The organism is Nostoc sp. 106C (genome assembly GCF_002154725.1).
Taxonomy (GTDB): Bacteria; Cyanobacteriota; Cyanobacteriia; order Cyanobacteriales; family Nostocaceae; genus Aulosira.
Genome location: NZ_MTAW01000100.1, coordinates 1 through 46948, shown reverse-complemented (window position 1 = coordinate 46948; position 46948 = coordinate 1). Strand labels below are relative to the sequence as shown.

General features: G+C 37.8%; 37 protein-coding genes and 2 pseudogenes. 7 read left to right on the top strand and 32 right to left on the bottom strand.

The features are described from left to right. The first annotated feature begins 153 nt into the window (after positions 1-153). Both BV375_RS13375 and BV375_RS13370 read left to right on the top strand, forming a co-directional pair. Positions 154-585, top strand: coding sequence for a TMEM165/GDT1 family protein (locus tag BV375_RS13375; RefSeq protein ID WP_086761208.1), 432 nt, complete (start codon positions 154-156; stop codon positions 583-585). A gap of 116 nt (positions 586-701) precedes the next feature. Beyond that, positions 702-989, top strand: a complete 288-nt coding sequence (locus BV375_RS13370; RefSeq protein ID WP_086761205.1) for a TMEM165/GDT1 family protein — start codon at positions 702-704, stop codon at positions 987-989. 75 nt (positions 990-1064) lie between these two features. On the opposite strand, the gene BV375_RS13365 is transcribed toward BV375_RS13370, so the two are convergent. The 31 genes and pseudogenes from BV375_RS13365 to BV375_RS13215 all read right to left on the bottom strand — a co-directional run bounded on the left by BV375_RS13365 (position 1065) and on the right by BV375_RS13215 (position 33909). Beyond that, a complete protein-coding gene (locus tag BV375_RS13365; RefSeq protein WP_086688675.1) occupies positions 1065-1556 on the bottom strand; it encodes a hypothetical protein in 492 nt (163 codons plus the stop codon). Positions 1557-1994: 438 nt separating this feature from the next. Next, complete coding sequence (locus BV375_RS13360) at positions 1995-3194, bottom strand: acyltransferase (protein ID WP_086761204.1); 1200 nt, start codon at positions 3192-3194, stop codon at positions 1995-1997. Between the two features lie 277 nt (positions 3195-3471). Next, a pseudogene (locus BV375_RS13355) lies at positions 3472-4002 on the bottom strand (WcaF family extracellular polysaccharide biosynthesis acetyltransferase); the annotation flags it as partial. Between the two features lie 17 nt (positions 4003-4019). Further along, positions 4020-4595: a YdcF family protein gene (locus BV375_RS13350; protein ID WP_086761200.1), complete on the bottom strand. Its 576-nt coding sequence runs from the start codon at positions 4593-4595 to the stop codon at positions 4020-4022. A gap of 211 nt (positions 4596-4806) precedes the next feature. Continuing rightward, on the bottom strand, positions 4807-5637 hold the full coding sequence (locus BV375_RS13345; RefSeq protein ID WP_086761198.1) for a Uma2 family endonuclease: 831 nt from the start codon (positions 5635-5637) through the stop codon (positions 4807-4809). Between the two features lie 372 nt (positions 5638-6009). Beyond that, the gene (locus BV375_RS13340) at positions 6010-7005 is read right to left on the bottom strand and encodes an SGNH/GDSL hydrolase family protein (protein ID WP_086761196.1); all 996 of its coding nucleotides are present in this window, start codon (positions 7003-7005) and stop codon (positions 6010-6012) included. 23 nt (positions 7006-7028) lie between these two features. Then, positions 7029-7796 (bottom strand): glycosyltransferase family 2 protein, encoded by a 768-nt coding sequence (locus tag BV375_RS13335; RefSeq protein WP_086761194.1) that lies wholly within the window; start codon positions 7794-7796, stop codon positions 7029-7031. A 172-nt stretch (positions 7797-7968) separates the two neighbouring features. Next, positions 7969-8652 (bottom strand): class I SAM-dependent methyltransferase, encoded by a 684-nt coding sequence (locus tag BV375_RS13330; protein WP_086761192.1) that lies wholly within the window; start codon positions 8650-8652, stop codon positions 7969-7971. 349 nt (positions 8653-9001) lie between these two features. After that, positions 9002-10132: a glycosyltransferase family 4 protein gene (locus BV375_RS13325; RefSeq protein ID WP_086761190.1), complete on the bottom strand. Its 1131-nt coding sequence runs from the start codon at positions 10130-10132 to the stop codon at positions 9002-9004. Between the two features lie 11 nt (positions 10133-10143). Next, positions 10144-11364: a glycosyltransferase gene (locus tag BV375_RS13320; protein ID WP_086761188.1), complete on the bottom strand. Its 1221-nt coding sequence runs from the start codon at positions 11362-11364 to the stop codon at positions 10144-10146. Positions 11365-11528: 164 nt separating this feature from the next. Continuing rightward, the gene (asnB, locus tag BV375_RS13315; protein WP_086761186.1) at positions 11529-13361 is read right to left on the bottom strand and encodes an asparagine synthase (glutamine-hydrolyzing); all 1833 of its coding nucleotides are present in this window, start codon (positions 13359-13361) and stop codon (positions 11529-11531) included. Positions 13362-13376: 15 nt separating this feature from the next. Continuing rightward, positions 13377-14531, bottom strand: a complete 1155-nt coding sequence (locus BV375_RS13310; RefSeq protein WP_086761184.1) for a glycosyltransferase — start codon at positions 14529-14531, stop codon at positions 13377-13379. A 31-nt stretch (positions 14532-14562) separates the two neighbouring features. Continuing rightward, complete coding sequence (locus BV375_RS13305; protein ID WP_086761182.1) at positions 14563-15816, bottom strand: glycosyltransferase family 4 protein; 1254 nt, start codon at positions 15814-15816, stop codon at positions 14563-14565. Continuing rightward, the gene (locus tag BV375_RS13300; RefSeq protein WP_086761180.1) at positions 15809-17170 is read right to left on the bottom strand and encodes a hypothetical protein; all 1362 of its coding nucleotides are present in this window, start codon (positions 17168-17170) and stop codon (positions 15809-15811) included. The genes BV375_RS13305 and BV375_RS13300 overlap by 8 nt, the downstream gene beginning before the upstream one ends. Beyond that, positions 17170-18177 (bottom strand): glycosyltransferase family 4 protein, encoded by a 1008-nt coding sequence (locus BV375_RS13295; RefSeq protein ID WP_086761178.1) that lies wholly within the window; start codon positions 18175-18177, stop codon positions 17170-17172. The genes BV375_RS13300 and BV375_RS13295 overlap by 1 nt, the downstream gene beginning before the upstream one ends. 6 nt (positions 18178-18183) lie before the next feature. Continuing rightward, complete coding sequence (locus BV375_RS13290) at positions 18184-18873, bottom strand: methyltransferase domain-containing protein (protein ID WP_086761176.1); 690 nt, start codon at positions 18871-18873, stop codon at positions 18184-18186. Positions 18874-19095: 222 nt separating this feature from the next. Next, on the bottom strand, positions 19096-19998 hold the full coding sequence (locus BV375_RS13285; protein WP_086761174.1) for an FkbM family methyltransferase: 903 nt from the start codon (positions 19996-19998) through the stop codon (positions 19096-19098). Positions 19999-20027: 29 nt separating this feature from the next. Then, a complete protein-coding gene (locus BV375_RS13280) occupies positions 20028-21122 on the bottom strand; it encodes a glycosyltransferase family 1 protein (protein ID WP_243713934.1) in 1095 nt (364 codons plus the stop codon). A 9-nt stretch (positions 21123-21131) separates the two neighbouring features. After that, positions 21132-21935, bottom strand: coding sequence for a methyltransferase domain-containing protein (locus BV375_RS13275; protein WP_086761170.1), 804 nt, complete (start codon positions 21933-21935; stop codon positions 21132-21134). A gap of 252 nt (positions 21936-22187) precedes the next feature. Then, on the bottom strand, positions 22188-22463 hold the full coding sequence (locus BV375_RS13270; RefSeq protein ID WP_243713933.1) for a hypothetical protein: 276 nt from the start codon (positions 22461-22463) through the stop codon (positions 22188-22190). A 491-nt stretch (positions 22464-22954) separates the two neighbouring features. Then, entirely contained in the window at positions 22955-23830 is an 876-nt protein-coding gene (locus tag BV375_RS13265) for a glycosyltransferase family 2 protein (protein WP_086761166.1), read from the bottom strand. A gap of 39 nt (positions 23831-23869) precedes the next feature. Beyond that, positions 23870-24610 (bottom strand): FkbM family methyltransferase, encoded by a 741-nt coding sequence (locus tag BV375_RS13260; RefSeq protein ID WP_086761164.1) that lies wholly within the window; start codon positions 24608-24610, stop codon positions 23870-23872. A gap of 8 nt (positions 24611-24618) precedes the next feature. Next, positions 24619-25785 (bottom strand): glycosyltransferase, encoded by a 1167-nt coding sequence (locus BV375_RS13255; RefSeq protein ID WP_208099114.1) that lies wholly within the window; start codon positions 25783-25785, stop codon positions 24619-24621. Then, on the bottom strand, positions 25785-26888 hold the full coding sequence (locus BV375_RS13250; RefSeq protein ID WP_086761160.1) for a glycosyltransferase: 1104 nt from the start codon (positions 26886-26888) through the stop codon (positions 25785-25787). The genes BV375_RS13255 and BV375_RS13250 overlap by 1 nt, the downstream gene beginning before the upstream one ends. 22 nt (positions 26889-26910) lie before the next feature. Continuing rightward, positions 26911-27432, bottom strand: a complete 522-nt coding sequence (locus BV375_RS13245) for a methyltransferase domain-containing protein (protein ID WP_086761158.1) — start codon at positions 27430-27432, stop codon at positions 26911-26913. A 111-nt stretch (positions 27433-27543) separates the two neighbouring features. Further along, a complete protein-coding gene (locus BV375_RS13240; RefSeq protein ID WP_086761156.1) occupies positions 27544-28815 on the bottom strand; it encodes a polysaccharide biosynthesis protein in 1272 nt (423 codons plus the stop codon). 127 nt (positions 28816-28942) lie between these two features. Next, positions 28943-29380: pseudogene (locus tag BV375_RS13235) on the bottom strand (ABC transporter permease); the annotation flags it as partial. Positions 29381-29392: 12 nt separating this feature from the next. Further along, complete coding sequence (locus tag BV375_RS13230; RefSeq protein ID WP_208099113.1) at positions 29393-30352, bottom strand: GDP-mannose 4,6-dehydratase; 960 nt, start codon at positions 30350-30352, stop codon at positions 29393-29395. 464 nt (positions 30353-30816) lie between these two features. Continuing rightward, positions 30817-31179 (bottom strand): hypothetical protein, encoded by a 363-nt coding sequence (locus BV375_RS13225; protein ID WP_086761152.1) that lies wholly within the window; start codon positions 31177-31179, stop codon positions 30817-30819. A 492-nt stretch (positions 31180-31671) separates the two neighbouring features. Further along, a complete protein-coding gene (locus tag BV375_RS13220) occupies positions 31672-32097 on the bottom strand; it encodes a hypothetical protein (protein ID WP_086761150.1) in 426 nt (141 codons plus the stop codon). Between the two features lie 372 nt (positions 32098-32469). Beyond that, positions 32470-33909 carry a glycosyltransferase family 4 protein gene (locus BV375_RS13215; protein ID WP_086761148.1) on the bottom strand — a complete coding sequence of 480 codons (1440 nt, stop codon included), beginning with the start codon at positions 33907-33909 and terminating at the stop codon, positions 32470-32472. Between the two features lie 1826 nt (positions 33910-35735). Here BV375_RS13215 and BV375_RS13205 point away from each other — a divergent pair. Continuing rightward, a complete protein-coding gene (locus BV375_RS13205) occupies positions 35736-37937 on the top strand; it encodes a polysaccharide biosynthesis tyrosine autokinase (RefSeq protein ID WP_086761144.1) in 2202 nt (733 codons plus the stop codon). A gap of 214 nt (positions 37938-38151) precedes the next feature. Next, positions 38152-38727, top strand: a complete 576-nt coding sequence (locus BV375_RS13200) for a DUF2808 domain-containing protein (RefSeq protein WP_086761142.1) — start codon at positions 38152-38154, stop codon at positions 38725-38727. Positions 38728-38810: 83 nt separating this feature from the next. Here BV375_RS13200 and BV375_RS13195 read toward each other — a convergent pair whose 3' ends face one another. Further along, positions 38811-41396, bottom strand: coding sequence for an adenylate/guanylate cyclase domain-containing protein (locus BV375_RS13195; protein WP_086761140.1), 2586 nt, complete (start codon positions 41394-41396; stop codon positions 38811-38813). 1127 nt (positions 41397-42523) lie between these two features. Here BV375_RS13195 and BV375_RS13190 point away from each other — a divergent pair. The 3 genes from BV375_RS13190 (at position 42524) to BV375_RS13180 (ending at position 46239) form a co-directional block, all read left to right on the top strand. After that, on the top strand, positions 42524-42706 hold the full coding sequence (locus BV375_RS13190; protein ID WP_086761138.1) for a hypothetical protein: 183 nt from the start codon (positions 42524-42526) through the stop codon (positions 42704-42706). Between the two features lie 479 nt (positions 42707-43185). Next, on the top strand, positions 43186-45639 hold the full coding sequence (locus tag BV375_RS13185) for a filamentous hemagglutinin N-terminal domain-containing protein (RefSeq protein ID WP_086761136.1): 2454 nt from the start codon (positions 43186-43188) through the stop codon (positions 45637-45639). 246 nt (positions 45640-45885) lie between these two features. Then, the gene (locus tag BV375_RS13180; RefSeq protein ID WP_086761134.1) at positions 45886-46239 is read left to right on the top strand and encodes a Rieske (2Fe-2S) protein; all 354 of its coding nucleotides are present in this window, start codon (positions 45886-45888) and stop codon (positions 46237-46239) included. Positions 46240-46948 lie beyond the last annotated feature (709 nt).

The following is a 46948-nucleotide window of genomic DNA, read 5'->3' as shown; positions in this document are numbered from 1 at the left end:
CCCGAGCGTGAAAGCATAAAGCGAGCAATTTGCTCATCTTATGCTTTCAGTGACAGAACTGACAACTAATCACTGGAACTAGTTGCAATTTATTACAAAAATCTGAGAAAATGAGAAGAATATGAAAACAATCTAGGAACAAGATTACTGCCTGTGAAACTTGACTCTGCACCCTTGAGCCTTTCTGGCATATCTCAGACTGAAAGCCAGCCAGAACTTGAAGACAGTACTGATATTACGTTAACGGCTGCAATCATTGAGCCGCTTCAGCCTGTAGTTGCCGATAGCCCAAAAAAGCAAGAATCAGTAGCAGTGATTTTTGGTACAACCTTCATCACCATTTTTCTAGCAGAAATTGGCGATAAAACTCAGCTATCTACCTTGTTAATGAGTGCACAATCTCATGCACCGTGGGTAGTATTTATGGGATCTGGGGCTGCACTGATAACTACCAGCTTATTAGGCGTACTTTTAGGGAGTTGGATAGCCAACCGACTCAGCCCAAAAACCGTAGAAAAATCAGCAGGTGTGATGTTATTGCTAATTTCCCTCATGCTGTTTTGGGATGTAGTTATTAATCATTAGTCATTCTCCGCGTCACCCTTCGGGTTCGCCACTTTGCTTATGCCGGGAAACCCGTCCACCGCAAGTGGCTCACCGCGTCCCCTTGTCTCCTTATCCTCCTCATTCCCCTTAATCACATGGATTGGCATCTTTTAGGACTGAGCTTTATTACAGTTTTTTTATCAGAATTAGGTGACAAGAGTCAGCTAGCGGCGATCGCTCTTTCAGGTCGCAGTCAATCTCCGCGTGCTGTATTTTTTGGTACTGCGGTTGCCCTACTATTAACTAGCTTGTTGGGAGCATTAGCAGGGGGAGCCGTTGCAGAATTTTTACCCACACGCTTGTTAAAAGCGATCGCGGCTTTGGGATTTGCCATACTCGCCGCACGGCTGCTGTTTTTTAACGATTCCGAACCTACACAGTAAGCAAGATAGGTATATTGCACAAAAAAGACGCCAAGAAATTCTTAGCGTCTTTATTTTTTGTGTGAGATTGAAATCTTAACCTTGCTGTCTCCAGCAATAGCTTAAAAGCGCACCACCTGCTATCAGCTTAGTAGCTTCTAATATCCAATAACTACCGTGGAGTAAATTCATCGTTGCTGGAATAGTAGTCTCTACATCAAATGCATTGAGATGAACTCCGATTGCGCTCATCTGCGGAGTTAAAAGATAAGTATCAAGCAAAGCTATAACTAGCAGCAACACAGATAAAACAATACCGTTACGCCGCCAGTTGATTTGAGTTTTGCTCAAAGCTAGTACGCCAGTTAGCACTACAGCAGCAGACAATAATTCCACACGATTGAAATTCCAAAAAATTACATAGCCAACTGTAGAAAAACTAGCTTGAGTCATCATGCCAGAAATGTAAAGACTAGGCATAATTACCCAATCTAAGAGTAGGCTAGCGCTAAGCCAAAAGCCTAAAGTTAATAAAACAGCAGGTTGCCAAAACGACTGCTTGAATTGAACGTTAGAAATAGTATGCATAAAAATAATTGCTGTGTTGTATTCTTAGTTTCGACCTCTAGGCATTAGTTTGACAACACTTATCAATTATCCTTTACAAAACAATTGCCACTTCCAAGAGAAAATAGAAAGATTGTTTAGTTTTATTAAAAAAGTAGTAGTTGCAATAATTTTATTTAAAGTTATATCATGTCCGACTGATCAGTTATGATTCGATGCGTCTGTGCAGAAAGCTGAAAATTTACTCCTCTGCTGCCTTAAAGGGCGTTGCTGAATGAAAGTATGAATTTGTCTCACGCAGAGGCGCAGAGAGTAAGAGTTTAAGATATGGAATTTTTGATTTTAATACCTCGATTGAGCAACGCCCCTTAATGATAAGTCTTTAACCTGACACGATATTAGTTGTGCTGTTGAGCGCTCGCTTAAATGCAAGAGTTCTTGTGACTGGTGAATGTTTAGTCAATCTCTAAAATTCTTGGCAGAAAAATCAAGGCAAGGTTTTTCGACTAAATTATAAGTTATAAATGAAACAAATATGGTGGCTACCAACATTGATAAGGAAGCATACAAAAACTGTAAATTATTTGTAACTTGATTACAAAATCTAAATTTGAGGAAATCGATTACTACTTCGTGAGATAAATAGCAGCTATAAGAAATAATTCCTAAAAAAACTAATGGTTTCATAGATATAATTGACCTAATTTTTTTAATTCCGTTACTCCCAACATTTTTAGATAAAAGACATAATAATATTAGACTCCAAAATAAGCTTAATAATATATCTCCAAAATAATAATGAATTATCGGTGCAAAAGTTAAAGCATAGTTAGTTATAAATAAACCAATAATTGAGATAAAACATAAAGGAAATATTGAATTGGAACTAAGCTTAATATTATATTTTGTGCTATGCAGGAATATTGCTAGTAACATCCCACAACAAAAAGTGTTTAAAAGTCCTGGCAAATTCCGAAAAATAATTAATGCACTTTCAGAGTTAATATAGCTAAAATTAAGAGTTTGACTCAGTATTTTATTGAATACAACGAATAATATTCGGAAAACTTGCGATAAAACTAGAATAAATAAAGTTGACTGAAATAGTATTTTTATGTTTAGATGTTTTTTTCTTTTCATGATAAACATTAGAATACCAAGAAAAAGATAAAATTGGAACTCCAGACCTAATGACCACCAAGGTCCGCTAAATCCATATATTGTTTTACTTGAAAATGTATGAAGCATAAAAGCATGAGATAGAAATTGCACTTTTATGTCTTTCAAGTAATTGATATATTCAGGATTAGTCTGCCATCCTAGTAGAGATATTACTATAACCAAAACCAGAAAAAATAAATAATTAGGGTATATTCTTGTGATACGCCTATACATATATTTTTTAATAGAGGGTAATTTCTGATTGTTTTCTATTGAAACTATAAAGGGCTTGAATAATAAATACCCGCTTAGAACAAAAAATAGATGAAGACCGTAGTTAGAAAAAAATATTTGTTGAATGTCAAGCTTGAAAATTAAAAATGTCAGTTCAGGTTTTAGTTTATAGTTTTGAAACATATGAGTCATAAATATCAGAAAAAATGCTATACCTCTCATGCTATCAAGAATTTTGATATGTGATTTCTGATATATTTGCATAAATAAAAATTGGTATGAATTGAATTATGATAAGGGTGTTTGAAAAGTCGGGCAGGTTGAAAAAAAGCTCTCTCAGTATACGCTGTGAATAGCTAGTAAACTGTACCGAGAGAGCGACATGAGTAAAGCTTACCCTGAAGAATGAAAATATCTATTCCCTTGATTCTCTATTCTTCATTCCCCATTCCTCAGCCAAACCCTCATCTAGAAGACGGCGGACATGAATGAATTCATCTGCTACGGAGATCTGAAGCACATCTTCTACTTTTTCTCGAACTCTGCTTTTGATAGGTTGAGCCGGGTTACCTGCATAAATTGTCATTGGCTCTAACGAGCGCCCAGTAACTCCCCCTAATGTCAGCACTGCTCCCCGTCCCACTGTAACTCCAGGGCCAATTACCGACTTGGCTGCAATCCAACTACTCTCGTGAATGTGAATTGGCGCAGGAATCAGTTTAAAATTGGGATGATACCAGTCATGGTTACCAGTGCAGAGATAAACTCCTTGCGATAAACACACATGACTTTCAAGTACCACAGGCGCAAGGTTATCAATCCAAGTACTTTCCCCAATCCAAACACAATCACCAACAGTCAAACGCCAAGGAAACTTTACCCGCACACCTGGTTTAATGCGGACTTGTTGACCAATGCTAGCTCCAAAACTGCGAAGTACCCAAACCTTTAAAGTTGAGATGGGTAGCCAATTACTTTCAACTATGGGCGATCCGAGAAAGTGCCACAAAAGTTGTTTCCAGTAGGGTGCGCCGGGAGTATAACTGCCAAGAGAGTAGTTATCTAAGTGCATATATTTAGATTATTAAGTTACTTAATATTAGGATTAAGGCTAGCTCCGGTACGTCCTGAGACAATCCAGAAAAGGGATCGTCCAAGATCACGCAGAATGTGGGTAGTAGATTCTCTAGGTTGCTTGGAAGGGATGGAAATAGCAGTAAAAGTTATGCCTTGGCTACCAAGAACTAGAAACGCTATAGTTTTTGCCCTAAGCATGTGAAATTTGGAGGTAATTAAGTAAAGGTGCTGAATATGGCGTTGTTTAAAATCCGAGATAAGAGAAGTAAAGTTAGTAACGGTGTCAACAGCACGGTAGTCGAGGTGAAGACGGTTGTTGCGGATATCTGCGTTGTAAAATATAGCAAGGGTTTGGTTTGGGAGTATGCCACTAGAAATCCAGATATCTAGATTGGGATATTTTCGGGCAAATTGAGCAGTAAATTCTTCTCGATCTGAATCGCCCCCAAGAGTAAAAATAGCTTGAGGGTGGGGGGCTTGGTAGAATGCGATCGCTATTCGGAGGGGAATAACACTGAGCAACACCACGATAATAGCTACTAAGGTAAATATCCCATATTTTTTGAGTTGTCTATGCAACCGTTTCATAATTCAAAAAATGTTGGCGACACATACCCCTACCCGCCTATGGGTAAGGTTGGGGAGGGGTTTTTATTAATATGTCGCATTCGTTTTTCAAACAGGACTTACGCAAGGACTACGATTTTACGTCATTACGAGCGAAGCGAAGTAATCGCAAAGGCTTAGTTTTTCGTCACGAGTGCGTAAGTCCTATCAAATTGGTATGAGAGAAAAAAAGCTAAATTTCTTCTGGATTAATTCCCATTTCTCGGAGTTTTTGGGCTAATTTATCAGCTTTTTGTTCTGCCTGTTGGGCCCGTTGACGTTCCTGTTGGGCCCGTTGACGTTCCTGTTGGGCCCGTTGGCTTTCTCGTTCAGCCCGTTGACGTTCTTGCTCAGAACGTTGGCGTTCTTGTTCTACTAACTCACTTCCCCAAAGCAGTAAATTTCCCGATTTATCCCACCAGCGTAGCCAATAGCCTTCCAACTCGGCTTTTCTCCCAATCCACAGACCCAAAAATAAGCCCAAGGTTTCTAGCCAAAAACGTCCGGTTTCATCTGGGGATTGTTTTTGATACTTACCTTGCACTAAGAAATAGACTTCTAACACCCCGATTTGAGGATGAAAAATTACGTAAACGGGAATCCTTAAAATCTGTTCGTAAAAGTACCACTTGCCATAGGGATAGTGGGGATTAATTGAGTATTCGCCCCCTTCTGTAGCGGAGATAAATTCCATAACTAAGGCAGGCTTTTCTCCTTCTGCATGGGGAGTGTAGCTGCGGCGAATTTCACCTGAAGGGAGGGGGTGAACCGATGGGACATAAACCCAATCGGGAGCTTTCACAATAGTTTTATCGCCAACGGTGGCACAAAGACCAAAATTAGAAGCAATCAACATTGATTCGAGAATCAAGCCTGCTAACTCTAGGGATTCTCGCAGGGCAGCGGCTAGTAGGGGTTGCAGGTTACTTTCCACAGGTTCATCTGGCAAAGGAAAATCAGCAGGTAGTTTCTGCCAGGTAATCGGGAGTAAAGCATTTGCCGGTTGACCTTGTAAAGCTGTCATGGTCTGATTTAGGCGATCGCTAGCAGGGTCGATTTCATCTATTATACAAAGTTAACTAAATGATGAGATTTTAGATTGACGCTCGCATTTACCAACACTCAAAAAAGAGGCGATCGCTATTTGTATGCGAATAATACTCATACCATTTCTTAATGAAGATGCCCTTAATCAACCTGGTCCGCTAGGCTTAGTTTGAGTAGCACTAAGCTTTACCTATTGGGGAATATAGCATAGCCTCACATAGAATTGGTATCAGCACAACTGTTATAAAAGCTGCCGATTAAAACCCAGTATTTTTTAAAAAATAACTACAACATTTTCATTATATTTACTAAATATTCATTTGTTATTTATGTAATCCAAAATATTACTTTATAATTGCGTTTTAGAACAGGTTTTGAATTTTTTCTCAATACAAAGTTGTTGAAATAATACACTAGCAGCTGCTTCATTACCTGATGCATTTAAATGCACATTATCTCGAAAATAAGTAGCTACTGTACCTCCAGGCTGATTAGACCATGCTTTATGGAGATCTATTATAGGAACTTGTAATAAATTAGCTACCTGCAAAAATTTTAACTTATAGTTTGGTGTGCTGAAATTAGGAATTAAATCTGAGCGATTAGGCGAGAACAAAATATAAACAGGAATATGCTCAGCTCGAACTAGTTCTACAGTATTTTTAAGTAACTTCATATTCTGCTGGAATTGCTGATTAGGTTGAGACAATGTATTAATTGTATTGGTAGCAGTTGAAGCTTTAGCAGAATTAAAAATTATCGAGAAATGCGGTAAAACGTAGCGGATGAAAGCTTCTTGAGTAGCTAGTAGAGGTGCATGATCAGGATAACTGGGATCATGGCCAACAGGAGCACTGGTACTAGTAGGTTGCGGAAGATCGTCAGTGCCAATTTCCAGAATGACGGCATCACTTTGAAATGTTCCAAATTCACGAAGATAGCCTAAACGATTACCAATACCCCAAGAACCAGCAGAAGCATTTAATACCTCTACTTGATGTCCAGTTTCTTGAATTTTATTTTTTAATAATTCAGTAATAATTTGTCTTTGATCTGTAGGATTGCCCCCGTTCAGAACAGAATCACCTACCATTAAGATTCTGAGCGTTCCTTTAGGCTTCTCTTTTGTAATTGCATTAGAACGCTGAGAATATTGATTGTACTCAATTCTTTTTCCAAAACGGAATAGTTTTTGGTTAGGTTGAAAACGGTAGCCTGTATAAGTATCAGCTTGGCTAAGGACAGGGTTTCCTAAACCAAATGTCAGTCGTAAAACAACTTCAGTTGTTACAAAAGCAGCAGTTATCCAAATGGCTGGTTTCCAGCATTTACTTAAAAATTTCATATAAATTTTATATATTAATATTATTAATGTTTTAATTTTTCAGTTTCTATCAAACGTATAGCTAGAAGAATTTCAGCTAATACTCTTTGAAATGCGTAATAACAACCACGCCAACCATCGAGAATACCACCTTTGAGAATGAGGCAGTAAACTAAGATGATTATGGGTGCAAGTATTTTTTGTTTGCGGATGCGATCGCCTAAGCTAAGTTCACTTGTAGGAGTTTCTAACAACTTCTTAGCTTCTATTACCATATAGCGATCCTGTGCCCATAGCCAACGACTTAAAGGTTTGCGATCGTCATGGTAAATATAACTAGAGAGTTTACTAGATTGACCTTTAATCTCTAGCAGTTGAGTATGACCATCATCAATATAAATAGCTTGAGACTTTCGGAATAGTACTTGACGGGGAGGTAGCAAAGTTCCGCGTAGTGGCTTGCCAAAGACGCAGTATTTAAATGGTACAAAGTAACCATCAATAGATGAATTCAAAGAAATTACTTCAATTTCTGCGATCAGTTCATCCGTAATAATATAATCAGCATCTAGGGAAAGAATCCATTCAGATTGAATTTGTTCTAAACCGTAGTTCCATTGTGAAGTATGGGTATCAAATTTCCGCTGAAATAGCTTAACTTGAGGATAAGAGTGTAAAATTTCTAGAGTTTCATCTGTGCTGTAACTATCAATTACGACAATGGTCTTTGCCCAAGTGATGCTTTGCAGGGTGCGTCCAATATTGAGTGATTCGTTATATGTGAGTATAAGAGGAGTAACTTCTTTAAGCATCAATAATTCTATTTTACTAATAAATTAAAGTTGTACAACTTCTAATAATAAAGCTTATCTTTTAATTAACCTTAACCTGCATAGATTGGGTTGAGGAACGAAACCCAACATTTTCGTGGTTTGTTGGGTTTCACTTCGTTCAATCTAATCTACGGTTATCCTTATATCTATACTATTTACGAACTTCAACAACCATGACAGACGCCATAATTGAAGGTAAATATCTGCTTAAAGTTGCAAATGGTTGCCTACGCTCAGCGCCATAAAAAGCAAAATTATTACTAAATCCACAGGAATTTAAAAACCGTTCAATCTCAGCTTTATTAAAATATCTAATATGCTGCCATTCCCAAATTGGAATTTTATGTCCCTCTGTTCTTCTAGGAACACCCATGAAAAGATAATAAAGCCGATTGATAATCCAACCGTGATTAGGTGTACTTAAAACTAATCTGCCACCAGGTTTTAAAATTCTATATATTTCTTTAGCAACTGCTTCTGGAAAGAAAAGATGTTCTATATTATCGCCCCAGAATACCTCATCAAAAAAATTATCACCATATTTATAGGGAATATCTTCTATATCGTGCTGAATGGCTTTAACCCCAAGTTTTCCTAGTTTATTTACTCCTGCTGTAGTCCACTCAACTCCATAAACTTCATAACCCTTATCCAGAAAAAATTTGCTGACATTCCCATGTCCAGCCCCTAAATCTAACAATCGCTTTCCGTTTGATTGTGAATAAATTCGACGCAAAACATGGTTCCTTTCATAGGCATCAAATTCGCTTAATCCTTCAGATAAATACTCAGTATAAACGCCTTCATAAAATTGTTGTATTTTCTTTTGCTCCATGATTATCTCCTATGGTTGTGTAGATATAATAAATTTTGCTCTATCGGCTCTTTTATGGAACCTAATACTAGAAACTTGTTGCGCGATAGCTTTAAACTCTTTTAGGAAAAAGCTTTCATTATTTCCAAGTGCATTCAAGTGCATTATTTGATAATAATGTCAGTTGCTATAGCCTAAAATAGGCAGAAGAACCTAAATTTTTAAATAGTAAGCTATTACGCATTTAATTAAATTGCATATTTCGTGATAAGGTTGTCAAGAGCCCAGAGTCAAATACTAGCTTAGACTTTTGGAATCTTGACCCTGGACAGCCTTAACGGCAAAATATATGATCTAGGCGCGTATCAGCTTAACTTTTATTGTTTAATAACTCCTCAAAAGCAGAAATGTATAGACTAGCAATCTTCTCATAGCTGAAATCGGACGCCTTATGTCTAGCTTGAAAACTCATTTTCTCTATTTTATCTGGGTTGCAAATAGCTAATTTAAGGGCTGTTGCTAGCTTTTTTGTAGCTTCAGGACTAGAGTGTTCAAAAAAGCATCCTGTTCTTCCTTCTTCAATAAAATCGTTAAAACAATTTAAGGAAGAAACCACTGGCACAAGACCTGATGCCATTGCCTCTAATGGTGCAACTCCAAAGGACTCACCTTTTTCAGCCAGTGAGGGATAGCAGAATATATCAGCTTCTCTATAAGCTTCAGCTAGCTTATGTACATCAAAAATAGGTTCTAAAAATTCAACATTTAAGCCTTCAGCTATAAAATGAAGATTACGTAAATACGTCTCTCCGCCACCACCTTGATTTTCTTTTACGGGTCCAATAATCCTTAGCTTTACTGTATTAATTTGCTGCGACAATATTGAGAATGCATTTAAAAGAAGATGGACTCCTTTCTCTGGATGAATTCTACCTACATACAGAATTACTTTCTCTTTTTTTTCTAACTTAGGTTGAGTAGCTGGAGAAAATATACTGGTATCAATGGGATTAGGAATAACTTTCGTTTTACGAATAGCAGAAGGATATTCTTGTACGATCGCCTCTTGAACTGCGGTTGATACAGCTGCAAAGCGAGCTACACCTGTATAAAGACGATACTGTCCTTTAGGAAAGCGAGCCGCATTGACAACAATGTGACCAACCTGAGGACGTAAAGCAGCAAATACAGGTAACCAAAAGTCATTGATAACTAAAATATCAGCAGGAGGTAATGTAGGAAATGTCAACAAGCCATAGAAAAAGTCTTTGAGTAAATCCAAGATAATATTGGTGCTTTGTGGAAGACCCCCACGTCGAATGTATTCCACACCATTAATTACTTCTGTTTGAGGCTGTCCTGGATAAGAACGGCATAAAATCCTTACCTTATGACCTCTAGCAGCAAATTCTTCTGCTAAACCTTGCCAAAGACGAGGAATCGCGCCTCCTTGCACAGCAGGAACAGGTAGCCAAGGGCCTGTCGCAATGTTAATAATCATAGTTATGCTTTCTATGAGTTATAAAGTTGAATGCAACTAGGGATTTCACCACTGCCAAGAATCCAGCGATAAACATTCGCCATCTCCTTTGCTATCGAATTCCAAGAGTATTTGGTTTGCATTAAGTTGCGTCCTTTTAAACCTATTGCCTGTCGTTCTTGAGCGGATATCTGCATTGCCTGCAATAAAGCAAGTTTGAGTGCCTCTTGGTTATCCTCTATCCACCAGCCACATCCATAATTTTGCAAGTCTTGCCAAGGTGCGCCTTTGGTAGTAATCACAGGCACACCATAAGCTAAAGATTCTGCTATAGCAATACCAAAATTTTCTGAATGGGTTGGTAAAACAAATAAGTCAGCATTACTAAGTGCAGAGAATTTCTCTTGTCCTGATAGCATTCCAGTAAATGTGACCCGTTCTTTTAAATGCAAATTTTCTACTAGTATTTCTAACTTTTCTTGGTAACCGATTAAGTCAGAACCAGCAATAATCAAATGCCATTCAGGAAATTTTTTAGCAATATTTTGCCAGACAATAAGCAAATTATCCAAGCCTTTTTTAGGATGAATTCTAGATAAGAAAAGCAACCATTTTTTATTAGCAAGCTCAGGAAAGGATTGAATTAATATTTGCCTACTTGGTTGTTCATTTAGTGAGGGAAGACTAACTCCATTAGGGATTAAAGCAATAGGCTGTTTGTATCCTAAAGTGCGAATAGAATTTACTTCTTCGGTAGAAGTAGCATGAAAAGCTGTAGCACTGCTTAAATTTTTTTGTTCGTACAATATCCATGCTAGCCATTTTTTATACCAACTATTATTTAATGACCATGATTCTAGCATACCTCTAGGAGAAATAACTAATGGTAATTTATTACGTACTGCTGCTTCTCGGGCATACAAATTAGGGAACATCCATAATCCATGATTGTGAATTAAATCTAATTTTGTCGCAGCCAAATGTGATAAGTAACTACTCGCACTAGGTTGAAAACCTCTCAAATATCTTGCTAATTTAGTAGCTGGTTCGCTATGTAAATTAATATCATCAAAAATAATTTGCTTACCTTCTTGCTGATAATCAAGAGTAAATAAATGGGAAGAAATATTATGTTGGTACAGGGCTTGAGCTAAATTAGTAACCGAATAAGCTGGTCCACCAATATTCTCATTAATGCTGGCAACCACCTGACAAACACGGAGTTGATTGACTGCTGTTATCGTTGATGGCATTTTATAATTATTTTGTAGGGTGTGTTATGCCGTAGGCTAACGCACCATCCAAGGTTTTCGGTGCGTTATGGACGATAGTCCTAACGCACCCTACCATGTGAAAATGAAGGTGAGTGAAAATACACTATAGCCTATCAATTGAGAGATTTAGAGTGAGATATAATTTAAGCTACTGATTGTAAATCAATTGCTGTATTTTCATGCTGAACTTGCTCCCACCAATAATTTAAAATCGCTAAACTCCAGCGGCGATACCAAGGTGTAATAGCTATATTATTGGGAATATTCAAGTTATTAAAGTAATCGCCAAACTCACCCATCATCCACTGCTCAAAGGGAAAAGAAAAACCTTTTTTAGGTTTGTTAGTTATCCAATCAGGTAATTCGGGAACTGCTTGAATTAACAGTTGTTTGCCTTTAGCTAATCGAATATTACTAGGAATTGATGAAACTGCTTCTAGTAAAGCGCGATCAACTAAGGGAACCCGTAGTTCTAGCCCCCAATTCATACTCATCACATCACTGTCGCGCAAAAGTTGATTACGCATATAACAGCTAAGTTCTAAGAAGCTCACTTCATCTTCTGGCGTAAACTTATGCTCTGGATACGGAGAAGATGGAGAGGTATCTTTTAGTGAAACTTGTTTCCCAATATACTGCTGAACAATTGCACAAGCTTCTTGATGGGAAAAAATGCCGCGAAAGCTGCGATAGGCTGCGGCTAAGCTAGGAGTTTGCTGTAAAAAATCTCCTAAACGCGTAATTTTTGGTGAGTTTCCCCACTGTGTTAATCCTTTGCCTATAGAATCACTAATAAAAGGGAGTGATTGTAGTTTTTGCCTCCATTTCATCATTTGGGGAATTTTTTGAAATGAATGGTATCCACCAAAAATTTCATCTCCACCCAAACCAGATAGTACTACTTTAATGCCACTTTCATGGGCTAATTTAGATACACAAAAAGTATTAAATCCATCAACACTAGGTTGATCAATTGCTGTTAAAAATTTAGGTAATAAAGTTTTAGCTGATGAGGAAGTAATTTTATATTCTGTATGTTTTGCACCGAAATGATTGGCAACATTTTTAGCTATATCTCCTTCGTTCCACTGAGTTTCTTCAAAAGCTATAGAGTATGTACATAACTGTTCATGTTGAGTTTGCTTTGCTAATGCTAGTACGCTTGTTGAGTCAATACCACCACTAAGAAAAATGCCTACAGGTACATCACTGATAAAATGATGTTTAATAGAATCCACTAAAGCATTACGTACAATTTCTTGAGATGCTAATGGTGAAATTGTTTGAGGTGTAAAGTTAATTTGCCAATATTGCTTCTTGATTAAGTTGGCATTTTGCCAAAAAAGCCAATGACCAGCTGCTAGACAATGAATATTTTCTATTAGGGTATATGGTTCTGGAACTGAGCCACTAATAAGATAACCATATAACCCTTCTGTACTCAGACTAATAGCAGGTAGGCGAGAAGCTAAAACTGCTTTAAGTTCTGAGGCAAAGATTAATGTAGAACCAGATTGCCAGTAATAAAGAGGTTTAATTCCTAAAGGATCGCGAGCTAAAAAACAAGTTTTCTCTAAGTCATCCCAAATAGCAAAGGCAAACATTCCTCGTAAATGTTGGACACAATCAGCACCCATTCTTTGATAAAGCTTGAGGATGACTTCTGTGTCTGTTTGGGAATGAAATTTTTCCCCTTGAGCAATGAGATCCTGGCGCAGTTCTTGAAAGTTATAAATTTCACCGTTGAAAGTAATCCAATATCGCCCGTCAGCGCTAGACATAGGCTGATGTCCAGCCGGACTGAGGTCAAGGATTGCTAAACGAGTATGGGCAAAGGTAGCTTGCCTATCTTTAGAAATATAAATACCTGCATCATCTGGCCCACGGTGCTTTAAAGCAGATTGCATCTGTTGAATAATTTTTTCTAAGCTACCCTGATACTGATTAATTGTCAGAATTCCGGCTATACCACACATATAAATAATAAATAACTAGTTAGTTTTGATGCCTTGAAAATGCCCATCTAAATGGCTAGCCAGAGTTTTTTGAAACCGATCAAATCCAAAAGTATCAATTACTTTTTGTCGGAGAGCTTCAGGCTGATACATTAAAATATTAGGATAGCTGCCTTGAATAATTTTAATCAGTGTTTGAGCAATTTCTTCTATATCATCAGGGTTGACTAACGCTCCCAGTTCACCATGACAAAGAGCATCAATTGCCCCATCTTGGTTACCTCCTAAAACAGGTTTGCCACAAGCTAAGGCTTCTAAGTAAACAATACCAAACCCTTCTCGTTTGCTAGGCATAGCAAACACATCACAGAGATTATAGTAATCACAAAGCTGTTCATCTGGGACAAATCCAGCTAAGGTGACACAATTTTGTAACTCTAAATTTGCAATCAACTGTTCTATTCGGGGTTTGTCTGTACCTTTACCAACAATGATGTAGTGAACATCAGGAATAATTTGCCGAATTTTTGGCAGAGCATTCAGAATTTGGTCGTATCCTTTGTATTGCTCAGTCTCAGCTAGCCGCGCTACAGTTAATATTACTGGTTGCTCCGGTTTGAGTTGATATTTTTCTAATAAATATTTAGGTTTAGGTGCAATTTTGAAATTACTCGCATCAAATGTGCATGGTAAAAGTGAAATTTTGCCTGGGTTAAGATTTTGCTCTTTGATTAAGCGATCGCGTGTATAACTACTAATAGATAAAATCTGATCTGCATTGTGCAGCACCTGTTTTAAAATTGGACGGTCAAGATCCCAAACTTCTAAACCATAAACAGTAATCCAGTAGGGAATACCTGTGAAGCGTTTCAACCAGTAGGCAGCAATTGTAAAATTAATATGACTGGAAATAACTAAATTGGGACGTTGCCAAATTCCCCATGTCACAAGCTGAGCAGCAAACGCAGCAGTTCTGAGTGGTGATGGCACAACTCCAGTGCAGTGAAATTGGGTAGGGGCTAAACTGGAGGTATTAGTAGCAGATAATTTATCGTGCTTGAGAAAAATGCCATAGCGATTTTCCGGGTAGACATTCTGAATCGCTTCTAATAAAAAAGCACAGTAAGTTTGAATTCCCCCTTTAAAACCAAATATGTTAGGGAACCACAAATGAAAGGTGGTTTGAACCATAAACTTTAAACAGTATATTTTATACTTATTTTTATACTTTCAGCAGCGATCGCACTTGAGTTGCCAAACGTTGCCGATATAATCCCCAGTTCAACTGTTCGGCTTTGCGACGGGCTGCACGTCCCATTTCAGCTAGTTCTACTGGATGAGTATGGCACCACTCTAATTTTTCTTTGAGTGCTTCTACATCGCGGATAGGGACAATAAATCCTTCTACGCCATCGGTGAGGATATCTGGGCCTGCGGTATTAGGAGTTGTAATCACTGGAATACCACACGCCATTGCTTCTAATAACACTAAACCAAAACCTTCAACCAAAGAAGGAAACACTAAAACGCTAGCAGAACTGTAGTATTGATTTAGCAAAGGATGGGGCACTGAAGGCACATGGCGGTAAATATCTTGATACTGCTCAAACCAACCTGCTGGAAACATGTTAGTTCCCACGAAAACTAACTCTGCGTTATATAGCCTCAGTTCTTGCCAAGCTTGCAAAAGGTAGTGCACACCTTTACGGGGAGAAACACGACCTACAAATAAAGCACGGAAGCAATCATCGGTTTTTGGTTGGGGTTGGAAGTAGTCAATAGGACCACCGTAGGGAATAACGCTGATTTTCTCCGGTTCTACGCCAATCTCTAGTAAAGAATTTTTGGTTACGGAAGAAGCTACAAAAATATGATCGGCTAGTTTGACTTCTTGTTCCTTGCGCTCAATTTTCCATGCAGGTTCCTGAATAGACTCAATTGCTGGAGCTATTTCCGGAAAATTTTCAGCTTCTTGGCGCATGATGTTGCTCGTCATTCGATAAAAGGGAATCGGCAAATCGTACAGACAGAGAATTCCTTGTTGTTTAGCCTCCTGAAATGTGGTTGCAGCTAAATCTTCGTAAGTATAAATAGCATTTAAACCTTGGATGTGGTGTTTCGCAACTTGGCGGTCAAGGCAGAGATATACCCAATGTACTAAATCTCCATAGCTAAAACCTAAACGAGGAGCTAGTCTGGTTCGTGATAAAAGTATCCGTATGATTTCTTGCAATGGGTAGTTTTGAATAGAAAAACCTTGAGAAGAAACCCAGGTGCGTCTGCTCAGTTCATTATTAATAGACAATTTTAATTTTTTGGGTACCCAATTTAAGGAACGCCATACAGGTGCGTTTGGATCGTAGGCGATTGGAGTAATAACTTCTTTCAATAAATTAGCTTCTGCAAATGCTAAAGCAGCATTTTGGGCATTGGAAGGATTAATTTGATGAACTAAAGAAATGCTGGGATTAGACATGAGTTTGCTCTACCCAGTGTTTGTAGGATAAAAACTGCCGATATTCTAATTCTGGAAGTAAAAAGATAAAACCACTGAAGAACCAGTAGTAAATTGCAAAAGTATTGTTCACTACGAGTTGAGTTGTGAAGTTAATAGCGTGAAATAAGAAAACAGCAAGAGCTAAGTTACGCAAAAAAGGAGTTTTTAATTTTAAGAAAACTTGCCCAAGAGAAAAAATTAAGATTAAACGCAGTCCATACCACATTAAAAATCCCAAGGGGCCTATCTCAAGAACAACTCTTCCCATTTCCCCTTCAGCTGGTGGAGGCGTTTCACCCCAGGGTAAATGGAGAGTTTGGCGCAAGGTAGAGACAGCTTGATGAGTTGCTCCTATTCCATAACTATCAAATCCCTTAAATTGCGTAGCATACTCAGGCTCAGCAAAGGCAGAAAAAGCCCGATCGAGAAAAGTATCAGAGCCAGAAACTTCTACACGGCTAGAAAATGCCTCGATTGCTTTATTAAAAAACATGGGCACAACAGCTGAGATCAAAATTACAGGTAGAATGAACTGCTTAGTAGATTTGGCTGCTGTAGAAGGTTGTGTGAACCAGAGAAAACCGATATATCCTACAACAAATAAAAATTCAAAAAAAAGTAAGCCCCGAGCACCTGTCATCAAGGTAGTACCACTGACCATTAACAATTCAAAATAAGTCAGCCATTGCCATAGTTTTGGCTGTGGTAAAGACACAAATGGAATCAGTATACTAAAACAAGTACATAAATAACTTGAATATCCTAGAATGTAAGGGAATGTGCCGGTAACTCGAACAGCATCGCCAGCAGTAGCATTAGCTTCCATACCACCCGCATACATATTAATAGGGCTAGAGACTGGGCTATAAAATTGTGCTACAGCTAAAAGAGTAACAGGAATAACTAGTAACAAATAGTTGCGTAAAAATCGATATAATTCTTCCTCCGATTGAAATAAGCTGGGTAGCATCCACATCAAAGGAATGTAAAATAGATATGCTTTGAGTCCAAACAAACCAACTATTAGTGAACCTAAGCTAGGGTTAAAAGCTTGGCACAAACACCAAACAACTGTCATGGATAAGGCAATAGTAAGACTAGTTAATCTCAAAGGATATTTTGATTCAGAACTTAAGTAGTACTTTAAATACGCTCCTAAAAGTACTAAGTCTTTGACAAAATAAATTAAGTCACTAGCTTGGGGTAGTACCCACTTACGGAGTATACCTTCCAAAATAACAATAACCAATACAGCTTTAACAGAGCATCGCCAATTAAGAGAAGATAACCCAACTATTACAACTACACCTAATAGAGGGATAAGTGGGTCCATTAAATTACTCCCTCGATAACTTCAAGGTATGCTTTGGCAACGGCTTTACTAGTGTGACAGGCTAAGTGAGCTTTAGCTTGTTCTCTATAAGTGGTTAATTTCTCAGGATAGCTGAGTAAGTCGAATAAAATTTGAGTTAATCGTTCAACATTACCGTTAGGAAATGTTACACCACAAGCACCAATTGCATCTTTTAATCCTCCTCCTTCGGAACCAACAATAACACAACCACAGGCAATTCCTTCTAAGGCTACGATGCCAAAAGGTTCATCCCATAGAGAAGGCACTACCATAATTTGATGAGCATTTAATAATTCAGATAATTCATGCTCAACTTTTACACCAGCAAAGTTGACTTGCTCAAAGATTTCTAAGTCGTTAGCTTGCTGTCGTAATTGAGATTCTTCAGGTCCACTACCAATAATCGTCAATCTAGGAGTGAGACCCAGCAATTTGAGATGAGATAATGCCTCTAATAATAAGTTGGCTCCCTTGTCAGAAACCAAGCGTCCTAAAAATACTAGTTCTTGATTACGGTGAATATTAGGTATTTCATAAAAAACATCTTCTCGATAAGAATTAGGAATTATATTAGATGGTGCTGGGATTGGTTTAGCTACAGCCTGACTAGCTGAGATATTAGTTGCAAAACGAGCCACAAAATGTTTCAGATGATTTTGCCAACCTATACCTCCATTGTCATGACGATACCAAGTTTGATGGGTTACAACCAAGGGGCGATGTACTAATAATAGGGGCCAAATTCCTCTTAAACTGACACAACCTTGGAAATAAACATCACACCAATGAGTTAGTTCTACGACTTGTTTTATAGTAGGTTTACGGATAACTTCAAAGGGAAATTTTTGTGAGTCTGTTGCTGGAGTTTGGGATATTAGTTTTACTTCATTTAGTTGATACGTAAACTCATGTGCTAATGTAAAAATTATTGTTTCTAATCCGCCAATATTGGGGTAGAAAGAAGGAGAGTAAATCAGAATTTTCATAAATTTTCAACTAGGTTTTTGGCAAATTACTATTAAGTTGTCACTGAAGATAGAACCTTTTAATAGCCCCAGTGATATACTCTGCCATTGCCATTGTGGAAATTTAGGAATGTTACCAACATCTGTGAAAACAAATTTTTGCTGATAGAATCCAGCTTCGCTTAAAATTCTTTGGATATCTTTTTTTAAAAGTGCAGTAATGTGAGATGGATAACAAGTATCAGCAAATGCTACAAAATGCCCTTGCAATAGCAAAGCTAACAAAGAGCGTAAGCTTTGATTGTTAGGCGTACTAAAAATTAGCGTTCCACCGGGACGGAGTAATCGAAACCACTCTCTGACAACACCTCTAGGATTTTCTAAGTGTTCAATAACTTCAGCGGATACAATAACATCAAATATTTGCTCGGAAATATTTAATGAATTATTTAAATCCCAAGTAATCCATTTGACTGGGTAAGTAATTTCCTCTGAATGCTGCATAATATCAGCAGCAGTTATAGATTTAAACCGAGATAATCTATATAGATGCTGAGTTAGGTTGCCTGTACCAGCACCAAAGTCCAGAATGTCGCCTTTTAGATCATACTCTGTTATTAACTGCAAAAATTTTGTGTATATTACATCGTTACTAATACCTTTAGTAGCTGCGGCAGCAAATTGTCGAATTGTTTGCGTATCTAAACTGATGCTCATTGTCTTGCTCCTAAATTAAATGGGTAATCGGATTATTTATTTCAATTAAGCTAGGATAAAAGTATCTACAAACTCTTGATTATATTAGGCAATACCTACCCTAATTAACGCTCTATATTTTATAGAGCGTTAATAAATTATAAAATAGTTTTATTTTTTGCTTATTAAAATAAATGCGTTGAGTAATAAATATAAGAATATTTATAATTTTATTAAAAATGTTTATTTAGTAGATAAGCATTTCCATCCCCAGTCCTTAAGACATTGAGCAGCGCGTTTAGGATTATGAGTTGCAAGATAATTAGGAGGTTCCCAACGATGAACTAGATTTTTTGATGGTGATTCAAGTACAGGTTTCCAAAATCCTTTCCAAATTCTGAAAATAGTATAGCCATGCATCTCTAAAAGCTGAGTTACGTTACTAGGATAACCATGATGATCTTCAAAAAGAATATCTCGGATATTATTTTTAGAAATTAACTCGCCAGCACCTTGTAAAACTTGTAACTCATGTCCTTCTACATCTATTTTTAATAACCCTATATGTTTTTGTTCATTTTCCAAAAATTTATCTAGTCTTTCAAGAATAACGGTACAAGCTTGAGATTTATTAGCTTCGGGATTTATACTGTTACCTAATTCAATAAATGCTTCTCCTCTATTGATAAGAGGTATGTTCAAAACACCAGTACCTCTCGTATTGGAAAGAGCAATCTGTTTAGCATAAATATTATCCCAGCCTTGTTTTTGCTGCCAATTATTTATATTTTCAGAGAGTTCTTTATAAACTTCTGGGTTAGGCTCAAAACACCATACCTTTCCAGTATTTCCAACTCTCTTAGACATTATGCTTGTCATGTAACCAATGTTTGCACCAATGTCTATTACAGTTTCTCCTGGATTAATCAATCGCCACAGTACCTCAGTTAAGCTCAAATCGTAAATTCCATATGTTGCAATTGACTTACCAACAGTGTCATGTGGCTCTGTGGGAATTCTTATTTTGGCTCCCCAAGGTAAAATAGTTTCTTTAAAATTAATGTGCTTAAAATTTTGTTTAAAAATACGGTAATAAATTTGAGCAGGTCTAAAAATATATTCTGGTCTATTTAAGTAACTTTTCATGTGCTCTCTCTTTGAAAATGCAAATATTACTAGTTAAAAATTTGGGCAAATATTTCAGCTTGGAATAATAAACGATGAGTGAGATACCAAGAATAAGCGTTATCTGCGATCGCCTGTCTTCCAACTTCATCAACCAAAACATTTTTTTGGCTGTTAGGAACCCAATAGTGCGTACTGGGTTCTATACCATCAATGACTGAGGTGCTACCTTTAGCATTTATTGGTAGTAGCCGATGAGCGCAGTAGGAGGCAAAAATAGTGGATTTAGCTAAAAAATCTGGATTATAGTCCGAGAAACCAGCAACAGAATCAGCCAAAATGTCACTCACTTTGTTAGCTGGTTGCTCTCCTACCTCGAGGATTGGTATTTTGCCTATAGACGATGGAGTCAACTCGGTTGGAGTTCCTACATCCCAAATTTCTTGAATGCTTAACTCATTGCAAACATAATCTAGTGTTGTTTGACAGTTTTGGTAAACTCTTGAGCGGTTAGCAACAGAGCCAAAAATCACTAATCTTTGCTGGCGTTCTGGCAAAGGAAGCACTTTGTCTGGTTCACCTATATTGGAAAAAACTGGCAATGCTGGAATTTGATTATGTTTACATCGGCGGAAATTAGCAAGTATTTGAGCGTAGAGTTGTTTGCTAGTGATGCAGCGATCGCTCAATTGTGCCAAACGTGCTGCTAAATTTTTTTGCACAGGTGAAAGCCAAAAAGCGCTTGTCCAAGGCGGGCCGGAAGCAGAGATTTCGTGGAACATGGTTATGAGCGATCGCTCTGGAAATAAATTTTTCCAACGCTGTAACCCATCGACTAACCAGACTGGACAACCTCGGTTAGCATAGCCGTAACCTACATAATGCAGCAAGATGCTAGAAGTGCGATCGCCTGATAATAAAGTTAGCAATGCATTGGCAGAGCGATCAATAACTTGGCTTATAGAAAACCCTTCTATCTCTACTGCACCAACCCAAGTCGGGTTACAAACAATAAAATGAGTTTGAATATTGAAGTCTTTGCGGATCTGGCGAGCTAAATTGAGGGCATAGTCTCCCACACCATCGATTGCCGGAGGCAGTTGAGGAACAATGGAGAAAACTGAAGCCAAATTACTCATACTCATAATTTATTGTTATTTCGTATGAGTCAATAAAGTGACTGTCGTAGTATGCAATTTGCGTTTTAGTGGTAAAGGTAGAGAGCTAGTCAATTTTTCACATATTTGAATCCAAGATACTGGTAGCAGCCTTAATAAATAGTGGAGTTTTATATGACCGTTAGTTAACGAGTTAGTTAATAAACGAATCTCCTCAACAACTAATCCTGCTTTATTAGCCAGTTGTTCAACTTCATCTAGGTGAAGTAGGAAAATATGACCATCTGAGTTAGGCTTAAACTGTACTGCTTCAAATTGACTGGGATCTGGGCAGTCTGAAAACCTTGGTAAATTATTCTTAAAATATTCGCCGTTAGGTGTACTTAGAACTATATAGCCTCCTGGTTTAAGCATTTGAGAAATTTTTCTCAAAAACTCGTCAGGATGAGCTACATGCTCAATTACTTCAGCAATTAAAACTACATCAAACTGATGATCAAAGTTTAGTGTAAAAATGTTACCTGGTGCATAACTAATTTTGCCATACTCCCACTTTAATTTTACATAATCAATGAGTTCGTCTCGCAAATCATTCCAGGTAACGTTATAACCCATTTCTGCTAATAACAAACTGAAATTTCCTTGAGCAGCAGCCACATCTAAAATTTTTGCTCCAGGTTTAGCAACTTTTTGAATTAGTTGGAGTGTATGTTTACGTCGATTTGCATAAGCAAAATAATATCCAGTTTGTTTATTATCTTCATAGACTTCTAGTAAATCATAAGGATAACTATATTTCCAACTTTCATGCCAATCTTGTCTTTTTTTAAGCTTTTTCATAATAATTTTTATCAGTAAATAATGATGAATTACTTTATGAATTTGAATTTTGCCTGGCTTTAATAATATTTAAGATTTAATAGCAACCTTAGGATCATATTTAACTAAAACTATTTGTGTTATTATTTGCTTTGTATACTTTTCAGCAGAGATTTCGTGAAACATAGTTATGAGCGATCGCTTTGGAAATAAATTTTTCCAGCGCTGTAACCCATCGACTAACCAGATTGGACAACCCCGGTTAGCATAACCTTAACCTACATAATGCAGCAGGATGCTAGAAGTGCGATCGCCTGATAATAAAGTTAGCAATACATCAAAAGAGCGATTACTAATTTCGCTTATAGGAAATCCTTCAATTTTTGCTGCACCAACCCAAGTCGGGTTGTCAACAATAAAATGAGTTTGAATATTAAAGTTCGTGCGAAGCTCACAAGCTAAATTGAGTGCATAGTCTCCCACACCATTGATAGCCGGAGGCAGTCGAGGAACAATGGAGATGACTGAAGCCAAATTACTCATACTCATAATTTATTTTTAATTCACATCAGTCAATAAAGCGACTGTAGTAGTATGCAATTTACGCCTTATTGGTAAAGGTAGAGAGCAAGTCAGTTTTTCACATATGTCAATCTAAGATGCTGATAGCAATTTTAATAAATAGTGGAGTTTTATATGACCGTTAGTGAGTGAGTTAGTTAGTAAACGAGTCTCCTGAACAACTAATCCTGCTTTATGAGCAAGTTGTTCAAGGCGACCTAGATGAACTTGGCAGATATGCCTGTCTGAGTTGGGCTTGAATTTTAATGCTTAATAAGTAGGTCAACTGTGAAAAACGTAAAATAGATTTTTAGCGATTACTTCTCTGCGAGACGTTAGGCGAACGCTAAACTCTGTTCCGTACCCTACGGGAAGGCGTTGCGCCAACGTAATGACATTTCACATTTAATTAGGTTGAGCTACTTATTTACTTAGATAGCTACGTTTGAAAATCATCAAACAGATTATTTAGAGTAAATTTAATAGTTTCTGGAAACAAGGGGTTTTCCTAATAGCGCCCTGGCAATCACTTTACCATGCCAAACTTGAAGTCCACTTTGAGAGCGAACAGAAGCTAATAAACAATTGACACACGCTAATAAAGCTTTACCTCGATGACCTAGTTGTAAAGCAACTTCTATTTCATCGTAATGAGCAATAGATAGGTACTCTCTGCTAATTTTTATTAGTGACATTGAGTTTGTCCAACTAGGAGGTTTTTGCGACATTAAAAGAAGTTTATCCGCTAAAATATGGGTTACTTCAGCTAAGTGAGCATACCAAAGTTCAGACGTTTTGCTGCCCATCATACTAGAATTATGAACGCGGTAAAAGGCTAAAGGTTCATTTAACTCGATTCCATGACCTGCCGCTTTAAGAGTATGAAAAAAAATCTCATTTTTGACAGGTAGAAGAGAAAGTGCAGCAGTACGATTAAGACATAATGTACTAGTATTTCCACCACCATGTATACGAGAGTCTATAGCTGTACCATCTGTTTGTATTAAATATTTTTTATGTTCTATGTATAAATAACCCGAGACAATATGTGGTAAAAGTGACAATATTTTATTGCTAGTAAAATAGTCATCTGCATCTAATAAGCAGACATAATCTCCCGACGCTTCACGGATGCATTTATCTAAGGTAGAACCAAATCCTTGGTTTGATGAACGTAATACTCGAATACGATTTTGATAGTATTGACAGACTTCTGAAGTTTCATCTGTAGAACCATCATCAATAACTAAAACTTCTAGTTCATAGTCACCAGGCTGTTGATTGAGGCAACTTTCAATCGCTTGAGCTAAGTAACGCCCATAGTTATAGCAAAGGATAGAGCAAGTAATTTTCATTTAACTCATTCGAAATAAATATTCCATTTTTTTTAGGATTTAATTAAGACATTTCTCATTACTAGCCCAAAATACCCCAGCTTTCAAATCAGGAAAAGGAGACCATTTATCAATTTTAAATCCTCGGCTTCTTAATGTTTTTAGCCCCATCTCTGGATTACCATCTTGGCACGTATGTAGCTCCCCAACAATATATGTAAATTTTTCTAATGATGGAGTCTGCATAATTTCATATTCAGAACCTTCGCAATCTAGTTTTAATAAATTGACTTTTTGCTCTAGTTTAGCAGCAACTTCATCAAGACTAATTAATTCACACTCTTGGCTTGCTAATGATGAATCCTCTTTTGTTAGAGAAATGTAACAGGCGCTAATATCTCCTGGGTTATGGAGGATAACTTTTCTTTTAGTATTACCAACTGCGTATGAATTAATTTCAATATTGTCTTCAATAAGATTTTTTTGTAAAATTAACCTGGATTGTTCAGCAGGTTCATAAGCGAATACTTTAGCTTTTGGGAAAAGGGTAGATGCATATAGAGAAAATACGCCAATGTTAGCGCCAATATCTACAATATTGTCAAGATGATTGAATCTTCTTAATCCATATGCATCATCACTGACAATGTCAAGCAACATACTTAATGCTTGCTCTCCATAAACTTTTCTTTTAACTCCATTAATACTATAGATACAGTCATCTTGAGTAATTTGATTAGCACGAAAATACTTTTTAGTTAGCTTGAGTATTTTGAAAGAACGATTAATTCTATCTAGCATTTGATTCCTCAATTATTTTCTAAAAAATGTAAGTAAGTGTCTATGGTATTCTCGGCTAATTTTCGCCAAGAAAACTTTTGTGCAATCTCAGAACAGGAGCGAGAAAGTTGAGAATAACTTATCTCTTTAAGTAGCAACAAATTTACTAACTTATTACTAAAACTTTCAATATCGCCAGAAGGAACTAGTAAAGAATTATCTACATAGCGTATTGTTTCTCTTGGTCCTGGGACATCGTAAGCTACAGTTGGTAATCCACAAGCCAGTTTTTCTAGTACAGCAAACCCAAATCCTTCTATATAACTGGGAAAGGCTCCTACTGTTGCTCCACTCAAAAGACTGGGAAGCTCTATGCTGTCAAAATTGGGAAGAATTTTAATCCATTCACAAGCTGGAAAATTCAGATCTTCTAAAACTTTTTGAGCACTTAAACCTGTTCCTAAAAAGAGAAAGCGGGTTTCTGGAACTTGCTTTCTAACGCGTATGATGATTTCAGCCCAATCTTTAGAACCTTTACGTTGTCCCCAACTACCAATAAAAACAACTTGTTTATTCGCCAAGCGAACTTCGACAGGTTGAATAGCTTCGGTAAATGCTTTGTACCGTTCTGAGGAAAGTCCAAACGGGAATACTACGCACTTGTAACCTAACTTCATAACGTCGCGGACATAAACTAGTTCGTCATGGTTAGGTACATTAATCAGATCGCAGGTTTGCAAACTTCTAGGATATAAAGGGCTTTCACGCCTGTGATGCCATGATCTGAAAAGATTTCCAAGCCGAGTTTTGATTTTTTGAGGTGGTTGCCTAGCATTCTCTTGCTTTGCAAATTCATCATAAAAAGCATAAAGCCCTACTGAACGAGCAACCAGCAATCCTTTAAATCTTAATTCTTGCTTGGAGAACGGTAAATTTCCTTGGTGAGCATCAATAATATCAAAACGATGCGCATTAGCCTGAACGAAGGCTTTAGCTTTTCTTGAAAAACTAGGACGAATTAAATTACTGGCTTGAAATGACTTGGTTTGAGGAAAAGCATCGTAATAGTCAAATTTCTCAACTATATGACCCATTGACTGAAACTCTTCAGCTAATTCTAGCTGTACTCGTGCTCCCCCCAAGTTTTGACTCCAAGGCATATGCAGGATCATGAGTATTTTTAATGGTCGATTCATCAAAACTGAGACTTTCTTGTATAAATTTCTAAATGTTTCTTGACTACTGTTAACCAACCGAGAGGTGTTATCCAATCACGACAATAGTTTTGATATTTCTCATATTCTGAAGAAGGTAAGTCAACAATTTGACGCAAAGTAACAGCGATCGCCTCTCCAGAGTTCTGTTTAACCACAAACCCAGTCTTCCCGTTATCTACAAACTCATGCATTGCACCAGCATCAGTACAGATCACAGGCGTTCCACAGGCTTGAGATTCTAATAAAGTAAAACCCATTAACTCTGGAACTGGAGTGTAGTCTCCATAGCAGCTAGTGTGAACTGATGGTAAAACCGTTACCATCGCTGTGCGATACTCATGCAGTAATTGCTGATCGTCAGCATCGTGAATAAATTCTACATTTAGTCCATCTGCTTGCTGTTTAAGGTCTTGGTAGAATTCTTCACTGTAGACTCTTCCAACAATTTTTAGTTTGTAGTCTGAACGATTGAGTAGACGAAATCCATCAATTAAATAGTTGATGCCTTTGTGAGGTAAAATTCTGCCTACATACAAAATATTATTTTCTTTTTTTAAAGATGTATCAGCACAAAATTTATTTGTATCAATACCTCCTTTAATTAAAACAGATTTTTCTTGAAGTTCAACAGGAATAAAATCTAGACCAAAGCGAGAATAGGCGATCGCATTTTTATAGCCTCTAAACACTGGTAGTTTCTGGTTTAAAACTAAGCTTCCTCCACCACCATAGTCAGTAACAAAAACTCGTTTACCAAGCAAAGCTGCTAGAAGACAGCCCAGGTCAGAAACTAGAGTATGAATATGGTGTATATGTACTATATCTATATCAGAATTTATAATTGAACGTAGATATTGAAAACTTAATGGATTGATCTTATTCCCATGAATTAATTTTTTAACTGGATATGTCTCGATTTTAAGATCACCTTGATGATAATTTCTCCGCGCTGAAGAAAAACTTACGAGAGTAGTATCTACAAAATTTGCCATCCAAGTAGCTAATTCTGTGGGATATCGCTCTCCACCACCAATAATTGATGATTCATCAAAATAAGTAGGAGTAACATGAACAATTTTCATAATTAAATGCTTAATACTAGCCTTATTTAATAGCCTCTAATTCAAAATAAAGATACCAAGCTGGAAACATCCAAGCCCATCTTTGCTCATAATTTTTAGGAAATTTGTTAGCTAATCTACTTACAATAGAACGATTGAATCTACTACCTTGAAATTGTAGATGACGATATTTAATTCGGTATCTAGCTTTTGAGTAATATGACAAATTATGGCTATTAGAGAAATAATCAAAAGAGAAATAACTTAAATGCCATTTGTGGGTTGGGTCTATGTATGAGTTGGCACAAGAAAAATGAGGTGTAGTTATCTTAAGTACACCCTCAGGTTTTAGAATGCGATGGAATTCCTCTAAAGCATTTGGAATACATCCTAGATGTTCTATAACATCCAAACATTCAATTTCAGAAAAGCTTGAATCATTAAACGGATAAGGAGTTTTTTCTAAATCCCAAACTACATCAGGATTTACTGCTGAGGATATATCTAATCTAACTAAATCGTTTTGTGGTGGTTTGAGACCGCAACCAACGGATAATACAGTCATGGCTCTATCTGTTACTACTGAAGTTATATAACCAATTGACGTTTAAAAAATCAAAAAAATTGTCTTAAAAGAGCTTTTTCTACGAAAATAAATTTTGATATCTTTGCTATGTTAAGTAGCATTGTAACTTTTTAAACCTCTATATGTAAGCATTGCATTGACTAAAAAGGGAGAAATATTTGATAACAAACTCAACCAAATAACTCCTTGAATTGTTGAGATATTTAAAATCATTAGCAAAATAGCTTGCAAAACTAATCTCATTGGTATTTCAATCCAAATAAACTCAATCCAAGCTTTGGAAAAATTTAAAGAAGACATGATTCCGACAAAAGAATTTACCACTGTTAAAATAACCATCAGTACTAATTCATTTTTAAGGTGCTGATACTTTCCTCCAAGAATCCAAAGTATTTCGCTAGGAAAAATTACTGATAAAAAAATTAATAATAAACCAAATCCAAAAAATATACTTAATATTTGTAAATAACGTTTAGTTAACAGTTTGGCTGATTGACAACGAGAAAAACTTGGTAAAATAATTGCAGTCATCACCGAATTAATTAGTGTAAAAATAATACTTATTCGTCCTAAAGCACCTATTTCTGCTATGCTTTTTGTATTACCAAATATGGTAATAATAAAAATACTTAGTTGCCCTTGAAAGCAAAAGAAAATAGTAGAAGGCAGTGTATTTTTAATAGTTTTTAGTATAAAATTTTTATCTTCATTATTAAAAGGCGACTGCATATCAATGTTTTCGCTAACCCAACCCCCTAAAACAAAACGCTGTAATCCTGATACGAGAGATGTAGATGCAATTGCTACTCCGGCATTCCAAAAAGTTAAGTAACCTAAGCCGATAAATACGATCCTAAAAAATGCAGAAAATAAATCTAATTTCTGCATTTTATTAATTTGAGAATGAAAGCGAGGTACTACTATTAAAACATCAGATGTTAGCTGAAAATTTAATCCGGCTAAAACTACAATAGATATTAAAATTGCATAAATTGTTGAAGCACCATTTTGAATTAACATCCAAATTAAAATAGGCGTAATTATAGTAACTGAAATAGTTGCTAAAAAGTATCGCAACCGCATTGCAGTATTTATTAACTGACCAAAACGGTAGCGATCTTGCCAAACTTTCCCTCCAATTGCAGATATACTTGTACTAATGCCTATATCAGCCAGCAAATTCATTGTTGCCTGCATTGTATTAGCAATAGTGAAATAGGCATATTGTTGCTGGTCTAGTGTCCGAACTAACCAAATTCCGCTTACTAGCCCCAAAGCTTGAACTACAATTTGGATAGAAACAAATTTACTTAGTATCTTCAACCAATGGACAAAATTAGACGGTAAAAAAGATAGGTACATTTAGTTGCTTAGTTTAACTAAATTAAGAAATTTCATAACATAGTTTGGTCGTTACATGACCCTGTTGTTAATCACGGAAAGCATTTAAGATAATAGATTAGATTCTAAAAAGATTTGCAATTGTTAAATTTAAGGAGTAGAGCAAGCGCCACTGTTCTGGCACAATACTGCTGCTAAATCCCACTAGCGAGATATACAACCAAATTGCACAATAAACGGCACAATATAACGAAAATCTCGATACTTCACATTTAACGAAGCCAGCTATAATCCGGTAGCCATTGAAGCAGCAAAGGCGATCGCAATAAATAGAGGTAGTGTTAAAATTCGCCAACTCGGGACAGAATTATACCAAGCCATTAACCCCAACAAAATCATGCCGGATACTAAAAAATCTACAAAGCTTACCACTACAGAACTTGTCGGCACTACTAAGCGAGGAAAGTAGACTTTAGAAATTAAATTGGCATTGCTAATCAAACTATTGCTGCATTCTGAAAGCGCATTTGAAAAGAACTGTCAAGGCAACATTGCAGAAAACACACTAAATTGGGCTGAGGAATGGTGTCTTTCATTGTCATGACTTAGCTAACCTTGCTTGAACCATCATCTGCACCACATCTTTCGTCTTGTATTTTGCTTGCCATCCCAACTTGTTCTTAGCTTTAGCTGGATTTCCTCTACCCACTGCTAAATCTGTTGGTCTTAATAGGCTACTATCTATCACCACATGCTTACGCCAATCTAAATCTACAGATGCAAAAGCAGCAGCCACAAAATCTTCTAAGGAACTGCTTTCTCCAGTAGCAATTACATAATCATCGGGTTGTTCTTGTTGCAACATTAAATACATTGCCTCAACATATTCTGGTGCCCAACCCCAGTCACGCTGAATTTGCATATTTCCTAAATAGACATTCTCAGTACTACCTTGAGCAATGCGACAGACACCAGCAATAATTTTTTGAGTGACAAATCTTTCTGGCCGCAGGGGAGATTCGTGATTAAACAAAATTCCCGAACAGGCAAATAAACCGTAAGCTTCGCGGTAGTTAGCAACTTCCCAAAAAGCCGTGGCTTTTGCTACAGCATAAGGGCTTCTAGGACGGAACGGTGTTGTTTCATCAGCTGCTGTCTCGCCAGTATCACCAAAACACTCACTAGAACCAGCATTGTAAACTTTGATTGGTGCACCTAAAAAGCGAACAGCTTCTAATAAATTGAGAGTACCAGTGGCTATACTTTCTAAAGTTTCTACTGGTTGACCAAAGGATAAACCAACTGAACTTTGTCCTGCCAAGTTGTAGATTTCATCTGGTTGAATTTTTGTTAGTACCTGCAACACACTGCGGAAGTCAGTTAAAGCCATTGACTCTAGCTTTACCTGGTCTCGAATTCCTAAGTGCAGCAAATTTTGAAAGGAAGAAATTTGAGCATCGCGGGAAGTACCACAAACTGAATAGCCTTGATTGAGAAGCAATTGCGCTAGGTAAGCTCCATCTTGACCAGATATTCCACAAATCAGAGCTTTTTTCATCAATTTGTCTCACTTCATCAAAATTGATCGGCGGTTCCACATTTACAGCACAAAGGGCACAGCATTGCTCATTGGTGTCAACTTAAGCTCAAACGCTTATCCCATATACGTTTTACCCCACCCCTTAATCCCCTCCCCGCCTGCGGGGAGGGGAAGTTTTGGCTTTAGACAAAACTGGGGTGGGGTGACGAGGATCGTAATGGTAAGTGAGTGAATACAAAATCACGTTTTAACAAGGGTTTCACGTTAAGTTGACACGTATGAGCAATGCTGTGCCCCTACAAGCATTTGGGTATTTTATTGTAATTCTCTCAAGGCAATTGCAAAATTTAAAAAATTATAAATTATCTGGATCTACACCCATCGCTCTTAATTTGATAGGGACACAAATTGTTGTGTCCCTATTGTGGGTTAATAATAATTCGTTAGCAAGTTGTTGAGATATATAATGCTGAACTCGTACTTTATGTAAGCGTTGATGCATTTACTTTGCGAGAATTCCGCTTGCCAGTGCGCTTGCGTGCACCCCCAGCCATCTCATATTCATCACTACCTTTACCATATTTAGAAGCTACCCCAGTTAGCATCCGTTCTGATAAATCAGCAAGCGATCGCTCTGCTTGTGAAACCAGAGTACCTGTCTGATCGGCCGCTGACACTGCGATATTATGAGCCTCTAATTTTCTACGTGTATCTTCAATTAATTCTGAAAATATTTCGACCGTAAGCCCATTTCCCAAATCTAGTGAGCCATCAATTGTCTTTAAACCAGCTATCCGACGCTGGGCTTTTTCTAAAGTTACCGAAGTACGCTTTGGTCTTCCCATAGCAGTATGTCCATGTTTGAAAGGCTACACATAAATTAACTTATGCTTGACCAATACGGGACTAGTGTTAACTGGGAATCAGGAGCGATCAAATTTTCTGAGGAATTGCGTAAATTTCCTAACTTAATGGTTTTTTGTTGCAAGAAATTCCATATTTATTGCAAAAAATGCGACAAAACTTGTAAACACACCATTTTTTACAAAAAAAATTAACCCAAAGCTGCAAAGATTCGACTCAAACTTATAAATGCTCCACTTTTCATAAGTAAGACTAAACCAAAGCTATAAAGATTCAACTAAAACTTATGAATACTCCATTTTTTACAATAAAAAACCGATCCAAAGCTGCAAATGTTCGACTCAAACTTATAAATGCTCTATTTTTTCCAATAAAGCTTTGTTTATTTTGCATTTTCAGGTGTCATTTTGATCGAAGCGAATTATCTTTAAGCTTCTGCTTCGCTCAAAACGACAGATGTTTGAGTGTTTGCATTAGTACATAAACTTAAAATCCTGAATGCTTCGGTGATTCATCATCCGGGAATGTCTGCTAGTGAACTCTCCGACAGAAGGGTTTCCATTTGGATGCATTACCCCCGTTGCCTGTTGCCAAAGTTCTGGTGGTGCTAGTGATAACTCATAACTAGAGTCGCGCTTACAAATGTGATACCACTTGGTTTCTTGGCATTCTTCACACCAAAAGGCTTCTAACCATTCACCTTCTAAAGGAACAGCCGTCTTGGCTGCCACTAACATCAAGGCCTCTCGTCGTTTGATTCCTCGTTGTTGTAGCTGTCCTGCCCGTTCAGCAAACAACCCGTATTTTTGGCTCATACTATTCATGTAGCACCCATGAATCAGACAATATATAGCTCGTCGTTTAGAACGTTTTCGATTTCGGTCACACCTTCTCTGCACTTCGGCCCTCCGTATTAAGTGACATAAAAGAAATCACAAGAAGGTTGCGTTGAAGGGACTGAGATCATAAAGACCATCAAAGCCCACTCCTAAATCAACAGTTAGTTATTGAGTTTGAGAAGAAAAACTTGTGAACTAGTGCAAGTTTTAAGGAACATGCTTCACTATCTCTTCTTTGGCAGCAGATATACGTAATTCTGCTGATTAAGAGTCTGCGTTTGCTGTATTGCAAAGCATAACTTTAAGGGTTAGCGTTCCTAAAAAGGTAGACGCACTTTGTTTATATAGCCGCAATTTCCGATTGTCAAGCCAAAATTGAAGGTAAATTAATACGATTTTGAGGATTATTATGCGTATTAACACTCAAAAGCCTTAAGAAATAGCCTGTTGCAGGACTCTTAAATATTGTTTAGCTATGATTTCAGGCGTAAAATGCGACTGCAAATACTTACGAGATGCCTGACCCATGAGTTCTGCCAGTTGTTTATCCCTATTAAGTAAGCGAATAAACTCAGCTAGTCCGTAACTGTCACCATTCTCGAAACTAGCGCCACATTGCGCCTCTGTAATTAGTTGTCTTAAGTAAGAATACTCTGAGCAGATTACTGCCACTGGACGTCCCGTTGCCAAAGCTGGGTAAAGCTTGCTAGGTGCAACTAAACTTTCCATGCCAGCTTCTACACTCACCAACGATAGATCGCAAGCTGTCAGTGAGTAGGGTAATACTTGTTTGTCTTGATAAGGCAGAAAAAGAAAATTGTTTAAACCTAATCGATTGACCTCCTGAATCACACCTTCGTGTTTTGCGCCCCCACCAATGCAGACAAACTGAATTGGCTCATCTTGCAGTTGTTTTGCTGCTTCTAAAATGGTGTCCATATCATGACACCGACCCATGTTACCGGAATAAAGTACGGTAAATTTTTTCACTAAATCATATTTCTTAGCAAACCAGTTATCTTTTTTTACAATGGGCACGATCAAGTCAGGATCTCCCCAACTATGAATCACGGAAACCTTATCTGCTACCTCTGGACAGATAGCCACTACCCGCTGTTTCATCGCAGGACTTAAAACCACTATTCCTTTAGCCCTTTGCCAAATTTTTCTGTTAACAGCTTGCCAGAAACCAGCCAGCCAGTGATTTTTGGGGATTACTCCCAGCGCGATCGCAATATCAGGATAAATGTCATAAATTAAACACACATAAGAAAGCCCGAAAAACAAATGGGCTAAATATCCCACAATTGGTAAAAATGGAGGTGCTGAAGTCAGTAAACAGACATCGTGGCGACGGCAACATTTAACTAGATGCAGTACAGAACGCAAGGTAAACAAGATACCATTGATAGCTTTACCACGAAGCCGCCGCGACCACAGTTGAGCAGTGCGCGATCGTTGAATGCGGACTCGACCTACTTGTTCTACCGCAGGAGCACTAGAAGTCCCAAAGGCATACCCTGGTTGACCTGTAAACACCTCAATGTTTACTCCTTGTTTCCCTAACTGTCTCACCAGTTCTTCAATCAGCTGCCCTGTGGCAGCATAGTCTGGGGGAAAAAACTCAGTGATTACAGATAAGTTCAGCGACTGCTCATACCAAGTTTGATTTACTCCTAAAGACTGACGTTGGGCTAGAGGAGACAACGCAAATGTGCGAAAACTCTCTCCATTATGGTGTCTTCCATTCTCGAAGTTAACTTTTTCATGTGACAACAAATCTCTATCAGTTTGATACAGTTGCTGATTTTGAGAAACCTTGTTGGTAGATTTGGTTAGCAACGATTTTTTCAGCCATTCACTGAATGTCATTGACTAGATCGTCCTTTAAAAAAATTAGACTTAGATTTAAACTTGTCAAAGAGCGGGACAAAAGTTTGCCTACTTTGCTCAATACTTGCAGTTCAGTTCCTTTATAATCGATGTCTAAGAAATTTAGTGAAAAAGCAGGATATTTTTGCAAATAATATGTAAATTTTTGTAAGACTGGTAGATTTCTACTACTTTTTATTCCCACTAGTTATGGAAGCAAAACTATTCCAAGTCATGCTGATTTCCTTTGAATAATATTATTTTTTTAAAAGAAAAATCCTGATATCTACCTAAGTGGGAACTTCAAAATCTACCATCCGTTATGTTAAAAAATCCTCAATATTTACAAGAGTAAGGATTTTGATTATTTTTTGCTAGTGTAATAAATGATGCTTGTTTTTCAAGCATCTTGTAGAAGCATCATTCTCTAAGAAGAACTTTACAAATGGTCTATTACTTGCAATATAAGCGTTTTGAGAATTGCCGCAGTAACTATAGTAGCCTTTAGAACACCTAATTAAATTGGCATATTATCATACCATTTATATTTTGGGGAGTACTAAAATAAAAAATAAATAGATTGTCTCTAGCTCTCATTTAGAATAAAGTATTTCAGTCGTGAACATAAAAATATTTAATCTTGACAAACATTGGGTACTAGCAATTGCTAGCATATAAAATTTTTATGAAATTAATCTGTTGTAGCATTCACGGAGTCTAATTTAAAGAGTCTCTTTTAGAGATAAGCATTATTTATATATATAAGGCTGAGATAGCTGCGTAGCTAGAAAACTCAAACTAGAAATTGCAAATAGTTTTTAAACCCATCAATTAGCATTGGCTAAGATCTGATGAGGACTTTCTCATTCTTAGCTTTTAGAAGCTAGCACGTTATCACAATGATGTTTACCTCAGTATCAAGCTAGAAATCGCTATATACAAAACTTAATATTCACGTAATATCATAATTGGTGAAAATGCAGTAGGGTATCTACCATATCAATAAAAACCAACCCAGCAATGCAACATTACTAGAACAGACTAATTCTTAACCCAGAATAAATCGCATTAAATTTAGACAATTGTGAGGCTTGGCCACAGGACTTAAGCTTTCTCTAACTTGAAAAAGCAGGAGGAAGGGAAAGCAGTCTGTCTTGAGCTTTTATCTCAGAATACCCTAAGGTTCGACTGACTTATGAGGCTGCGATCTGAAGTAGCAGTAGAGGTAACGAGTTTTTGAGCGTCGCAATTAGATCACCTAAAAAGAGGACAGAAAATAAATAATGACCTTGACTAGTGACAAAAAATACATTCAACTAAAACAAACTGATTAGCAACGTAACATAATTTATACTTTAATTCTTTAACCATACTCAGGCTAGCTGAAAAAAGCCAGAATATACTTGCGTCAGTATAATAGAGTTCATGGTACTACGTAAAGTGCACAATAAATTTGTCAAAGCATTTGACTAAGTTAACCAAGATCACCCCGATCAATCTCAACCGTGTTTTATTGCAACTAGCTAATGAAGATTGACATAGAACAGAGTATAAATACTGATTTATGTCCTATCCTCCAAAACATTGACTAGTTGTCGATGGTAGTCTAGAACAGCTATATCAATAAATTAATTCTTAATTTTTTAGGAATTGCTGGAGAGGAACCACTAAATTCACACTTAAAAATTAAAAATACTGCATTTACCTAACTAGAGTATTGACTTTTCTGATTCCACAACTTAAATAGAATGACAATAGCGGATCGTAACTTGCTAAAAGTTATGATCACAACCCTATCTAAGCTTATTACTTAATACCAATTAATTATGGAGAATCATTTCACTAAAAGCTCAAGCTATGAACGGAATGGCAGTGCCCAGTATCAAGCACTTCCTGCTCAAAGCTTTTCATGGTTTGCTAGCGAAAATAATGATTGGAATTTACAGCAATTTCTAAGTATTTTAAAAAGACGAGCGTTCGTCATTGCAGGAGTTACAACTGTTGTGATGGGCGGTGTTACTTACTCAAGTATTAATCAGAAACCTATTTATCAAAGTAATTTTAGGTTATTAGTAGAACCTGTCACTAACGATAACAACAACTTAGCGAGACTTACTCCAGACTCAAATTTAAATGTAACTCAACCAGGTCTAGATTATGACAGCCAAATACAGGTACTCACAAGTCCCGAACTAATGGCGGGACTGATAAAGGAACTGCAAATTAACTATCCAGAATTTAGATATTACACTCTTAGCGAATCTTTGGCAATTCGTCGTTTAGGTACAAGTAAAATTATAGAAATAAGTTATAAAAGTAATGATCGGAGACAGGTTAAATTAGTACTAGATTTAGTTGCCAAATATTATTTGAATTACAGTTTAGAAAAGCGGCAAACAAAATTACGACAAGGTTTACAGTTTGTCGAAAAACAACTGCCACCAATCAAAAGTAGAGTAGAGCAGTTACAAAAAGAGTTACAAATTTTTCGTCAGAAATATGAATTTATTAACCCAGAAGCTCAGGTAGAACAAATTCAATCTCAACTCCAAGCATTGTCTGCTCAAAGAATAGCTATTGATCAACAATTAGTTTTAGCTCACGCTAATTTTGCAAGCCTAAGAGGAGAACAAGGAGAAACAGCTATACTCAATAATGCGGCTGTTTATCAACAATTAATTGTTCAGCTACGCCAATTAGACATTCAAATTTCTGTAGAAAAAACTCGGTTTAAATCAGATAACCCAGTTATGCAAACTTTACAGGAGAAAAGACAAAACCTGTTGAATTTGCTACAAGAAGAGGCACAGCGTATTTTGGGAGTAAAATTTGCTGAGATCACAACTCAAATTCAGTTTTTAGAAGCACAAAGCCAAGAGCTCGCTAAAGTAGAACAGCAATCCCAACAAAAAGCTAAGCTATTACCAGTTCTCGCAAGAAGATATACCGAGCTCCAAAGAGATTTACAAAATGCAACTGAGAGTTTAAATCGCTTTTTAACTACTCGCGAAACCCTGCAAATTCAGGCGGCTCAAACAGAACTACCTTGGGAATTAATCCAAGGACCTTCTCAACCTGAATTACCTATATTTCCTAATGTACCGCGTAGTTTGACATTAGGATTTGTCGCAAGTTTGCTTTTAGGTGTTGGCATCAGTTTACTCTTAGAAAAAGCCGACAATACCTACCATACTGTCGAGAGCTTAAAGGAAAAAATCAAATTACCAGTATTAGGGATTTTACCTTTTGATAAAAAAGTCCAAAATAGTCAATATCACCATCTAGAATCAAAAGCTTTAATCAAAAGAAAGTCATTTAAGTTTACTGACAAACTTTTTGAAATACCTAAAATTTTACATAAGGACACGGGAAGCGCTCGCTACTACGGTCAAGGCAAATTTTGGGAATCTTTACAGGTACTATATTCAAATATTCAACTGCTTAATTCCGATCACCCCATTCGCTCCTTAATTATTACCTCAGCACTACCAGGAGATGGTAAGTCCACTGTTTCATTCCAACTAGCTCAAATAGCAGCAGCAATGGGCAAACGAGTACTAATTGTAGATGCTGATTTACGCCGACCCCAAGTTCATCACCTATCTGATTTAAATAACCTCTGGGGATTAAGTAGTTTAATCTCGACAAACATACCAGCAGGGCAGGTGATTAGGCAAATGCCTGAGATGAACAACTTATCTGTAATTACTTCTGGGCCAATACCACCCGATCCTGCAAGGCTACTCTCATCAGAAAAGATGAAGCAACTGATGGGGTATTTTCATAGAACCTTTGATTTAGTAATTTATGATGTTCCCCCGATAGTTGGATTAGTTGATGCCAGAATGCTAGCACCTTACACTGATGGTGTTGTGCTTGTGGTGAGGTTAGATAAAACAGATAAATCGGGGCTAATGCAAGCTCAGGATAGTCTAAAAATTTCTCCAGTTAATCTCTTAGGTATCGTTGCTAATGGAGATAAAACTAAGTACAGAGGTTACCAACATTACTATAAAACTCATAGATAAATGTGGAGTTCTCTAAATAAGTAGAAGCGGCTAAATCTATAGAAATATTTTGTTGAGTTTTGTACTTTACAAGATTTCAACATACAATTTATCTAGTACAGCATCTAGTACAGCGCGGTGTAAATCAAGTGCCTATTTAAAATGGTGCAAAATCCTAGAATAAACTTCTTTTGACTTCCGCGTAGCAGTACTATTTGATTATCTAGATAAAGTAATGCGAGTTGCAGTTATATTGGGCATAGCGATCGCAACCGTAGTTGGGCTAGAAGGATATACCCCAAAACCGAGTCCAGCAATTCAGTTGCAAGATGGGACGGTATATTTTGCCTCACCACCGCGCTTGGTTGGTGCCTCTACTACCTATAACGAAGTTTATATATGGGGTGCAACATACTACTTTACTCTCAGCCTCCCAGAAAATGCAGGAGAACCGCTGCAAAGAGTAACCATTAATCAGCGTGAGGGAGTAGACTACATTCGCTTCAATCTCAAAGACAGTTATGCCTTTGAAGGGACGCGCTCTCATGAAGGACAGAAGTTAGGATTAAAAGATGCGACTAGCGATCGCAAAACTCAAACAACCTCACTAACATTTGATCCACCGATAGCGCCTGGAAGAACTATTACAATTGCTCTTCAACCCCGACAGAATCCTAGTGTTTCGGGTGTTTATTTGTTTGGCGTTACAGCTTTTCCCCCAGGTGAAAAATCCCACGGACAATTTCTCGGCTTTGGCCGACTAACTTTTTACAGTCACGGTCACTCTATTTTTTCTCCGTTTGGGTGGTGATTGTCATTAGTTATTAGTCATTAAAAGTTTGAATTTTGAATTCCCCTTTCGTGTAGCGTCTTCGCAGGAGATGGGGTTGACTTTTACTTTTCTTTAAAAGTCCAAACACCTTCATCCCAATCTGCATCTGATGGAGGAGACTCTATCCAATGCTGACAACGGCGCAGATGCAACATAGCAGCTTTGTCGTTACTATCAGCAGCCAAAACTTTGGCAAACTCAGCTTGAGCCGAGCTAAACTGACGATGAATATAATACTCACGTCCTTTGTGATAACGGTCAATCACTTCTAGTTTTTGGCTACTAATAGGATCGGAGCGCAAACCAAGTAGTTCATATATAGCTACTGGCTCATTTCTACCTTTGACGCGAATATAATCTAATTCCCTCGCCCAAATATTGTCGCGGCAAGGTTTATAAGTGTTATCGCTAATAATAATGTCACAGCCGTACTGTTTACTGACACTTTCTAGTCGGGAACCGAGGTTTACACCATCACCAATGGCTGTAAATTCCATTCTTTTACTAGAACCAATATTACCGCTAATGACAGTATCAGAATTAATGCCAATACCAATGTTGATTCTTGGCTTATTAGCTAAATACCGACAGTGATTAAAATCTTTCAAACGATGGCGCATTTCTAAAGCTGTTTGCACTGCCATCCAAGCGTGTTCTTCTAATGGTAAAGGAGAACCAAACACAGCCATAATCGCATCACCAATGTATTTATCGAGGGTGCCTTTATGTTTAAAAACTGCCTCTACCATTGATTCAAAATATTCATTGAGCATACTTACAACTTCTTCAGCTTCTAGATTTTCCGTTAAAGTTGTATAGCCACGAATATCTGAAAATAAAATCGAAACTTCTTTGCGATCACCGCCTAATTTAGCATCATCTAATTTCAGTAATTCCTCTGCTAACTCCTGCGTCATGTAGCGGTACATCGTACTTTTGAGGCGCTTTTCATCGCTAATATCTTCCATAACTACTAATGCGCCACTGACTTGTTTATGGTCGCTAGCATCAGCAATTGTATTAATCGATAAATTTATACTGTGCTGTTCTGTTCCAGGAGTTAGAAGAATGCGATCGGGATAATATTGCTGTCGGTGCCTAAAGTCAGCTGCATTTAAAGCATTCTCACACCACTTGCTAAAATTACCTTCTTTAATAGTAATGACATCTTGAATAGATAGACCTTCTAATCGGTCTTGTTCTTTTAAATCTAACAAACGTTTGGCACTTTCATTTGCAGCAATAATTAACCCGGCTTTATCGGTGGAAATTACACCATTAGAAAGGCTGCGCAAAATATCTCGCTGCATTTGTTCTTGTTGCTTAACTGTGGCAAATAACTGAGCATTTTGCAGCGCCACTCCTGCTTGAATATTAAAAGCTTCCATAAACTCTTCATCATTATGATCGAAACTCGCTTGGAAGCATTCAGGAGCCTTAGGCCAAAGAGCATGATCGTAAGGGGGAAAATCTCCCGATTTTCTTTTATTGACTAACTGGGTAACGCCAATCAATTGTCGGTCGGCGTTAAACACTGGCATACAAAGTAAGCTACAGGTACGAAAGCTAGTTTCTTGATCAATTTTTTTAGCTGTCTCCGAATCTGGATGATCGTACAAGTCAAAAGGAATATTCACCTTTTTACCCGATGCAGCTACTATGCCAGCAAAGCCTTTACCTATGGGAACTCGTAATTCCTTTGTTGAACCATCATCTTGAGTAATTTTTGTCCATAGATCTTGGCGATCGCGGTCGATTAACCATAATGTACTGCGATCGGCATTCATTAGTTCTTTGGCTTCTGCCATTACCCTTTTTAGGGTATCTTCTAAGTCAAGATTACTTTGAGAAAGCGACTTAATCGCTTTCATTAATGCGGCGGCGGCTCTTTGTTTTTGGGTTGCTACGTAAAAGGAGCGCGATGATTCTAAAATCAATCGAATTGATGGCGCAAATTCTTGAAATAATTCTTCGTCTGCGTTAGTAAAGCCTTTGGTATCAATCCGTTCTGCAATTGCAGCATCTGGATTATGTACAGATTTTAATTTATTTAGTAATTGTACAACTGCAACTAAGTCTCCATGTTCATTCAACAATGGCAAAGCCAGCATTGTATATGTACGGTAACCAGTAATTTTTTCTTGTTCCCGAGCAAATACAGAGCGGGGATCTTGATAAAAATCATAGGGAATATTGATTACTTGTTTGAAAGTCGCAACTTCACCAGCAATTCCTTTATCTGCGGGAATGCGAATTTCCAAAGAGCGATCGCCTTCTGCCTCAGCTAAAATTGACCATAGTTGTTGTTTTTCTTCATCTAATAAAAAGATTGTGGTGCGGTCTGCTCCTAATAATTCTCCAGTTTTTAAAGTAATCGAATGCAACATTTCTTCGAGGATTGTTTCAAACCCATGAGAATCTAGTCTTGACAAAGTTTGATGAACAATCTGTAATTTCTGTTCGACTTCTTTAACAACCTGTTTAAAAGTTTCTTGTGTTAGAGGAGCTAGAAAAGAAGAAATAGTGCCTTGTCTTTTAGCCAGGGAACCTACAGGAGGAGTATCTTCTTGTAAATAGCCATTTTCTGGATTGCGAACTCCAATAATTAAATCGGCAGTCTCATCAATACTAGGTTGATGCGATGACATAATTAGCTTTATATATAATGGTGATATTTTAGGATTTTTATTTATTGTTGCCATCTGCAACAATCTCTGGACATTATCCACAGTTTAATCCGTTGTTGAGCTAGCGTCATCCTGTGGAAAAGGAGTTAAAAATCCTCTTCGCCTTGTGGGTGAAGAATTTGTCAATAATGAGTAGTCGGTGACAAAGATATGTTTAGATCGTCCACAAGGGGATGGGACATTAAACCAAATAAATACAACTGACACGCAAAGCGCAGTAAAATTAATAATTTAATATTCCAACTCTGTTCATTTAAACTTGATTTCACGTTTTTAAGCCTCACGTTGACGATCTGCCAAAGGGTTGGTAATTAGCAAAAGTCCAGTCAGTTTTGTCGGTCATCTTCGTTCTCCGAAATCAAACGACAATCAAGGAATACCCTAATTCAGGCTAACTGTAAAGAGATTGTCTTGATATAGCAATCCGGTTTGATTCATAAACTTAGTCGTAAGTACTGAGAACAAGCAAAACAAAGGAGGTAGATTTATGAGTCGTTCTTTTCCACAATTAAACAAGACTCCTATCTCTGTTTAATTATAAGGAAATACAATTATATTATTTAATGAAGTTAAAGTGATTTTTGAGACATTCATTAGCAAACTCTATGATTGATATTTAGCTAATTTCTCATAAGTGGGCAGTAGTAGTACTCATATTAGGATAAAGGATTAATACAACAGTCATTATTAATTACTGATAAGGTAGGCATAACCTGGATAGAAATATTGTGTGCATCAGTTACCAAGTTCCATTGCGCATCCAACTAGAAAATGCATAGGATGAACATAAAGTGCGATCGCAACCTTCGCAGATATTACCTCTAGACCGATCAGACTTGTGGAAGTCTTTTATCCATAATTCCCACAGAGCCTGCCCAATTAACAGTGCCAAGTTTACAGTAGTTCTCTAGTTAATAGCCCAATAGCAAATAGTCTTGCCTGTTCCTTTTGTGGTTAAAGTTTTGTAACAAATTTAGCTCTGTGCATAAAAGTTAAATAATAGCTCGATATATATGCGGAGACATTGAATTTACATCAAGCCAGTCTCCAAAGCTATAGTTTCATCTTTTCCCAGAGGAAAATTTTATATGGTTTGCACACTAGAACGCCCACGCACCTTAGTCAAGAGTACTTATACTCCGCCTAATCCCAAACCCTTATTACCTGATCTACAGCCACCATCTAAACCCGACCAGACTGAACCATCCCAGCCTAGCCAAACTGAACCATCTGAGCCTAGCGAGACTGAAGAGACTTTAGACTCAGAGTAAATATTAATCTAAGCAATAAGAACTCAGGAGTCAGGAGTCATACCATGTCCGCTAAATTAGTTGCGATATGTCCGCCGCGAGTGCAACGTAGACGCCTTTCAGGCGGCTTCCCGTAGGGTAGTGAAACGTTCGCCGAAGGCGTTCTCGCAGAGTAGCAATCCCAATACCTTTGCGATTGCTTCCCTTCGGTCGCAATGATAAGTGTTTAACTGGACATTAGATCAGAATTGTACTCATGCGATCGCCAAATGAATCAAGGTGGCAGAGCAATTATCTTTAGATATGGAAGAATCTATTCTTCGGAGCATCTTGAGTGAAAACCTCAAATTCATTTGTAGGGTGATTCTGAATTCTTGCTTCTGGCTCCTTCTCATTTAAATCAGAGTCATCAACCAGGTATACTAGATTGCTGACGCCCTACCAGACGCTATTAATAGCGTTTTTATTTGGTAGTTTTTGAGCAGAGGCAAATACTGGAAATGGCTCACAGTAGCAAAGGTTGTGCTTGGCAACTGGGCTTAGCAAATGTTGGGGGGTTAACCTTTGGCATGGGCTTTTTGATGACAAATTCTGTATTTGCCCAGAGTGCCATTACTCCTGATAATAGCCTCGGTAATGAAAGATCTCAAGTTATACAAAACTACCAGGGTGGGGCTACGGAAGCGATCGCAGGTGGAGCAACTCGCAGTAACAATCTGTTCCACAGTTTACTAGAATTTAACGTTAGTGAAGGACGTTCAGCAGTTTTCTTAAGTCCTAACAGTAATATTCAAAATATTTTGGTGCGAGTTACTGGTAATAACCGCTCTGAAATTCTAGGCAAGCTTGGTACTGTTGGTTCCAATGCCAACTTATTTTTGATTAATCCCAACGGCATATTTTTTGGCGCAAATGCCACACTCAATATCGCTGGTTCATTTGTGGCTAGTACAGCAAGCAGTATCCAGTTTGCTGACGGTACAACTTTTAGCGCCACTCGTCCCGAAGCAACACCTTTATTGACAGTCAGTACACCAGTTGGGTTGCAATTTGAGCAGACTGGGGGAGAAATTAATCATTACGGAGCGCTAGAAGTACCCACAGGTAAGACTTTAGCGTTAGTGGGCGGTAACATTAACCTGAATGGTAACGGTAGGTTAGAAGAGAATCGTAGAACTCTCAAAGCCCTAAGCGGACAAATTGCTGTGGGTGGGATATCAGGAGTAGGGATAGTAGGAATCAACCTTGATAGCCAAAATCAGCCTTTAAGCTTTCCTACTAACGTCACACCAGCAGACATATCACTTAAAAATCTAGTTGTGATCTTAGCTGATGGACCCGGTAGTGGTTATATCCAGCTACAAGGTAGACAAATTAAACTTACAGATGGTTCTATAGTCCAAGCAGACACCCTAGGTAGTGAAAATGGTAGAGGTATCCTTGTTCAAGCACAGCAGTTAACTCTTCAAGACGGCTCCCAAATCAAAGCTGCTACTACTCAAGGTACAACAGGTTCCGGGGGAAGTTTAACGATAAAAGCCACTGACTTTGTGCAAGTAAGCGGCACCATTTCCCAAGGTAAGTCTTTTGCTGGTTTTCCTAGTGGGTTGTTCACTCAGACCTTTGGAGAAGGCGCAGCCGGTTCCTTGAGTATAGAAACAGGAAAATTAATCATTGAAGGTGGGGCCAACGTAGCAACTACTGCTTGGCAAGGTAGAGGCAACGGGGGAACATTAAAAGTAACTGCCTCAGATTTTATTAAAATCAGCGGAGCTTCTTTTCTTGATTACCCTAGCGGCTTGTTTACTCAGACTCTAGATTTGGGAAACGCAGGCTCCTTAAAAATTGATACCAGGCAATTGATTGTCCAGGATGGAGGAGTAGTAACAGCTGGTACAGGCAGGAATAGTCAAGGGAAAGGCGGAAATCTGAGTGTCAATACCTCTGACTTGATAGAATTGAGTGGAATATCACCAGTTGATAAAGACCCTAGTGGCTTATTTGCGCGCAGTCGCGGTAGTGGAGAAGCAGGTTCCTTATTGGTAAATACAGGAAAGTTAATTGTAAGGGATGGAGCGCGAGTTACTGTAGAAGCCTTGGGGTCAGGAAATGCAGGCAAACTAGAAGTTAATGCCCGTGAAATTCGTTTGGATAGACAAGGCAAATTAGTTGCTGAAACCGTATCAGGAAATGGCGGCGATTTGACACTACAAATACAGAACTTACTGCTGTTACGCAATAATAGTCAAATCTCTACGACAGCAGGCACTACTGGTGGTGGTGGCAATGGTGGCAATATTAGTATCAATACCCCTGATGGCTTCATAGTTGCTGTCCCTAAAGAAAATAGTGATATTACCGCTAACGCTTTTACAGGCTCTGGTGGTAGAGTCGAAATCAACACTTTTGGTATTTTTGGCATAGAACAGCGCAGTCGAGATGACTTGGTGAGACTTCTGGACAGCAACGACCCAACTAAACTAAACCCTCAATTGCTACCCAGTAACGACATCACAGCAATTTCTCAGACAAACCCAAATTTAAGCGGCGTAGTCACTATAAATACACCTGATGTCGACCCAAATAATGGCTTGGTCAACTTACCAACCCAACCAGTAGAACTTAAAGTAAACCAAAGTTGTCGAGCGATCGCAAGTAATAATAAAAGCAGTTTTACTGTAACCGGACGTGGTGGCATACCTTCTAGCCCTACAGAAACTCTTAATAGTGACGCTGTGATTGCCGATTGGATTACTCTGGATGGAGTTCGTCAAGCCTCTTCTCAACCAATTGCGAGCCAAAATCCCACTAAATCATCTTCCGCAAAGATTGTAGAAGCTACAGGATGGGCAATCAATCCTAAAGGAGAAGTGGTGCTCACTGCTCATAAATCCACCGTGGCGCTGCACAGTTCTTGGAACAAGCCAACTGATTGCAATACATCTCAATATTGAATTGTCATTTGTCATTAGTTCTCTCATCTCCCTTATCCCCCCTGTCCTCCTTGTCCCATTTCTCCCCACACTCCCTTGCTCCTCTGCTTTTATTCGGCACTGCCTTCTTACACTCGCTAAACCGCTACAAACTTGTGAAATGATGTACATAATTAGCTTTTTGATGGCTAAAAGAGCATAAAATTTCAAGGTCTTCCATCAAGCAGCAGCCCTGTAGAAGATGTTAAGCGAGGTATTGAGGTATTTATGAACTGGATTAAAGTTCTTCCTGAAAATGAACTACCACTTAATGAACGCAAAGTGGTAAAAGTAGAAAAACGTGCCATCCTACTAGTTCACCATAACAACCAAATTTACGCCATAGAAAATTCCTGCCCTCACATGAAACTACCTTTGCAGAAAGGTAAAATTACAGATGATGGAGCGATTGTCTGTCCCTTCCACCGTAGCGCATTTGACCTTTCTAGCGGTAATCCTACGGAATGGATTACTTTTCCCCCTGGTATTGGCAAAGTGATGGGTCTGATTTCTAAAGAAAAGGCAATACCTGTTTTCCCCACCCGTGTAGAAGAAGGCAATATTTGGGTAGGGCTGCAATAGTTTACCAAGTACCTGCTAAAGGATGAAGGGTAAGGTATGAAGGTAAGACTTTTATACTTTACTTTTCGTCCTTGAGGTTGAATTTATGGCGATCGCTTTTAAAACAATGGCGCATCTAGCAATCTTAAATCTTTCGTGAAAAAATCTAAAGTTTTTTGGTTGAGACATCACATTAATAACGCATATATAAAAATAAATAATAGAAATTAAAGCCTTTTCCATTTATTTTGAACCATCTCTGTCATCAAAGCACAACATTGTTGTGTCCTTACTAGGTCGTCTATTTACCTGGAAATTGCTGTAATGCCAATGGGTGAGCGAATTATCGTTGGCCTTAAAACTTCATATTGCATAGCAGAAACCGTAGATAATCCCTCTTTTGTTACTACGAGGAGAGAAAAATACTGTACCAACTCTGAACACTAGACAAAATAATGAATTGTGCGATCGCATCCCAACTTTGTCATTTATATCCCTTTGTTGACAACACACGTAAAAATAGGGGTTTCAGATTATTCTCTGCCGAAGGTGACAAAAGAGGGATAATACCAATTCACGAAAATCCTGATACACATAAATTTTTCGTAGGGGTTTAGCAATGCTCATTGGTGTCAACTTAAGCTCAAACGCTTATCCCACATACGTTTTACCCCTCCCCTTAATCCCCTCCCCCGAAGTTTGCTCAACGGGGGGGAACCCCCGCACGCAA

What these genes read in the sequence shown, in the direction of transcription:
- BV375_RS13370 (WP_086761205.1), top strand. Translation starts at nt 702, where the DNA reads ATGGATTGGCATCTTTTAGGACTGAGCTTTATTACAGTTTTTTTATCA.
- BV375_RS13365 (WP_086688675.1), bottom strand. Translation starts at nt 1,556, where the DNA reads ATGCATACTATTTCTAACGTTCAATTCAAGCAGTCGTTTTGGCAACCT.
- BV375_RS13360 (WP_086761204.1), bottom strand. Translation starts at nt 3,194, where the DNA reads ATGCAAATATATCAGAAATCACATATCAAAATTCTTGATAGCATGAGA.
- BV375_RS13350 (WP_086761200.1), bottom strand. Translation starts at nt 4,595, where the DNA reads ATGAAACGGTTGCATAGACAACTCAAAAAATATGGGATATTTACCTTA.
- BV375_RS13345 (WP_086761198.1), bottom strand. Translation starts at nt 5,637, where the DNA reads ATGACAGCTTTACAAGGTCAACCGGCAAATGCTTTACTCCCGATTACC.
- BV375_RS13340 (WP_086761196.1), bottom strand. Translation starts at nt 7,005, where the DNA reads ATGAAATTTTTAAGTAAATGCTGGAAACCAGCCATTTGGATAACTGCT.
- BV375_RS13335 (WP_086761194.1), bottom strand. Translation starts at nt 7,796, where the DNA reads ATGCTTAAAGAAGTTACTCCTCTTATACTCACATATAACGAATCACTC.
- BV375_RS13330 (WP_086761192.1), bottom strand. Translation starts at nt 8,652, where the DNA reads ATGGAGCAAAAGAAAATACAACAATTTTATGAAGGCGTTTATACTGAG.
- BV375_RS13325 (WP_086761190.1), bottom strand. Translation starts at nt 10,132, where the DNA reads ATGATTATTAACATTGCGACAGGCCCTTGGCTACCTGTTCCTGCTGTG.
- BV375_RS13320 (WP_086761188.1), bottom strand. Translation starts at nt 11,364, where the DNA reads ATGCCATCAACGATAACAGCAGTCAATCAACTCCGTGTTTGTCAGGTG.
- asnB (WP_086761186.1), bottom strand. Translation starts at nt 13,361, where the DNA reads ATGTGTGGTATAGCCGGAATTCTGACAATTAATCAGTATCAGGGTAGC.
- BV375_RS13310 (WP_086761184.1), bottom strand. Translation starts at nt 14,531, where the DNA reads ATGGTTCAAACCACCTTTCATTTGTGGTTCCCTAACATATTTGGTTTT.
- BV375_RS13305 (WP_086761182.1), bottom strand. Translation starts at nt 15,816, where the DNA reads ATGTCTAATCCCAGCATTTCTTTAGTTCATCAAATTAATCCTTCCAAT.
- BV375_RS13300 (WP_086761180.1), bottom strand. Translation starts at nt 17,170, where the DNA reads ATGGACCCACTTATCCCTCTATTAGGTGTAGTTGTAATAGTTGGGTTA.
- BV375_RS13295 (WP_086761178.1), bottom strand. Translation starts at nt 18,177, where the DNA reads ATGAAAATTCTGATTTACTCTCCTTCTTTCTACCCCAATATTGGCGGA.
- BV375_RS13290 (WP_086761176.1), bottom strand. Translation starts at nt 18,873, where the DNA reads ATGAGCATCAGTTTAGATACGCAAACAATTCGACAATTTGCTGCCGCA.
- BV375_RS13285 (WP_086761174.1), bottom strand. Translation starts at nt 19,998, where the DNA reads ATGAAAAGTTACTTAAATAGACCAGAATATATTTTTAGACCTGCTCAA.
- BV375_RS13280 (WP_243713934.1), bottom strand. Translation starts at nt 21,122, where the DNA reads ATGAGTATGAGTAATTTGGCTTCAGTTTTCTCCATTGTTCCTCAACTG.
- BV375_RS13275 (WP_086761170.1), bottom strand. Translation starts at nt 21,935, where the DNA reads ATGAAAAAGCTTAAAAAAAGACAAGATTGGCATGAAAGTTGGAAATAT.
- BV375_RS13270 (WP_243713933.1), bottom strand. Translation starts at nt 22,463, where the DNA reads ATGAGTATGAGTAATTTGGCTTCAGTCATCTCCATTGTTCCTCGACTG.
- BV375_RS13265 (WP_086761166.1), bottom strand. Translation starts at nt 23,830, where the DNA reads ATGAAAATTACTTGCTCTATCCTTTGCTATAACTATGGGCGTTACTTA.
- BV375_RS13260 (WP_086761164.1), bottom strand. Translation starts at nt 24,610, where the DNA reads ATGCTAGATAGAATTAATCGTTCTTTCAAAATACTCAAGCTAACTAAA.
- BV375_RS13255 (WP_208099114.1), bottom strand. Translation starts at nt 25,785, where the DNA reads ATGAATCGACCATTAAAAATACTCATGATCCTGCATATGCCTTGGAGT.
- BV375_RS13250 (WP_086761160.1), bottom strand. Translation starts at nt 26,888, where the DNA reads ATGAAAATTGTTCATGTTACTCCTACTTATTTTGATGAATCATCAATT.
- BV375_RS13245 (WP_086761158.1), bottom strand. Translation starts at nt 27,432, where the DNA reads ATGACTGTATTATCCGTTGGTTGCGGTCTCAAACCACCACAAAACGAT.
- BV375_RS13240 (WP_086761156.1), bottom strand. Translation starts at nt 28,815, where the DNA reads ATGTACCTATCTTTTTTACCGTCTAATTTTGTCCATTGGTTGAAGATA.
- BV375_RS13230 (WP_208099113.1), bottom strand. Translation starts at nt 30,352, where the DNA reads ATGAAAAAAGCTCTGATTTGTGGAATATCTGGTCAAGATGGAGCTTAC.
- BV375_RS13225 (WP_086761152.1), bottom strand. Translation starts at nt 31,179, where the DNA reads ATGGGAAGACCAAAGCGTACTTCGGTAACTTTAGAAAAAGCCCAGCGT.
- BV375_RS13215 (WP_086761148.1), bottom strand. Translation starts at nt 33,909, where the DNA reads ATGACATTCAGTGAATGGCTGAAAAAATCGTTGCTAACCAAATCTACC.
- BV375_RS13205 (WP_086761144.1), top strand. Translation starts at nt 35,736, where the DNA reads ATGGAGAATCATTTCACTAAAAGCTCAAGCTATGAACGGAATGGCAGT.
- BV375_RS13200 (WP_086761142.1), top strand. Translation starts at nt 38,152, where the DNA reads ATGCGAGTTGCAGTTATATTGGGCATAGCGATCGCAACCGTAGTTGGG.
- BV375_RS13195 (WP_086761140.1), bottom strand. Translation starts at nt 41,396, where the DNA reads ATGTCATCGCATCAACCTAGTATTGATGAGACTGCCGATTTAATTATT.
- BV375_RS13190 (WP_086761138.1), top strand. Translation starts at nt 42,524, where the DNA reads ATGGTTTGCACACTAGAACGCCCACGCACCTTAGTCAAGAGTACTTAT.
- BV375_RS13185 (WP_086761136.1), top strand. Translation starts at nt 43,186, where the DNA reads ATGGCTCACAGTAGCAAAGGTTGTGCTTGGCAACTGGGCTTAGCAAAT.
- BV375_RS13180 (WP_086761134.1), top strand. Translation starts at nt 45,886, where the DNA reads ATGAACTGGATTAAAGTTCTTCCTGAAAATGAACTACCACTTAATGAA.